The sequence below is a fragment of the Carboxydocella sporoproducens DSM 16521 genome, assembly GCF_900167165.1.
GTDB lineage: Bacteria > Bacillota.
The window spans coordinates 1-47,219 of sequence record NZ_FUXM01000014.1 but is presented as its reverse complement, the minus strand read 5'-3'; the positions used below and the strand labels follow the sequence as shown (position 1 = coordinate 47,219).

The following is a 47,219-nucleotide window of genomic DNA, read 5'->3' as shown; positions in this document are numbered from 1 at the left end:
CCGTCAAATGGCAAAATTAATTAAATAATTATCACAAGATACCGTTGAAATGCATAAATAATCACTATATTGCTAGGACTAGCATAAAAACAAAAAAAGGTGACTCTTAAGCGTCACCTTCAGAAAATAAAGTCAAATGTAACTTTTGCGATTTTGCCTTTCTGGAATTCATCTAGAATAACTGTCGCAGTCCTTTGCGTTTCTACCTTTCCGCCGGCCAGCAAAAATCCACGTTTACGGCCAATTGCCAGTAATATCTCATAAGGATCATAACTCAGTTCAGTTAGTTTATAACGTTCTTTTAATGCTTCCGGTTTATGGACGAGAAACCATTGGATTATCCATAAGACAACATCCTCTATTGGCAGGATTTCTTCTTTAATCGCACCTGTCGCTGCTAGCTTAATACCAACTTCGGGATCAGCAAATTTAGGCCAGAGTAGGCCCGGGGTATCCAGTAGTTCAATATCCTTATGTATTCTGATCCATTGTTGTCCTCTGGTCACTCCTGGCCTATCACCTGTTTTTGCTATAGTTTTACCGACCAGTTTATTGATAAAAGAGGACTTGCCTACATTTGGTATACCAACCACCATCACTCTGATCGGGCGATGGCGATAGCCTTTGGCTTTTAATGCTTCTAATTTTTCAGCAGCCAGGTCTTTTAAAGCCGGCACTATTTCGTTATAACCCTCTTTGTTCATTGTATTTATAGCAATTGCCCGCTGTTTTTTTTCTCTCGATTTATTTAGATATTCCAACCATCTTCTTGTTTGTACATCATCAGCTAAATCTTTTTTGTTAAGAAGCATAAGTCGAGGTTTTGTACCAAATAGAATATCGAAATCCGGGTTGCGACTGCTTGACGGGATCCTGGCATCTACTAATTCAATTATGACATCAATTATTTTTAATGTTTCTTTTAATAAATTTTTAGCCTTGGCCATATGGCCCGGATACCAGTGGATAGTCATGCTTCCTCATCCTATTCTTAATCGTGGTAATCGTCGATTATACCGATTCTGCTCAGGGGCCAGTAGATGACCATCGCCTTGCCGACTATATTATCTTGGGGTAAAAAGCCCCAGAATCTGCTGTCATCCGAGTGGTTCCGATTATCGCCCATCATAAAATAGTGGTCATCTGGCACTTTTACCGGCCCAAAATCCTGAAAACGTAATCCCGGTGGCAAATATGGTTCTTTAATTTGTTTACCGTTTATATATAGATTACTATCCTTAATCTCAACAATATCCCCTGGTAAACCGATTACGCGCTTAATAAAATCCCGCTTTGGATCAAGTGGAAACTTAAATACCATTATATCTCCGCGCTGGGGCTTGGTAAACCGGTAAATGAATTTATTAACAATGATTCGGTCTCCAGGTTTCAGGGTTGGTTCCATAGACCCGGAAGGTATATAAAAAGGCTGTACGACAAAAAAGCGTATAATAGCCGCAAGAACGACTGCAATTGCCAGTGCCTCTAGTAGCTCCCAGAGCCCTTCCTTTTTTTCAGTATTTTCTACCAACCTTTTCCGCCCCTTTCTGTGCAAAAAGGGACCGGCTACCCAGTCCCTTTTTGTAACACTATTTCAGCTCTTTAATCCGAGCAGCCTTACCGCTCAATTTCCGCAGGTAGTACAACTTAGCGCGGCGAACCTTACCACGCCGGACAACTTCAATTTTTTCCAGGTTAGGAGAGTGAACAGGGAAAATTCTTTCCACACCAACCCCGGAAGCTACCCGTCTTACAGTAAAGGTCTCGCGCAGTCCAGCTCCTTGACGTCTGATCACAACCCCTTCAAAAAGCTGGATTCTTTCCCGGTTACCTTCCTTAACTTTTACATAGCACTTAACTGTATCACCAGGGCGGAAGTCGGGAAGATCTTTACGCAGTTGTTCTTTTTCCAGCATAGTCAACAAATCCATTTTTGCTAACCTCCCTCCTGCCTAGACGCTCATATCCCCTGGTCAGGACAGCGGAACGCCCGTACTACCACAAGGCACATTATAACACATGCAACATGATTTGACAAGCACTATTTTCCCCACCAGGGCTCTCCCAGAAGTCTATCTAAAATAATCGATACCGCACTTCTGACACAAAGGTGATTATATTCTCCTCCACCATAAATGGGCTCTAGAATATAATCAGCCCCTTCCATTACTTCTTTGATTATGCCATATCCGGTGCCAAATAATAAGAGATAAGGTTTTTCACCCTTATGGATCTCTTCTCGCAATTTTATATAAGAGATAGTGTTAGGATAGACTCGAGCATCGGTAGTTATGGTTACCGGTTTTTGACCAGTCTTTTTCTCTATATCCTGGATTACATCTTCGAGAGTATCGATCAGTTGTAATCTCTGAAATGCCTCTTGACGGTCAGGATTGTAAACTGCTCCGTAACCACTGCGCCAGTACTCCAGCATATGATTGATTAACTCCTGCTGAGCTGGAACCGGATGCACAATATAGTATGTCTCCACGTTATAGGTCCGCGCACTTCTGGCAATATCGTGAACATCAAGATTAGTGATACTGGTTGTAACCACTTCCATGTGTTTGTTATAAATTGGATAGTGTAGCAACGCGATAAAAACTCTTGGCTTCGCCATGCCAATCCTCCTAGTCTTTAATTTGCCGGGGATCAACAGTGATTTCTTCTTCCATTAGTTTGTAGTCCTCTTCTTTTAATGTTACCGCTTCCAATAAATCAGGTCGCCAGGCTAAGGTCCGTTTCAATGCCTGTTGCCGGCGCCAGCGGGCAATTTTACCGTGATCGCCTGACAAAAGTATATCAGGTACTTTTAAACCCCGGTATTCACGAGGACGAGTATACTGGGGATATTCCAGCAACCCCTGGGAAAACGTCTCATCAGCTGCTGACATTTCTTCCCCTAAAACCCCCGGAATCAGCCGTGCAACCGCATCGACAATAACCATAGCAGCTAATTCGCCACCGGTCAAAATAAAATCACCAATGGAAATCTGATCTGTTACCAGTCCTTCTCTGACTCGTTCATCAATACCTTCATAATGGCCACAAATAAAAACCAGATGTTCTTTTAGCGCAAGTTCGCGGGCTATATTCTGGGAAAATTTTCTCCCTTGTGGGCTTAAAAGTATAATATTCTCTGGTACCCGACCATCTCTCTCTGCGATAAAATCCACTGCCCGGAAAATTGGTTCCGGTTTCATGACCATACCGGCTCCACCGCCATAAGGATAATCGTCAACAATTCTGTGTTTATCGGTTGTAAAATCGCGGATGTTTATGGTATTTATTTCTAACAAACCCTTTTCAAGCGCCCTTTTTATAATGGAATGGGCAAAAGGTCCCCAGAACATATCGGGAAATAAGGTCAGTATGTCAAATTTCATCTTCATCCACCAATCCCGGCATCAAGTAGACCGTCATTGTTTTAGTAACAGTATCAACTGAGAGTATGACATCTTTTATAGCTGGTAGCAAAATGTCTTTTCCGCCATCTGCAGGCTTGACTACATATACATCATTTGCCCCTGTAGAAAAGACATCAACCAGCGTACCAATTTTTTCCCCTGTATCAGTAATAACCGTCATTCCCAGCAAATCATGGATATACCAGGTATCAGGAGGTAGTTCTTTCAATTGGTCCCTGGTAATGACAATATAAGCATCTTTTAGCCGTTCAGCTGCGTTCATATCAACGATCTCTCGAAATTTAACTATAATAAATTGTTTATGCGGACGGGCAGAGTCAATATGGAATGCCCGGGTTTTTCCATTTTGTTGTACTAAAACCTCTTCCATTTCATAAAACCGTTCCGGAAAATCCGTCATAGGAATTACGCGAACTTCACCACGATGTCCTTGGGTATTGACTATTTTCCCAATGGCAATAAATTCATTATTCATTGGAGTCCCTCCGCCATTCATGCTGTCTAATGGCTATCACCTGATCATCTTCCAGTACAACTTCTACCCCATAAAGGGAGCTAAAAGATTGGCCAATTTGCAGAGTGGCCAGAGATTCAACTGTACCTTGATAGATTTCTTCACCTACAGTCCAATTGCTAATCTCTTTAAGTTTTTGAATGAGGTTTTGTTTCTGATCCAGTAATTTTTGTTTTTCCAATTCATATCTTTTTTGCTGCTGAGGGTTCCTTTTGACCAGAAAATCCAGCTGCTGCAATTCCAAATCCAACCTATTAAGATTTTCTCTTACTTCCGAAGCCATTCGCTGGCGAAAGTCCTCGGTTACTTTGACTTTCAGCACTACCGGCCGGCGGATCAATATTTCATTCAGGTACTGCAAATCAATCCCTCCTGATGTTGAACAAGGGGCCCACGGGCCCCCTGCTCTACAGGATATCCAAGTTTACCTTTTTGCCTTCCCTGGTAGCAGCTGCTTTAACAACAGTCCGCAATGCCTTAGCAATTCGGCCTTGCTTACCGATAATTTTCCCCATATCATCAGGGGCTACACTAAGGCTGATGTTGATTTCATCACCATCTTCCTTGAGAAGCACAGTAACCTGATCGGGCTGTTCTACCAGGGCCTTAGCCAGGGTTTCCACCAGTTCTTTCATGGTGGCACCTCCTATTTCTGAACACCAGCCTTTTTAAACAAGGACTTAACAGTATCGGTGGGTTGAGCCCCTTTGTTCAACCAGGCATTAGCTTTTTCTACATCAATCTTGATTTGTGCCGGTTGGGTAGTCGGGTTATAATAACCCAGCTCATCGATAAAACGGCCATCCCGGGGAGAACGGGAATCAGCCACGATTACCCGATAAAAGGGATTTTTCTTGGAACCCATCCGCTTTAAGCGAATTTTTACAGCCACTAGTCTCACCTCCTTGTCAGAATATCGATTTCTCTATTTAAAGAACGGCAATTTAATACCGCCTTTTTTCTTCATTTTCTTCTCCAGCTGAGCGAATTGTTTCATCATCGCTTTCGCCTGTTTAAATTGCTCCAAAAGTTTATTTACATCTTGTACACGAGTGCCTGAACCTCTGGCAATACGCTTCTTACGACTGGAGTCAATAATTTCCGGTTTTGCTCTTTCCTGAGGGGTCATGGATAGGATGATGGCTTCTACACGCGCCATTTCTTTGGGATTAATCTGCTTTTGTAATTCTTTCAGCTCTTTACCTCCAATGCCAGGCAGCATGCTTAGAATATTCTCCAGCGGCCCCAGTTTTTTCATCTGCTGCATCTGGTTCAGGAAATCTTCCAGGGTGAATTCTGCTTTTCGCATCTTTTCCTGCAGTTTTTCCGCTTCCGCCTGGTCAAAAGCAGCCTGTGCCTTTTCGATTAGAGACAGCACATCTCCCATACCCAGGATCCGTGATGCCAGTCGATCCGGGTAAAAAGGTTCCAGAGCATCCAGTTTTTCGCCCATGCCAGCAAATTTTATTGGTTTACCGGTAACAGCCCGAACTGAAAGAGCTGCTCCCCCTTTGGCATCACCATCCAATTTGGTCATAATAACACCATCGATACCCAGCTGGGCATTAAAGGTCTCAGCCACTTCTACAGCTGTCTGACCGGTCATCGCATCAACAACCAGCAATATCTCATGGGGTTTGATAGCGGCTTTGATATCCTGAAGCTCCTGCATCAATTCCTCGTTAATATGCAATCTTCCCGCCGTATCGATTATCACCATATCTCGACCATGAGATGCCGCATATTCAAGGGCCCCTTTTGCTATATTGACTGCGCTAACTGAGGTCCCCATAGCGAACACAGGTATTTGTAGTTGCTCTCCTAAAACCTGCAACTGTTTAACAGCAGCAGGTCGATAAATATCAGCAGCAACCAGCAGGGGCTTTTTGCCTTGTTTACGCAATAAATTGGCCAGCTTGCCAGCACTTGTGGTTTTCCCTGCCCCCTGTAAACCAACCAGCATGATAACTGTAGGGGGCTTGGGAGCAGTAGTTAACCGGCTTTGTATACCACCTAGAAGTTCTATCAGTTCTTCATGGACTATTTTAATCACTTGCTGAGCCGGTGTTAAACTGGCTAAAACTTCTTGTCCAACAGCGCGTTCCTTTACTTTTTTTATAAAATCTTTAACTACTTTATAACTTACGTCTGCTTCTAAAAGTGCCACCCGGATTTCGCGCATCACTTCAGAAACATCTTCTTCAGTAACCTTGCCTTTACCGCGCAGCCGCTTAAATGCTGCCTGCAAACGTTCACTGAGATTTTCAAAAATAGCCATGGTTTTACACCTGCCTTTAAAAAAACGCCAGTAATTTTTTCACCAATGTGCGAGCCTCATCGATTTGACCAGCAGCCAGTTGTTGATCAATTTTTTCAACCATTGTTTTTACTTGATTATATCTGGCAACCAAACCCAGCTTCTGTTCCAGTTCTTCCAATTGTTTGAGGGAGCGTTTTAAAAGATCATGTACACCCTGCCGGGAAACAGCCAATTGTTCTGCGATTTCCGTTAGTGTTAAATCCTCATCATAGTATAACTCCATGACCAGTTTTTGTTTGTCCGTCAGAAAGTCACTATAAAAGGACAAAAGCAGACTGATATAGTCCCTTTGTTCAAACGGTATCACCATTAGGCTCCCCACCTTTGTTCCTTACTAATTCTACACAAAAAAGATCAGGGTGTCAAGCAATTTTACTTGACACCCTCTTTTTTATAAGATTCTCCAGTTTTTGATGTGCAGAGTTGAAAATAGTCCCCATGATTGCCTTTCAATTATAACTGGCTTCCTTGGCAGCTCCTGATGGTAATAAATTTCAATGTTATTACTGACAAAACACAAATAGTCTTCTTGTTTCCCTATCGGAGCACCTAGCCTGATCCCCGGTTCGAAACAGAACTCCCCACAACAGGAGTGAACAGAATTGGGGGCTTCAATAGTAATGGCCTTTACTCCCTTTCTGTTTAGATATTTTACTACCTCAGGTTCTAGTGTTACCATTACGGCTGCCCCCCTTGCAGAATAAAGTTATTGCAGTAATGATGATCTTTCACCGGTTTTGATGATCTGGAACCAGCGCCGGAAGGAATCCAGCAAAATAACAGCAGCCAGTGAAATCATCAAGATACTTAGCCCGGTATTCAAGTACATCCCTTTCGGTAGATAGACGTTGATCATTGTAGTTAGTCCAGCAGTAATTGTTGTAATGGCCAGGAAAACCATCGGCACGAAAGTAATCAAAGCGTATGATATTTTTCCGCTTTTCTTAAGAATGATAGTAGTGCCGATTGCCAGAGCCAGAGTTGCTAATAACTGGTTGGAAACCCCGAAGATTGGCCAGATGGTCTTAATTTCACCACCGTAAATCAAGTATCCCCAGGCAAAGGAAACGATAGCACTGGTGATGATGACGTTCCAGGGGGCATTGGGGTTTTTGACTCTGGCAAAATCTTGCAAAATATAACGGGCTACCCTGGTACCGGCATCAATGGTTGTTAAAATAAAGAGTGCTTCGAACATGATGGCGAACTGATACCAGTAAGCCATCAGATGTTTTAATCCAGGTATGCTGGAGAAAATATAGGCCATACCTACAGCCAGTGATACAGCACCGCCGGGCCGACCCGCCACTTCTTCGCCAACCAATCTGGATAGCTCCGGCAGGTTAACAATTTGCATCCCCAGTTTGGCAAAAACTTCAGGTTTGGTGTTGATGGCAAAATAATCGCCAGGCAGAAGAACTGTGGCAGCAATTAAAGCCATTACACCAACAAAAGCTTCAACCAGCATACTGCCAAAACCGACCAGTTGAATGTCCTTTTCGTTATTAATCATTTTAGGAGTAGTACCTGAGGAAATCAGAGCATGAAAACCCGAAATAGCTCCACAGGCGATGGTGATGAAAACAAAAGGCCAAACCTTACCGGGAATGATCGGACCGCCTCCAGCAACGAACTTGGTGGTTGCCGGCATATGAATTTCCGGATTGACAATAATGATCCCCAGCGCCAGGGCCAAGATGGTGCCGATCTTAAGGTAAGAGCTTAAATAATCCCGGGGGGCCAGCAACAGCCAAACTGGAAGCGCAGCTGCCAGGAACCCATATGTTGGCAGCAAGATCTTTAAAGCGTTCTCAGAAAAGATAAACCAGCTGGCGAAACCAGAATTTTTAATATAGGGACCAGTTATTACCGCCAGCATGATCAAAGCCGTACCGATCAGGGAAGCCTCACCAATTTTTCCAGGACGCCATTTATGCATATATAAACCAATGAAAATTGCAATGGGAATTGTCATGCCTACGGTATATACCCCCCAGGCATTCTGGAACAGGGCATTTACTACAACAATCCCCAATCCGGCCATCGCAATAAGGATAATCAACAAAATGGCAATCCCGGTTGCAAAGCCAGTAACTGGTCCTACTTCAGCGCGAGCAATGTCTGACAGGGATTTTCCATCATGACGAACAGAGGCGAATAAGATTACCATGTCGTGAACCGCCCCTGCCAGCACAGCACCGATCAGAATCCAGAGGAAACCGGGCAAATAGCCAAATTGTGCTGCCAGCACGGGGCCAACCAGTGGTCCAGCCCCGGCAATCGCCGCAAAATGATGGCCAAAGACAACCCATTTATTGGTGGGAACATAGTCTTTACCATCATTAAAGCGATGGGCGGGCGTGGTGCGTTCACCGTCAAAGGCCAGAACTTTGGCAGCAATGAAAGCACCATAAAACCGATACGCTAAAATTAAAACCAGAGCTGCCGTCAAAACAAGAGTTAGTGCGTGCATATCAGTACACCTCCAGCAAAAACACTTATAATTGCATTTTCAGTGTACTGCCATACCGCCTTTTCGACAGCATTTTCGACATAAAATGTCCTAAAATCGACACGAAATGGTCTAAACAAGCCCTAGTTTTTCTCTAAATTCATTGACGTAGGATCGGCTGACAGGAACTACTTCTGCCTCTTTATCTCTAAAGATCAGATTGTAAGTACCTTTAAACCAGGGGACGATTTCCACGATAGCTTCCAGATTAACTATATAACTGCGATGAACCTTTAGAAAACTATCCTGGTTGAGTTTCTGGGCAATTTCATATAGTGAGAAATTCGTTGGAAAATCGTGGCCCTCAACCCTGACAACGGCATTCCTGCCCTCTGCTTTGATATAGAGAATATCTTCCTGGTTAATCAACAAAATCCTTCCATCTTTTATTGCAGGGATTTTTGTCTTTTTCCCTTTTTGTAGATGTTCTATTGTTTCTTTTAAAATTTGATAATGCTCATTAACGGCTTTGATATTTTTCCATTCCTGGATAGTTTTTTGTAATCTTATTTTATTCACCGGTTTCAGCAAATAATCCAGGGCATGAAGTTCAAAAGCCTCGATCGCATACTGGTCATATGCTGTAACAAAAATTACTCTGGTCCGGGGTACTAGCCTTGCCAGAAATTTTGCTACTTCAAGTCCGGACATGTCATGTAACTGAATATCCAAAAAAACCAGTTCTGGCTCCAGTTGTTGTGCCAGTTCAAGGGCTTCCTGTCCACTATCAGCTTCCCCTGCTACTTCAATTTCGGGATAATCTTTTAGCAGGAATTTTAACTCTTGTCTAGCTGGCAGTTCATCATCGACTATTAGTACCCTGATTTTCATTTTTGTACTCCTTCCGGTATAACAAACTCCACCCTGGTTCCATAAGTCTGACCTGGCAATGGACTAATTATCTTTAACCCCGCTTCCGGGCCAAACCAGCTACGCAGACGGGCATCCACATTTTTCAGCCCCATTCCACTCCCATCTGATTCTTTTTTTGTTTGATTGAACCCTACGCCATCATCTTCTATCCAGACCAGTGCCTGGTTCCGCTCTTGTTTAATACCTATTTGCAAATTGCCAAAACCCCGTTTGGGCAACAATCCATGACGCAGGGCATTTTCAACTAATGGTTGTAGAGTTAACGGGGGAATCTTTACCGGTCTCAATTCAGGATCAATCTGCCAGGTTATAGTAATGCGATGGCCAAAACGGGCCTCCTCAATCGCTAAATAGGCTTTTACGTGTTCGATTTCCTCTCTGATATCCACCAGTCGTTTGTTATCCTGAAGATTTTTGCGAAAATAGTCGCCTAACTGCGCCAATAGACCTCTCGCTTTTTCTGGATCGGTACGACAAAATAACATAATAGTATTAAGGGCATTAAATAAAAAATGAGGGTTAATCTGGGCCTGTAACGCTCTTATTTCAGCATCAGCCAGTAATTGAGAACGCCGTTCCAGTTCCGCCAGCTCCAGCTGGGTGGAAAAAAGGTGGGCTAGACCATTGGCAAATTCTATTTCCACTTCTGTTACAGGTTTGTTGGTACGATGGTAGATTTTCAAAGTACCTACTACCTGTTGATTTTGCCTTAATGGAACTATTACCGCTGTATTTAAAGGACAGGTCGGATGGGAACAGTCGATTTCCTGCCTGCTACCAGCAATTTTGGTTTGACCAGTTTCAATTACTATCCGGGTTGCCTCTGTCTGGATAGGCTGACCTGGTAGATGATGGTCACTGCCGGCACCTACATGTGCCAGAATGTTTTCCCGGTCAGTTATCGCTACCGCTGCTGAACCGGTTTCTCTTAAAATTATCTGAGCAACTTCCCCGGCAGATTGGATAGTCAGTCCATGGCGTAAAATAGGCAAAGTATAATTAGCAATCTTCAGGGCCAGTTGTGCCATAAAGGCAGCTATTCGTTCCTGTTCCTGAAAACTCTGGCGGACTATCATAATAAAAATAGCAATCCCAGCTGCGTTGACAATAGTCATTGGTGCTGCTATTACTTTCACCAGATCAAGAGCTGAAACAAAAGGACGGGCTAAAGCAAGAATGATCAGCATCTGTAAAGATTCAGCAATGAAGCCGGTAACAAAACCTACTCGCCAGTCCATCGCTTGTTTGGGCCAGTATTTATTGACCAGGCCTCCTAACAGTCCCTCTATTGTAGTGGAAACAGCACAGGCAAAACCCGTAAATCCTCCCAGAGACCAGCGGTGAATTCCTCCGATAAGGCCAGTTATAGCTCCTACTGCTGGTCCCCCTAGCAAACCGGCCACTATGGCTCCTACTGCGCGGGAGTTGGCGATGGCACCTTTGACTGGAATACCATAATAAGTGCCCAGAATGGTGATTATCCCAAAAATAATCACCATCCCCCCTTTTTCTCGCCAGGTCAAATCCTGGCGTAACAATCTCCGAAACAAGGGGGTACGTGAAAAAAGGTAAGCTATCGTTACTACTACTGTTAACCTCTCAAACAGGGTTAGCAATAAGCTCATAATATCAGCTCCCTACAACTTGCCAGCTTTTCTTAAAAATACACAAAGGGTATGTAAAATTTGAGCTTCCAGGCTACTTTCCTTTAATATTAATTGTCTTCCCGACATTAGAGTCGGTACATTCGTTTTGGGATCTGAAAGATACATAGCCAGTAACCCCGTAATCACCAGCTCATGAAAACTATTATACTGGAGCTTGTTAATTGAATCTTTAGCATTTTTATAAAACAGAATCAAGCGTTTTTCCCTTTCCGCATCAGTCGCATAATAAAAATGAAAATTCAGATCTCCCTCTTTTTTGTCTTCCTCCTGGTCAATATAGTAATCTAAAAGTATATGTAAACCCGTAATCCAGGGAAAATAATAACTCGCTTCTTGTGGCTCCAAGCCTGCTACCAGAGCAAACACTCCCAGGGTAGAACCTGTAGCAGCCGCAAATTCCATGGGATATAGATTCCAGTAACTCTTTCCAGCTTCTCTAGCCCATGTCTCTAACTTTTTTTCCCGCACTGACCAATCCAGGTGTTTATAGATCTGAAGTTCACTGTATAAGGTAACCCACTCTGCTGCTAGGTGAGCTTTGGATTCATCCCAGCCCAAACTCTTTAATGCCTTTTGACAGGTCGTAACCAGCTGGTTTAAATAACCGCCATCATTCTTTACAGGATAATTAAGATAATAATCACGACTGGCTGCTGCCGGCCTAATTGCATCCAGCATGGCATAATGCAACTGCCGAAAAGCTTGCTCTTCAATTACCTGGGCCCGATCACAGAGATTATCCAGATAATCACTGATTGTCTGAAAGGCAACTATAAAATCAAGCACTTCCTGCTGCCTGGCCCCTGGATAAAGGGCAAAAACTGCCCCTCCAATACAGTGGAACTTTTTATGTTCAATGCTTGCTAGAGCTTGAGTTTTTAATAAATTTTCGGGCATTCTTTCCGCTAGCTCTTTCCAGTTAGCAAGCCTTTGTTCTACCTGAGGCATAACTTCCACGATATACCTGTACAGCCATTTTGTCCATTGAACCGCTTTTTTCATGAGCTACCTCCTGTCAATGAATCACTATGATTATATCACTCCTTTTATAAAACGGCAAAAGCCTGCCCCAACGGGACAGGCTACTTTTCCCTATTTTTCGCTGGCAGCCCGGGCCAGTAGTTCCTTCGTCCGGGCTTCTGCTCTCTCAATAACTTCCTTTTCATCAACAAAAAGAAGTTTGCGTTCGGTCATGATGACTCGACCGTTAACAATCACCGTATCTACGTCTGCTGCAGTAGCCGAATAGACCAGATTGGCTATCAGGTCATGGCGCGGGTATAAATGGGGCTTCTCCAGATCGATTAAGATGATATCAGCCAGGTATCCTGGTTGCAACTGCCCCAGATTATCGTAGCCAAGGGCCTGAGCACCTTTAACCGTAGCCATCTCCAGAGCTGTGTAAGCAGGCAACACCGTAGGGTTCATGGTAAAAACTTTATGTAGTAGAGCTGCGCTTCTCATTTCCTGCATTAGATCCAGGTTATTGTTAGAGGAAGGCCCATCTGTCCCCAGGCCAACCACAGCCCCTAACTCCAGGAGGCGGGGAACTGGGGCCACTCCAGAAGCAAGCTTCATGTTGCTCTCCGGATTATGCGCAATTCCAACTTTATGGTTAGCCAGTATTTCCATCTCTTCATCAGTTAAATGGACACAGTGCGCGGCCAGAACCTGCCGTCCCTTAAAGAGACCAATCTGGTCCATCAATTTAACAGGAGTGGTGCCGTATTTTTCTTTAATTTCTTCCACTTCGGCTTTAGTTTCTGCCAGGTGAATATGGATACCTACTTTTAGATCATCAGCCAGTTTCATTACCCGTTCCAGATACTCGGGTGGGCAGGTATAAGGTGCATGGGGTCCAAGCATAACCTTGACCATGCCATCTGCCTTGCAATGCCAGCATTCTACCAGCTCTACTGATTCATTAATGGCCCGCTCTGCATTCGGTCCAAAGCCGATCATGCCCCGAGCCAAATTAGCTCTGATTCCTACTACCTGAGCAGCTTCAGCCACTCTGCCCATTTCAAAATACATATCAGCAAAGAGGGTAGTTCCACTCTTAACCATTTCAGCACAGGCCAGCAATGAACCCCAGTATACATCTTCACTATTTAGATGGGCCTCGATTGGCCAGATTTTTTTCTGTAGCCATTCCATTAATGGTAAATCATCAGCATAACTCCTCAGCAGCGTCATTGCGGCATGGTTGTGACAGTTAACCAGACCCGGCATAACGACCTTGCCTCTGGCATCTATTACTGTATCGGGTTGAAATTCAGCGGGCACGTTTCCGACATACTTGATTTCCTTGCCTTCAATGGCCAGATCAGCATTGTACAAAATCTGATCCGGCCCAGTCATTGGCAATATAGCAGTTGCGTTTTTAATTAATAAACTGCCCATAAAGCACCCTCCTTTTCTACCACTGGGCCAGCTGCTTCGTTTTAGCTTTCGGATTCTCCCTTTCTTTTAATAAGCGAGTGTAATAAGCTATCTTACAGCTGTGTTCCAGACTGGCAGTTAATTGATAGGCTTCTTCCAGCAATTGACCAATAGCAAAACTGCCATGGCCGCGAACCATCACAATCTTGTATTCCTTCAATAAGTCAGGGAGTTTTTGTTCAACTTCCTGTGAGCCCACTGTATGTTCCACACTCAATACTGGTATTTTATGCAACAAATAGGCTCCTTCTGAGTCCACAGGTATAATCTCATCTTCCAAAAGTGACAGGGTTGTTGCAAACACCGGATGGGCATGGACAATAGCCAGGGCCGCTGTATTGCGGTAAATGGCCCGGTGGACCCGAATTTCTGTTGACGCCAGGGTAATATGGCAATCATTTTTCTCCAGCCCAGTTTCAATTAGGTCCCGCTCTGTTAAATGTCCCAGCATTGCTCCGCGACGGGTAATAATTATCCGGTCTCCCTGCCTGATACTTAAGTTTCCACTATGGGAATTGTTTAATCCCGATTGAAAAAGGTCCCGGCCTACCAACTGGAACATATTAAGCACTATGGTCTTCCTCCAGTCCTAACTGTCTTAATTTGGCGGGAGTGGGCACTCCTTGCTTGTCCCAGCCCCGATAATGGTAATATTCCCTTACCATGGTTTCCAACTGTACCACCATACCGGCAGCAGGTCCCGATTGAACTGGTTCTTTTAAAAGTCTTGGGGGAAGAGTATCATCAGCTGCGCTAAAGCCGGCTTTAAGATTAAATAGCCTTTCCAGGTTCCAGATGCGTTCCCCGATGATATGCAAATCCTGAGGCTGATAATTGATACCTGTCACTGCAGTCAGCAAGCGGGCAAAGTATTCTTCTGAAACCGCCAGTCCAATAAAGCGGCAGAGTACCAGGGTGTCCATAGCGGCATTGATGTTCTGGAAATTAATTGTTAACCCCGCCTTCCCTGCCGGGCTATAAGGATCTACCAGTTTCGGTACCCCCAGCACTTCCGGTCCTACCATATAGGCTCGTAAATGACAGGCACCGCGGTTGGATGTAGCCAGCGCCAGTCCCATTCCCTGGGTGCCCCTGGGATCATAGGCCGGCATCTCCAGGCCTTTTACTTGCATAGCCAGTTCGGGAGCTCCATATTTTTCTGCCAGTCTTTTGCTGCCTTCCGCCAGGTCATTTCCAATTGACCGTCGATAAGCGATAAATTCAATCAGTTCCAGTATTTTCTCCCGGGAACCAAAAGCCAGATCCTCGGTCAGATGCCCTTTTTCTGCCAGTTCCATTGCACAGCCAATGGTGCTACCTGTAGAGATAGTGTCCAAACCCAGCAAATTACAGAGATAATTTGCCCGGGTTATGAGCTCCAGGTCAGCTATCCCACACTGAGCGCCAAAAGACCAGATGGTCTCATACTCCGGTCCTTCCCCTGATTGTTCACCTACTTTAGTAACCCGGGAACACTGGATAGGACAGGCATAACAGCCACTTCTCTTAATAGTCAGGGTTTCTGCTAGCCGTTCTCCCGAAATATCTTCCGCCCTTTCGAACTGTGACTGCTGAAAATTACGAGTGGGTAAAATGCCCAGTTCATTAAAAAGATTGACCAGCACTGCAGTGCCAAATTCCGGGAGTCCCTGGGAAGTAATAGGATTAGCCTTTAGCCATTTATTAGTTTCATAAACCACAAAATCCAGGCGCTCAGGATCTGCTACAGGAACCTTCTTCTCTCCATCAACTACTATGGCTTTGAGATTTTTGGCTCCCATAACTGCTCCCACACCACCGCGCCCCAAAGCCCGGCTATAGTCGTTAATGATAGCTGCATATTTTACCAGGTTTTCTCCAGCAGGGCCAATACAGGCTACACTTACCTGACTGCCTTCCTTTTGTTTTAGCAATTCAGTAGTTTCCCTGGTATCTCTTCCCCAGAGCTCAGCAGCAGCTTTTATTTGAATCTGGTCATTCTTGATTACTATATATACCGGCTCTGCTGCCTTCCCTTTGATATACAGGGCATCGAAGCCACAGCGTTTGAACTTAACCCCCCAGACCCCACCAGCATTGGAATCAAAAATGGTTCCAGTCAATGGCGACTTAGTGGATAGACTAAATCTACCGGAAGTTGGTACTTTCGTTCCGGTCAGGGGCCCAACGGTAAAAATTAAAGGGTTCTGGGGACTTAAGGGATCCAAACCGGGATCCGTTTCCCGGTAAAGGAGATAAGTTCCCAGTCCCCTGCCCCCGATATATTGCCGGTAAATTGTTTCAACAATTGTGTCTACCTTTACTTCATAATTGTCTAGATCGATACGAATAATTTTGCCCATCCAGCCAAACATAAATGTGCTCCTTCCAGTGTTTACTCACCATGTTGCCAGCCATAAAGATAGGCTTCCTGTTCCGGTGTCAATTTATCTATGGTAATTCCGAGAGACTGCAGTTTTAATTCTGCTACTCTCCTATCAATCTCCGGACTAACCAGGTATACTTTTTTCTCCAGTTTGGTGCCATTTTCCACTAGATAACGGGCTGACAGAGCTTGCAAGGCAAAGGAAGTATCCATAATTTCGGCAGGATGGCCATCACCCGCTGCCAGATTAACCAGTCGTCCTTCTGCTAGTAGATATAACTTCCGACCATCTGCCAGCGTAAATTCTTCAATATCTTTGCGTACTACCCGTTTGCTTATTGCCAGTTCATTCAACTCCGGTTTATTGATTTCCACATCAAAGTGTCCGGCATTGGCCAGCAGTACCCCGTTTTTCATTTTTTCATAATGCCAGCGCCGGATTACATCCTTGCAACCGGTAACTGTAATAAACACATCTCCTAAAGCCGCTGCCTCATCCATGGTCATTACCTGGAACCCATCCATATGGGCTTCAATGGCTTTGATGGGGTCAACCTCACAAATAATAATTTTGGCCCCCAGGCCTTTAGCTCGCATCGCTACCCCTTTCCCACACCAGCCATAACCAATAACGACCACTGTCTTACCTGCAACTATCAGATTAGTAGTTCGCATAATCCCTGTCCAGACTGACTCCCCGGTCCCATAACGATTGTCAAACAAATATTTACTATAGGCGTCATTAACAGCGATCATAGGAAAGGGCAGGCGGTTTTCCTTTTCCAGGGCCCGCAGGCGCAAGACACCGGTAGTAGTTTCTTCACAACCACCGATAATGGAGCTAGCCAATTCCGGCCTTTCTGTGTGAATTAAATGCATTAAATCGCCACCATCATCTATAATAATATCCGGCCGGGTGTCCAGTACCATCAATAAATGCTGTTTGTATTCCTCAGGAGTAGCATTATACCAGGAGAATACCTGTAAACCTTGTGCCGCCAGTGCTGCTGCTACATCATCCTGAGTGGAGAGGGGATTAGAGCCTGTGATGCTAACATTTGCGCCCCCGGCTTGCAAAACCAGAGCCAGGTAAGCAGTTTTGGCTTCTAAATGCATGGAAATGGCAACTCTTTTTCCATTAAAAGGTTTATCCCGTTCAAATTCCTTACGGATTTCATTTAATACCGGCATGTGTTCTTTAACCCAGGCAATTTTTTTTGCGCCATTTTCCGCCAGGTTGATATCTCTGACTAGATAATTCATTTTGCTCCCTCCCCATATGTTTTTTGCAAATTGACTTTATAGGGCTTTCTGATAATTCCTTTTTCGGTAATAATGGCATCAATCAAATAATTGGGAGTAATATCAAAGGCTGGATTAAAGACTTTTACCCCTTCGGGAGCAATCCGCTGGCCGCATATATGAGTTATTTCCCGGGGATCTCTTTCTTCGATAGGTATATCGTCTCCGGAAGCCAAAGTCAAGTCCACTGTGGAATATGGTGCCGCCACATAAAATGGAATCTTATTTTCTTTGGCTAAAACAGCTAAGCCATAAGTACCAATCTTATTGGCCACATCGCCATTGGCAGTAATGCGGTCTGCACCAACTATGACCAGATCAACCATTCCCCGCCGCATCAGATAACCGGCCATATTATCGGTAATTAAGGTAACCGGAATCCCATCCTGCATAAGTTCAAAGGCAGTTAAGCGAGCCCCCTGCAGCAAAGGTCTGGTTTCATCAGCATAAACCTGTACCTGTTTGCCAGCAGCATGGGCAGCTCTGATTACCCCCAGGGCAGTACCAAACCCTGCTGTTGCCAGGGCCCCTGCATTACAGTGGGTAAGAATACGGGCTCCGGAGGGAATCAGCTGTTGTCCATATTCACCCATACGGCGATTCAACTCCAGATCTTCCTGGTGTATAGCTTTAGCCTCCTCCAGAAGAATGTCGGCTATTTCTGCAGGCTGCAAGTGGGATACCTCTAGCAGTTTCTTCTCCATACGATCTAAGGCCCAGAACAGGTTAACAGCTGTAGGCCTGGTGCTGGCCAGGACCTGTTTCACCTCTTGCATTTCCGCCAGAAATTGCTCTCTGGGCAGGTTTTGATGTTCCCGGGCCCCCATGGCATAGCCAAAGGCAGCCGCCGATCCTATAGCCGGCGCACCGCGCACTTGCATAGATTTAATGGCATTGGCTACCGCCAGATAGTCCGAGGATTGTACATATTCGATGGTTAATGGAAGCCTGGTTTGATCCAGTATCTCCAATATCCCTTCTCGCCAGCGTAAGCTCTCCACAACAATTGCCTCCTTTACAAACTGCCCAGATCCGAAATAGCCCGGCCACAGCTACAATTCCGTTCCTGGGGTAGATTATCCATAACCTCCAGTAATAGGGTTTGCAACTTGCTTGCATTCTGGGCCATCGTTTCCAGTACTTCCGTATGAGTTAAAGGAGTGGGCGATATTCCAGCTGCAAAGTTAGTCACCATGGCAATTGTAGCATAGCAAATTTCCGCTTCTCGCGCCAAAACCACTTCCGGAACGGAAGTCATGCCAACCAGATCTCCACCTAAGCTACGGTACATGCGTATTTCCGCCGGGGTTTCAAAGCGAGGCCCTTCAGTACAAACATACACCCCGCCTTTGGCTATTTCGATGCCTTTTCTGCTTGCAGCCTGAGCGATGATTTCTCGCAAGTGGGGACAATAGGGTTCAGTCATATCAATATGAATAACCCCTTTTTCGCCCCCGGTAAAAAAGGTGGATTCCCGCTGTTTGGTAAAATCCAGGAATTGATCTACCAGGACAAAAGCACCGGGAGGGAATTCCTGTTTCAGGGAACCCACTGCAGCTGTTGCAAAAATCCTCTGAACTCCCAGATCCTTTAAAGCCTTAATATTTGCCCGGTAATTTACCAGATGGGGGGGCACAGAATGTCCAGCCCCATGGCGATTCAGGAATGCTATTTCCTTGCCTTTGTAAAGTCCTATTTTTACACTGGTAGTGCCATATTCATTTTCCAGCAACTCATCTCGTAAATCGCTAAACAGGCGGGGATCATAAACTCCCGTTCCCCCAATTATCGCTACTTCAATCGCCATTTTTCTACATCTCCTTTGCATCACTTCGGTCAAAGAGGGCAGAGGCAAATTCCTGGGGGGCAAAGGGCCTCAAGTCCTCCATCTTCTCCCCGATGCCAATGAATTTCACCGGCACTTTTAACTCGTTTTTAATGGAAATTATCACTCCACCCTTGGCAGTGCCGTCCAGCTTGGTAAGGACAATCCCTGTTACTCCGGCAGCCTCACCAAAGATCTTGGCCTGGTTTACTGCATTCTGTCCTGTAGTAGCGTCCAGTACCAGCAAAACCTCGTGGGGGGCATCCGGAACTTCTCGTTGAATCACTCGTTTAATTTTCTTCAATTCTTCCATCAAATTAACTTTGTTATGCAGCCGCCCGGCTGTATCAATAATGATAACATCAGCTTTTCTAGCTCTAGCAGCTTGCATAGCATCAAAGGCTACTGCCGCCGGATCACTGCCTTCCTGGTGCTTGATCACTTCTACTCCGGCTCTGTTTCCCCAGATTTCCAGCTGGTCAATCGCAGCGGCGCGGAAAGTATCCCCTGCTGCTAGAATGACTTTTTTGCCCTGGCTTTTTAAAAACCAGGCTAGTTTACCAATGGTTGTGGTTTTCCCTACCCCATTTACTCCAACTACGAGAATTACTGAAAACGGCTGCCCTTTCAGATTAAGCTCAATATCCTCTTCTCCTAAAATTCGGGCAACTTCTTCAGCAAGCACATCTTTTAATAGTGATGCATCTTCAATGCGCCTTTCTTTGCATATCTTCTGCAGTTTTTCTACGAGCTGCATGGAAGTAGTCACACCCACGTCTGCCTGAATCAGAGCTTCTTCCAGCTCTTCGAAAAACTCCTCATCGGGTTTACGGTATCCCGTTAATAAAGTCTCAATTTTTTCTACGAAAACCTGCCTGGTTTTGGCCAGACTTTCTTTTAACTTGCTAAAAAAGCCCATGTAATACCCTCCCTCGCAAAAAATGGTTAAGGAGGATGCCTCCTTAACCACTGGCATCATTTTTTAATTTTAGCATAAAGTCTAGACGAGCTCAATTGCTTTACATAAAGCGGTAAATTCCTGGGCAATCCCGAATTTGCGGTTACGGATTTCCGCTTCTGCTTCCGGAGTCTCAGCCTGGAAAAACTCCTGACTGATTTTCTCATCTTCATCTGCCAGCCGGAAAATTTCCTCTCGGACTTCAATTACTGTAGCCCCTTTTATGTTGCCATCCTGGTCGTGACCAATGGCGATAATCGGTCTACCCCAGGTCCCCGGTCCAGCCATAGCGTCTCCCATATGCATGACCCCGGTTCCACCAGGATGGGTATGCACAAAAACGGCATTTTCCGGAACCAGTTTAGCATAAATTTCTTTTAGGCTCCTCCCACTAATGTCCACAGCGCTGGAAGCAATTAGCCGGGAAGGGATATAGCCCATACCACCCACTACCGGTTTTCCCATGCCGGTAACATGCCCCTTTTCATCCACAATGCCGATTACCGCTACCTCCCGGCCTTGTCCCACCTCTGTAGACTTTACTACCAGCTCCTGAGCCAGCTCTTTGGCAATAGTATTTACCTCAAACCGCTGGAGCTGCCAGTTTTGCTGGCAAAAGGGCCCTGGCCAGGGTTTTAGCTCTGTCTCTACAACCGAGACAGGCTCTGATAGGTAGAGAAATCTCTGGGCTAATTCATTACTGGCTTGCAATACTCTTCTCTCCTCATCCATATTATCAGCGGCCAGTATATCTAGATCCACTCGCTCGGCTTTAGTTCCCAGGTCGAAATAATCTGGCCTGACATCAATATAACCGATGCCAGCCACACGCTTATGTTTAATACCAATTGCCACAACAGAACAGCCAAAAAAATTAATCCCACTGACATCAGTAATCAAGCCGCTTTTCCCTGGCCGTGTAATAATGAAGACGGCGTTGTCTGGCAAACTCATCAAACCTTCGATCACAGGTCTGCCTTCCATGTTACAGATGTATTTTAAAAGCTGGCGCAGGGGCAAACCTGAAATCCCCCCCTCAACCAGGGGAGTGATACAATCGATAATACCCTGTTCATTGACCAGACCGAACACACCACAATTGCGGCCCTGGCCCAGACGGTTACTGGTTTCCAGAAGCTTATCCACTATCGCTTTGGCAATTCCTTGAACTTTCATCCCTAACCCTCCTGCAGCTTTTGTTTTTAGTTTGGCAAAGCAGGAGGTGTTTCATGCTAAACCTGTTTTAACAAGAACTCATAAAACTTTTGGGCAATTGGCGGAAGAAACACCTGCCGGTGGCGCAATAGATAGAAGGTGCGGCTCAAGTCCAGACCTTTGACCCGTACAGCTGCAATTTTCCCTTCAGCAAGCATATCGGCAACTGCTAAATTGCTTACCCAGCCTGCACCTAAACCGGAAGCAACAGCAGTCACTACTGCCCGGCTGGATCCTAATTCCATCAAAACCAGCAACTGGGATAACTCAATATTTAAAGTTTGTAATCTGGTTTCCACAACCTTTCTGGTTCCAGACCCCTGTTCACGTAAAATCCAGGGAGATTCCCACAAACGCCCTGGCTCAATTTCCTGCACCCCAAACCAGGGGTGTTCAGGCCCTACGATTAGCAAAATCTCATCTGACCGCCAGGGCTGACATTCTAGCAAAGGATCTTTCAAAGCTACACCTGTCACCCCTAAATGCACAGCCCGCTCCAGTAAAAGCTGTCCTACTGCTTCACTATCCGTAATATTAAGCCCCAGGGACACTCCTGGAATGTGATTGCGAAAAGTAGCCAGCAATACAGGCAATAAATACTCCCCGGGAATAGTAGAAGCTGCCAGCCGGATTGTACCGGTCTGGGAAGCTTTCAGTTGCTCCAGCCCATCCTGTAAAATATTCCATTCACTGAGAATGCGTTTGGCCTGTCGGTAAAGCAAATGACCGCCGTCTGTAATAATTAGCTGTTTTTCTCCGCGCTCGATCAAGGGCAGCCCCAGTTCTTCTTCCAGATTTTTGATTTGCAAGCTAACCGCCGGCTGGGTCATATGCAGAACCCGGGCAGCTCTAGTGAATGACCCCAGTTCAACCACCAGACAAAAGGTCTCAAGTTGTCGTAAGTTCATTAAAATTTCACCCTCAAATCCCCAATTCTCCTGGTCACTCGCTGCCGATCAAAATACTCCATTAAGGGAACCATGTATTTGCGCGATGAGTTCAAAGCATCCCGAAACTGGGCCAGTGTTATTTCCTGATGTTTTTCCAGAAGTTCCAGTAAAATATCCTTTGCTTCCTTTAGGGCCCGGCTGTGAAAATATAAATCGTCACTTATTTTTATCAGTCTGCCTTGTTGTTGTAAAAACAGTAGCACTTCCTCCTGCTGCTGGGGTGAAACTGGTAATTTCTCCGCCACTTCAGCCCAGGACGGAGGCTGAAATTTTCCTTTCAGAAAAGCTGTTTCTGCCTGGGCTACTGCCTCGGCTAATTTACCCTTTGCTTCTGGTTGAAAATCTTTTAAGGCGACATCTTGTTCTAAGATTTGCAGCTCCCCATCCTGCTGCCACATATTTAGCAAAGCAGTAAACTCTTTGTTGCTTAAATTTAGATTCAGTTTACCCCTTAGTTCTTCTTTAGAAAAACCGCGCCGCAGCGGATACTGTTGATGATATTTTTGTAAAATCTGTTTGACCGTATCCAACCATAGTAGATAAATGTCCCGGGCTATTCCATACTTTTGCTTTTCCACACTGATTTCCAGAGCATCTCCTCTGCCTAGAAGAACTTGTTGAGCAGCCTGGCCCTCCTCTTGTGAGAGCTGTGCCTTTTTAATCAGTTCCTCCCACGTAAGCAGGGCGGATGAAGTGGATTTCATTACATTCAACAATAGTTCATCCGGCTCTCCTTTAAGTTTTTGCAGCAATTGCTCGTTTAGTCCTTCCTGGTATCTCCTGTGACGGGGTGGATGGGCGTCGATAATCTGACCTCCCGCCACAGTATGCATTGGACTGTAAGTACGTACTATAAACCGGTCTCTTTTGGCTGCTACCACAGGTTGTTCTAGTACAAGCTGTACCGGGGCTCTGGTTCCAGCTTCCAATTCTTCTCGATCCAGTAAGCGCAAACGGCAAAAAACCTCACTGGTTCCAAGATAGAAACGCAATCTTTGACCATGTTGTAATGCCTTTTCAACAGTCGGCAATACTTCCAGTTCCACATCCAGACGATAAGTGGGGACGAAGGCGCCAGGAACGGTTAAAACTTCTCCTTTATCCACCTCGTTTATTTCCAGGCCGTGCAAATTAACGGCTACTCTCTGGCCCGCTCTCGCCTCTTCCACCCTTTTACCATGCACCTGTAAACTGCGAATTCGACTTTGTTTGCCAGAAGGTAACAGTACAACTTCCTGTCCCATCTGAAGGCGGCCACTAATCAGAGTCCCGGTAACCACAGTGCCAAAGCCTGTTATCGTAAAGACCCGGTCAATCGGCAAACGCGCCTGGCCGGTCGCAGGTCTCTCCTCAATATCACTAACCAGTTTTTCAAGAACAGCAATTAACTCGGGAATTCCCTGTCCAGTCATTGCTGAAACAGCAATAACCGGGGCGCCAGCTAACACTGAATCTTTTAAAACTCCTTCTACCTCTTCGCGGATAAGATCCAGCCATTCAGTTTCTACCAGGTCCGCCTTGGTTATCACCACAACGCCGCCCTTAACCTGAAGTAAATTAATAATATCCAGGTGTTCTCTGGTTTGCGGCATAATTCCTTCATCGGCAGCGATAACCAGCATTACCAGGTCAATGCCACCAACTCCGGCTAACATATTCTTAATAAAGCGCTCATGGCCCGGTACATCCACCAGGCCGATTCTTTGTCCAGAAGGTAAGGTAAAAGGAGCAAATCCCAGTTCAATCGAAATGCCCCGTACTTTTTCCTCTTTCAGCCGGTCAGTATCATGCCCGGTTAGGGCCTTGACCAGGGTAGTTTTGCCATGGTCAACATGGCCAGCAGTGCCGATAATAACCCGCTTCATCGGCTCTCTCCCTCCATCAAACTGGTAAAAGCTGATAAAATCATCTTTTCCTCTCCAGGTAAAACAGTGCGCAAATCCAGCAGTATCCCCTCATCCTTGATACGTACCAATATCGGCCTATCCTGTTGCCGCAAACGCTCTGCCATCAGTTGACAGTCTCGTTGTACAAACTTTATTCTGACTGCATAAGTAGGCAAACTAGTTAAGGGCATTGCGCCTCCTCCTACCTCACTGACCTCAGCTACTACCTGAACCTCAGCCTTATCATGCAATACAGTACGAAGAGAAGTTGCCAGACTTTCTGCTCTGTCCTGTATCTGGTCAGCAGTTAAGGTCAGCAGGCGCAAAGTAGGTATTTCCTGCCATACTCCTTCCGGCTCAAGATAAGCCAGCAATGTTGCCTGCAGGGCAGCAACAGTCATTTTATCGATTCGCAAAGCCCGGTTTAAAGGATGTTTTTTCATTTTGTCCAGAAGACTTTTCTTGCCGACGATAATACCAGCCTGCGGTCCTCCTAAAAGCTTGTCCCCTGAAAAAGTGACGACATCCGCCCCGGCGGCAATTGATGCCTGAACAGTAGGCTCATCACCGATACCTCTAGCAGCCAGGTCTACCAAAAATCCGGATCCCAGATCCTCCATTACCGGCAATTGATAACGTTTACCCAGTTCTACCAAATCAGCCAGGCCAACTTCCTGAGTGAAACCTACTATCCGGTAATTACTGGTGTGTACTTTCAATAACAAGCCCGTATTAGGACCTATAGCTTGTTCATAATCACTGAGCTTAGTTTTATTGGTAGCCCCCACTTCTTTTAAAATACAACCTGACTGGGCCATTACCTCAGGAACACGAAATGAACCGCCGATTTCTACAAGTTGACTGCGGGAAATAATCACTTCCTTGCCTGCCCCGAGAACGGATAAAGCCAGCAAAACTGCAGCTGCATTATTATTGACAACCAGTGCCGCTTCCGCCCCGGTAATCTGACAGAGCAGCTCCTCAACATGACTGTAACGGGAACCCCGTTTCCCGGTGGACAAATCCATTTCCAGATTACAATACCCCCGAGCCACAGCTGTCACTGCCGCCACTGCCCGGTCAGACAGAGGAGCTCTGCCTAAATTGGTATGCAAAACAACCCCGGTAGCATTTACTACCGGTTTTAGTTGCGGGGTGGATAGACGTAATAGGGCCTTTTCCACCTCAGCGCAGATCTCCCTTATCGCCGGTACCGCTTTTAATTCCTCATTCCTGATTCGCTGGCGATAGGCCTCTATCACCGCCTGAATTTTTTTTACCAGAATTTCCCGCGGAAATCTTGCTTTGACCGCCGGTTTAATTGCCTGCATAACTTTTTCTACTGCCGGCAAATGCCGCATTTTTTCATTTACAGACATCGGAGTTAAACTCCTTTCCTGGAATATTAGTGAAAAGCGCAATAAGCTCAGGGCTTATTGCACTTCTTCTTCCTCAAAACGATTTATCGGTTTTACGATCCGGGCCAACCAGATGCTGATTTCATAGAGGATAATCATTGGCGCTGCCATCAAAAGCTGGGAGATAATATCCGGACCGGGAGTTAAAAAAGCAGCAATAACAAAAATCAGCAAAATGGCAAATTTTCTGTTCTTTTTTAGAAATTCCGGAGTAACTAATCCCAGTTTGGCCAAAATAGACACCACTATCGGCAGCTCGAACACCAGGCCAAAGGGCAAGAGGAATGCCAATGTGAAATTCCAGTATTCCTGCATACCATACATAGGTGCAACTGCTTCCCCACCAAAACCCCAGAAAAATACTGTACCGATTTTAAATACAGTAAAATAAGCAAAAATCAGGCCGGTGAAAAAGAGCAGTACGGCCGCAGGAAGAATTCTGCCTACGATCTTTTTCTCATGAGGCTTCAGAGCTGGTTCAATAAACGACCAGATCTGATAGATAATATAAGGGCTGGCCAGAACGATCCCAGTTACAAAAGCAATCTTGACATAGACGAAAAAAACATCTGTCGGTTTCAGAACAATCGGTTTAAAATTCGGATTAATATCCAGTAGTGGTTTTAAAAGAATTTGCATAATAGTTTCCCGGTAATACCAACCAATAGCAAAACCAGGAATTAGAGAGAGAAGGCTCTTGATAATAACCCAGCGTAACTCCTCTAAATGGCCCAGCAGGGACATTTCCTTTTCAGACATGGGGCTCACCCCTATTGTTCCTTTTTCTCGGTGCCATTGTCTGTATCTGTTTCACTGGCGCTTTTTCTGAAATTGCGCACAGTTTCTCCCAGTGCCTTGCCGATACTGGGCAACTTACCGGGCCCAAAAATGATCAGAACAATCACCAGAATAATTATTGCTTCCTGCCAGCCAATTACAAATCCAAACATGTTTGCCCCTCCTTGCCTTAATCAAAGTAGCGGATAATGCGATATAAGGTATCTCTCTGGGCAGGACGATGACCTGCATCCTTAATGCATCTTATTATCTCGTCCATCGGCACTCTGTTGGTTACTCCTGCCGCTCTGACCACATTTTCCTCCAGCATGGTGCCTCCGAAATCATTGGCTCCAAAGCGCAAGGAAATTTGCGCCATTTTGGACCCCTGGGTTACCCAGGAAGCCTGGATATTAGGGAAATTATCCAGCATTATACGACTGACTGCCAGGGTTTTCAAATACTCAAAACCACCAGCGGTAGTGCCTCCCAGTTCGGTATTGAGAGGTTGAAAACTCCAGGGTATAAAAGCCGTAAAACCGCCGGTTTGGTCCTGAACCTCCCGCAACCGTACCATATGGGCCACCCGCTCTTCAGGACTTTCCACACTGCCAAACATCATAGTCGCTGTTGTTTTCATGCCCAGCTGATGGGCAATAATCATCACTTCCATCCATTGCTCCCAGGTAATTTTTCTGGGACTGATATAATGTCTGACCCGGTTGTCCAGAATCTCAGCTCCACCGCCAGGAATGGAATCCAGGCCAGCCTCCCGTAAAGCAGCAATCGTTTCCTTTAGACTCAGCCCACTGATTTCAGCCAGATGTACGATTTCCGGAGGCGAAAAAGAGTGGATATGCACATTATATCGTTCCTTTATGCCTTTGAGCAAATCCAGGTACCATTCAAAAGGCAAACTGGGGTTAATACCGCCCTGCATCAAAATTTGCGTACCACCAACAGCTAGTGTTTCCTCAATTTTGCGGTAGATTTCTTCATAGGACAAAACATAAGCATCAGCATCATCTTCCGAACGGTAAAAGGCGCAAAAACGGCATTTTACTTTACAAATATTAGTATAATTGATGTTACGATCAATTACAAAAGTCACCAGGTTTTCTGGGTGTTTGCGTAAACGGATCTGATGAGCAACCTGGCCAATCGCCACCAGATCGTTGGATTGGAGTAAGGCAACGCCTTCAGTCATAGACAGGCGTTCACCGTCCAATGCCTTTTTTAAAATCGGTTCAACGCCCATCTTTTTCCCTCCAGATCTCTATTTTCACTCTTTCTTCCAGTATCCCTGTTTTATAAGCATAATCAAAGAAGGCATTCATTGCCCTAATATCTTTCTCTGTTAAAGAATGGGTGATGGTATGAAAATACCTTCTCAGATAGTCTTCAGTAAACCAGGGACTGCGGTCCTGGGCCAGGGCAATCAGCTGGTCTTCATGCTCCCGCCCCCAGCGCAAGCTAGCCTGCAGGGCACTGGCCAGCCGGGCAATTTCCTGGGGGTGTTCTCCAGCAAAATCCTTTTTTACCACCCAGACAGCATACACCATACTTTCCCCGGTCATCTCTTTCCAAACAGCTCCAACATCGGTAACTATTATGCCCTCATAATAGCCGCTGTTCACTTTTAGCTGTTCAATCATGGCGATGTCGCCAATTAACAGAGCCGCCTCGGCCCGGGATAACATAGCTGTTAAATCCGGTTCCATGGTGACGAAGTCACAGCTGATATGGTAATAGTGCTCCAGTAATATTTTTAATAAGGCTATCGTAGTAGCTGATGTGTTAGGCAAGGCGATGACTTTGTGATCAAGTTCAGTAACAGGTATCCGGGAAAAAAGCAATAAGCTCATTACTTCCCCATCCGCCCCAATGGATAGATCAGGTAAAACCAGACACTGGTCAGCATGCCGGGCATATTCAATGGATGAAATGGGTGTAACATCCAGTTCTCCCTGCAAAAACATGCGATTCAACTGGGCCGGTGGGCCGGGAACGATTTCCGCCTCCAGGGTAATAATCTCCTGGTTTATTGCCGTATAGACAGGCAGGCAATTGATAAAATCCACCTGCCCCAAACGCAAACTGGCCAACCTTAACCCTCCCTGACTACATTATAGAGCGTATCTCTTTCCACCGGAACAAAGCCGGCATCCCTGATCAACTTGACTATTTCCGCCCGTGTCATGGACTGACTGGTATCCGCTCCTGCATCATGAGTAATTCTTTCTTCTACCACAGTTCCATCCAAATCGTCCACACCAAAGGCCAGTGAAACCTGGGCAACTTTCGGGCCGATCATAATCCAGAAAGCCTTGATATGGTCAAAGTTATCCAGCAATAACCGGCCGATAGCCAGTGTTTTAAGGTCATCAAAACCGGTGGTACGGGTAGTAATAACATTTTCCATCTGAGTATGTTTGGGATGAAAAGCCAGGGGAATAAAGGTCATGAAACCGCCGGTTTGGTCTTGAACTTCCCGCAGGCGCAGCATATGATCTACCCGTTCTTCAATGGTTTCGATGTGGCCATAGAGCATAGTAGCATTTGACCTCATCCCAATTTTATGGGCGGTAGCATGGACTTCTAGCCAGCGTTCCCCACTGATTTTTTTCTCACAAACCTTTTCTCTAACCCTGGGAGAAAAGATTTCCGCTCCACCTCCAGGCAAAGAGCCCAGTCCAGCCGCCTGCAGGCGACGCAGGACCTCTTCAACCGTTATCCCTTCCTGTTCAGCAAAATGGTCAATTTCAACGGCGGTAAAAGCCTGAAGATGAACACCCGGTAAAATCCGGTGCACTCTCCGCAACATTTCTTCGGCATACTCCAGACGCAGATCGGGATGGCAACCGCCAACAATATGGACCTCAGTTACTCCCATGTCTACTACTTCCCTGGCTTTAGCCTCAATAACCTCCAGGGGCAGTAAGTAGGCTTTAGGATCATCCTTGTCTCTGCCAAAGGCACAGAATTTGCAACGTACTTTGCAGATATTGGTGTGATTAATATGACGGTTGACAATAAAATAGGCCCTGTTACCATTTTTCCTTTTCCTGACCAGGTCAGCCATGTAGCCAATGGTTAACAGGTCATTCGATTGATAAAGCCGTATCCCATCTTCCCGGCTTAATCTTTCTCCTTTTACTACTTTTTCAACGATATCATAGAGGTCACTATCACGAAACAATTCCTGCATCAGTTTCCCCTCCAATTTGTCCAGACCAGCGTCTGTACAGCTGATGTTCTATTCCCAGAATATCCAGCACACGTCCGACCACAAAATTCACCATATCATCAATTGTCTGTGGGCGTTGATAAAAAGCTGGCATTGCCGGTACTATTTTCACTCCCATTTGGGACAATTTCAGCATATTTTCCAGATGAATTTGATTCAATGGCGTCTCCCTTGGCACTAATACCAGTGGTCTTCCTTCCTTTAACATTACATCTGCCGCCCGTTCTACCAGATTGCTGGAACGGCCAGTAGCAATTCCTGACAAGGTGGACATGGTACAGGGGATGATAATCATGCCCTGGGTACGATATGAACCACTGGCCAGGCGACCACTGATATCCTGCCAGTGATAGTAGGTAAGACGCCTGCTTTGAGGCCAGTTTAAATATGCCTTTATTGCTCCCTCGAGCTGGGGACTGTCAGCATCTAGCTGCCAGCCCAGTTCATCTTGTAGTACCAGAAAACCCGGACCGGTAATAGTCAAATCCACATCCCAGCCCAGTTCAGCCAAAGCCTGGAGCAACCTTACCCCATAAGGAGCTCCACTGGCCCCCGTAATTGCGACTACGAATGAGCCCATAAAATCCTCCTTACCTGAGAAACAGGTCCAGTAAAGTAAAAACAAACATTAGAACAGCGATAATACCATTCATATTGAAAAAAGCGATATCCAGTTTAGAAAGATCCCGGGGAGATACCAGAGAGTGTTCCTTAATTAGTATGCCAACAGTAATAAGTACCCCCAAGTAATATATCCATCCTGCTGCCACCAGTACCCCGGTCAACACCAGCAATACAACCGTTAAAGCATGCATGACACGGGCGACTAACAGCGCTTTAGCAAGGCCAAACCGGGCAGGAATGGAGTAAATGCCATGGGTACGGTCAAATTCATAATCCTGACAGGCGTAGATAATATCAAAACCAGCGATCCAGGTGGCAACCGCCAGGCCAAGTACAACCCCTGGTAACTCAATAGCAGCTCTAATAGCAACCCAGGCTCCCAGCGGTGCCAGGCCAATGGCTATACCCAGTACCAAATGACAAAGCCAGGTAAACCGTTTCGTATAAGAATAAATGACCAGAAAGAAAATAGCAATCGGCATAAGCTTAAAACACAACTCATTCAGCTGAGCTGCAGCGTACCCCATTAGCAAAAAAGAAAGGAGCGTATAAACCCAGACTTCACCAACCGATAACAGACCTCTGGGAATCGCCCGGGTAGCTGTGCGGGGATTACGGGCATCTATGTGTCGATCTATGATACGGTTTAAAGACATGGCGGCGGTGCGGGCACCGACCATGGCCAGGGTTATCCAGAGAAACTGACTCAAGGTCGGTGCTCCACCGACTGCCAGAAAGGCTCCTAGATAGGCAAAGGGTAAAGCGAAAATAGTATGTTCAAATTTAATCATTTCAGCAAAAATTTTTACTTTAGCCATCAGATTAGTCGATGCCATAACTCTTCCACTTCCTGTCGACCAGTTCCTTGATTTCCGGGCTCATTTCAATATCATCCGGCCATTCCCTGGTATGACCTTCACTGGGCCACTTCTTGGTTGCATCGATCCCCATTTTAGTTCCGTAATTTGGAAGAGGCGAAGCGTGGTCCAGGATATCAAGGGGTCCTTCGACCATTACTACATCCCTTTTGGCATCGATATTATTGAAAACCTTCCACATGACTTCGGAAACATTGTGTGGGTTAACATGTTCATCCACAACGATTATGAGTTTGGTAAACATCATTTGTCCCATGCCCCAGAGAGCATGCATTACCTTTTTGGCATGGCCAGGATAGCTTTTGCGAATGGAAACAATGGCACAGTTATGGAAAACCCCTTCTAAAGGCAAGTTCATATCCACTATTTCCGGCAACTGAAGTTTCAAGAGGGGCAAAAAGATTCTTTCTGTTGCTTTCCCCAGATAACAATCTTCCATCGGTGGTTTACCAACGATAGTAGTAGGATAAATGGGTTTCTTTCTCATTGTAACACAATTAATATGGAAGACCGGATAATAGTCAGCCAGAGAATAGTAACCGGTATGATCCCCAAAGGGTCCTTCCCAGCGCAATTCATCCAGATCAACATAACCTTCCAGCACAATTTCAGCAAGGGCAGGTACTTCCAGGTCAACGGTTTCGCATTTCACCAGTTCTACTGGCTCTTTACGCAGGAACCCGGCAAAAAACATCTCATCCACCCCGGCTGGCAGCGGAGCGGTAGCAGCATAAATAGTAGCCGGGTCAGCCCCCAGTGCCACTGCTACTTCCATTTTCCGATCCCCACGGCGCTTGTGGGCCCGATAATGCTCAGCACCATGCTTATGTAGATGCCAGTGCATACCGGTAGTCCGACCGTCATATACTTGCATCCGGTACATGCCTACATTGCGTTTCCCTGTTTCCGGATCTTTGGTGAAGACGAGGGGCAAAGTAATAAACCGCCCCCCATCCCCCGGCCAGCATTTGAGAATGGGGAATTTGGTAATATCGATTTCGTCCCCTTTAAGAATCACTTCTTTAACCGGACCAGTCTTAACAATTTTAGGCATAAAATTCGCGATTTGAGCAACTTTCGGCAATGCTTTCAATTTGTCGAAAAAGCTAGTTGGAACTTCCGGCGGTTGCAAAAAAGTAAGAATTTCCTGTCCTATTTCATCCAGATTGTTTACTTCTAAAGCCAGGTTCATTCTTTCAAAAGTTCCGAAAGCATTAATCAGAACCGGCATGTCCGAACCTTTGACATTTTCAAACAAAAGAGCAGGTCCATAGGCTTTAGAAACTCGATCTGTAATTTCGGTAATTTCCAGAATGGGATCCACTTCTGTGGTAATCCTCTTTAGCCAGCCTTTTTGTTCTAATGCCTCAATGAAATGTCGCAAATCCCGATAACCCATTGATTATCTCCTTTCCATCAATAATTGGTTTTCTGCATTACAATACCAGTTGATCAACCAGGTTAAATCCTGTTTTTCCTGGCACTCCGGCCAGCTGGCAATAATCTTAAGAGCCTGCCACTCATCTTTTCGGGCCAGAGCCAACCCCAGCTGATAGGCTTCCTCTTCCCGGCTGGAATCAACCCGGGCCAGCCTGGATGCCAGTCGGCAGCCCCCGGCCAGTAGCTCCTTTTCTTCTTCCGGCCAGTCCAGCTGGTGGCCCTGTAATCGAAGCACAGCCGCCTCGTTTATTTTCCGAATAATGTCTGCCAACGGCCCTAGAAATTCCAGCAAATCAGCCTCACAAAGGGTAGTAAAAAAGCGTCCATAGAGGTAGTCCCCTACTAAAACCGGCAGCTGGGTACCATCCCGGGGATCTATCTCCTCTCCCGCAGGATGAGTATCAGGTACCTGTCGATGAATCCTTGCTGCCAGATAAATCAATTGAACAACTGCTGCCAAAGCGGGAGCTTTCTGCCCTTTATACCCGAAAATACGGCTTATCAACAAAACCGCTGCAGGCCGGAGCCAGCGTTCATACCCATCGGCTTCCAGGTGGGCAAAATCAGTTAGATGGCCGGAACGAACCTTAAGATATCGTCCAATAATCTTTTCCACCTCTTCTAAATCACCTGCAACAGCTTCCAGTACCTCAGCGGCCATCGACAAACCTCCTCAGTAAAATTTGTAACCTTTAATATATTCGTGGCCAAATCCACTTTTCCTGCCTGAAGGCAGGAATCTAAAAACAAAGGAAAAAGCCCTGCAACGGGCTTTTGTAATGTTTGCGTATATTATAACCTTTCTTAAAGGTGCTATGCAAGTAAGTTGTATCTTTGCAACAAAGGCAGTGGATCTATAAAATGCTTTTCCAGTCCGAGCTCATTGCTTTTACAACCCAGAGCCAGCCCTACTAGCTCGGTTAAATAAAATACTGGAATGTCCGGTAAATCACCATATTTTTTGCTTTCCTTTTGCCGCATATCCAGGTTCGACATACAGAGAGGGCATGCGGTAACAATCGCCTCTGCCCCCGCATCCCAGGCAATACGGAGAATATCATAAATTAACTTTTCGTGTACCCCTTCCTGATAAAAAGGCAGTGAACCGCCGCAGCATTCTGTTTTATAAGGGTAAGGCAGAACCTGGGCACCGATTGAAGCCAGTATGTTATCCATAGACATTGGATTTTCCGGATGATCATATCCTGTGATACCAGGGGGTTTTACCAGCAAACAGCCGTAATAGCAAACAACCTTCAATCCGGCCAGATTGCGGACTAACTGACCTTTCTCAATATTTTCACTCACAGCCTCGATTATATTTTTTACTTTGATGGTCGGATCATAGGAATAGCCCATAATTTCTTCCATTTTTTCTCTTGCCTTTTCAGAATGCTGTAGCTCATGTCTGGCCGTCTGCAACCGCTGATAACAGGCAGCACAAGGGACAACAATATCCCCAGCCACTTTTTGAGCTAGAAAAAGATTCCGGCCTGGAATAGCTGCTGCCAGAAAATGACCTCTATTATGAGCAGATGAAGCTCCACAGCAATTCCAGTCGGGAATGTCGATTAACCTCATATTCAGTTTTTGAGCCACAGCTTTTGTGGAAAGGTCAAAATCCCTGGCAGTCGCGTGTAAGCTGCAACCAGGATAGTATGCATAATTGGCCATTAGATATCATCTCCCATCTCGCGTGCAGCCTGATAGATTTTATTGATCTGGTTCAGACCATTGATCGATTCAGGGAAAAGTTTCAGTTTTCCTTTACTGAACATAGGCCAGCCGTATTGGGCATCCTTAAACAGGTTGCCTGTTTTTAAATTTAGCTGGATGGCCAGCCCCAGTTCATACAACCTGCCAAAACGCCGTACTGAGCCCAGAAAGACATCGTGGAATATATTGGCATTGCGCCCAAACCGATTTGCCATACCTCTTTTTAATGATAGCCTCCTCAATTCATCCATGGTGGCAGCGATATCAATGCCCCGCAAACAACGGGTGGTACAGGTATTACAGCTGGCACAAACCCAGATGGATTTGGCAGTGAGAACTTCATCCACCAGGCCTCTCTGCAACAAACGCATAACCTGGTTGGGTGGTATGTCCATGGCAAATTGAACCGGACAGCCCGCACTGCATTTTCCACATTGATAACACTGTCTTGCGACCTGAATCAGTTTATCCATCTTCTCCCCTCCCATCTCTATCAAAAAAGTAATTCTACATTGTCAGAATAATTCCTCTTTTTTGAAAACAGAAAAGCAAAAAAATATAAGCCTTGCAACCTCTTCCAGGCTGTCAAGGCTTATACTAACCTTTTTGACGTCGTCGGTCAGTACTAATAAATATCCCTCCTACAGATTGGCAGCGGCCTTCTGCGGAAGAATGGAATCGATGATCCCTCGTTTGGTTTCTTTGGCTTCCACTTGCTCTGCGCCGAATTGCTCAGCCAGATAATTGCAAGCATCCCAGGGATCAACTTTTTCTCCGCAGGTAAAGACATCTACTGCCGCATACCCCAGTTCAGGCCAGGTATGAATGGCTAAATGGGATTCAGAAATCACAACAACTCCACTAACACCCTGGGGGCTGAATTTATGGAACACAAACTCCCGTACTTCGGCACCTGCTTCAAGAGCAGCTTGAACCATAATTTGCTCAACTTTCTTTACATCGTTCAGAATATCAAATTTGCATCCATAAATTTCAGCCAAGATGTGACGACCCAAAGCGTTCATTTAACATCTCATCCTCCTTTAAACATTTTTTTGGAAACCGATCCCACCTCCAGGCGCTTTTCGGAATCCAATCAAATTAAATAATAGCACATTTTCCCCGGATGTCAATAAAAATTTTTTATTCAACTTTGTTTATTAATATACCAAGCCCTTCTATCTCTACTGAAACCTCATCCCCCCTCAGCATCGGCCCTACCCCCTCAGGAGTACCGGTCAGGATTACATCCCCGGGATAAAGAGTCATAACCTGTGATACGTATGACACCAGGGCTTCAACGCTATGAATTAACATATCCGTTTTCGCTTCCTGTTTAATCTGTCCATTCAGGGTTGTCCTGATGGTACGGTCCCGCCAGTCGATATCCTTTATAATATACGGTCCTAAGGGCAAAAATGTGTCGAAAGACTTGGCCCGGGTCCACTGGCCGTCTTTTTGTTGTAAATCTCTGGCGGTAACATCATTAGCACAGGTGTAACCAAAAATATACCGGGAGGCGGCTTTAGTATCGATTTTCTTACACTCATGCCCGATAACTACTGCCAGTTCCCCCTCATAATCTACCCGTTGACTTTGTTCAGGATATCGTATAATATCACCAGGTCCAATCACTGCTGACGGCGGTTTTAAGAAAATAACAGGCTCCGGCGGTAATTGCATATCCAGCTCAGCTGCATGCTGGCGATAATTAAGCCCAACACAAATGATTTTGCTCGGGTTACAGGGAGCCAGCAAATGGATATCTCCTGTATCCGGTATTACCTCGATTATCTTGTTGTCATTGACCCAGGGCGGTTCAGACAACAATCCGATCTGCCCATCCTTTAACCAGACAGCATAACTCACTTTACCATTTGTCAACCTGATTTTTCCATACTTTTTCATAACCCCCGCCTCCCATTTAGTTCATTTAGCACTAGATAAAGTAAGGGTGATGACAAATAAATCATGGCCGTAGCGGCTGCAACGATCCCGGAATCATTTACTATCAGTACCAGCAGCACCGCTACCATCGCCCCGCTTAAACCGCGGAACAATACAGGGTATGTCTGCCTGATTCTCTTCATCACCCCAACCGGCCGATAAAATAGAATGGTCAGAACCAGGAGTGCCCCTAAAAAGACCCGGGCCCAGACTGTGACGCCAACGATCAATTTATAATTCATGGCCAGTTTGCGCTGGAATATATCAAAGAGGGCCTTCCAGCCCTGGTCAACAACAAGAGCCATCGTTCGCCCCATATGCGTCTGCAATTCCGGGGGCCGCTGCCAGTCCCAGTAAAAGAACAGGACTAGAAGCAAGATGGTAGCCAGACCAATACCGAATATTTGCCGCCATCTTATCTGCTTGCCCTGTAAGAGTAACCAGGTCCAGATGAAGCCCCCTACGGCTGCAATAGCTCCACCCACATCACTACCCAGGCCGGGAGCTGCCAGTAAATACGTTATACCAGCAAAAACAACTGCAATCACCCAGCCCAGTAGTCGCTGCTGTTTTGACCAGATTTCGGCCAGAATAGCAACCCCAACTATGCTTGCCCCCAAAATTACACCTTCATACTCGTTGCCAATCCCATAATAACGGGCACCTACCAGAAAGTCATACCCCAGCACACTCTGTTTCATCAGCGGATTACCCATGACAGTATCGATTACAATCACAGAAACGGTAAATAGAAAAAGCATAGCAAAAGGTAACAAGATATGGACTTTGCGCAGGGGCAACAAAACCACAGTTAAGACAAAGGTGGCCAGAATAGTAACACCTAATAAAACCGGAAGACTCTGGACCGGTAACAGAGGTAAGAGGAGAAAAACAGCCGGAACCGCCGCAAAGGCCAGCAGAATTTGCCCCATCGTTTTAGGACGTGGCCGATGCAAAAATACCGAAACCAGTGCTAGCAACAAAACAACCAGTTCCCAGAAGGCATAGCCACGGGCCAGGGGCGGCCGAGCCTGGAACACCGCAACCATCCTTTCCTCCTGCCGGATTAAATCCTCCGGCTTCTTGCCATTGCCTGTTGCTTTAAAAGCCTGTCCCAGCATCACTTCCGGCTTGTCCAGATGCAAGAGTTGTAAAATAGCAGGAGCCACATCTATATTGGCTACCAGCCCCTCGCGCTTGGTTGTAGGGCTGAAAAGCCAGCCCTGCTTTATCCCCGGCCCAACTAGCAGCAAAGGGGCAGCTGTCCGGTCTTCTTCCAGGGCCTTGGCTGATGGTGTAGGACTTATTATTAGCAAATAAGCTTTTTCTTCTGCACACAGCTGATATAATTGACCAAGGAAGCTATCAGCTTCTTGTAGTACTTGTTTGCGCTGGGCCTGCCACCATTCAGGCAGCATCATGTTTCTGGCAGCTTCAAGCCGACCTAAATCCCCCCAGTCAATTATGATTAAATCCGCTACATTCCAAACTTGTTTTAAAACTTTTTTAGTTTTAGCAACATCAATTTTTTTAGAAAAAGGCCGTTCCGGATCAATGGTAGTAATCCGGCTCCCCACAGCCCCAAAATCTATTTGCCCTTTTGCATCCATGGCAAATAAAGCCGCCGGTCGAAAAGGCAAATCCCGATCCCGATCACCGATTAAGGCTGTCCGCAATTGTTGACGGTGTATAGTTTCTCCCAGGGCTCCCGGTTGATTGAGATAAGGTAATTTAGCAGCCAAATTCAGTAACTGGGGAACTGATAATACGGATATCTGTCCCGTAGGGTGATAGCCCATTCGTTGCCGGTACAAATCAAAAGCTCGCTCATTCAGCCAGGTTTCATTACTATCCAGGGCCAGCTCTGTAGTCAGATCCGTACCCAGTCGGGTTCCCGCCCCTATTGTCAACATGGTGCTGTTAGCTGAACGTGGATAACCCTGGGCCACCGGAGTATTCATCAATCCCAGCGCTCCTTGCGCCATCAGCTTCTGCAGATTGGGCAAATTTTCGCTTTGCCAGTCCTGCAGGCTCAGGTGATCCAGAATCAATACCACCACTTTGGGCCTCTCCGCAGATACAGCCAATGTCGGATTTAGAACCAGGCCCAAACAAAGCAAAAGAAAAAGCCAAATCCGCTTGCTCAATTTCTTTTCCCCTCACTTATAATTTTTTGATAAACTGATTCTGTTGCCTTTATCATTCCAGCTAGTGAAAACTGAGTTTCAATCTTTTGTTTAGCTGCTAATGCTATCTGCTGGGCCAGATTTAAATTATCCAGCACCCAGCCTACTTTTGCTGCCAGCGCCCTGCTATCTGCCACCGGTACCAGCCAGCCCTCCCGGCCATCGGTAATTACTTCCGGTATCCCGCCAGCGTTAGTTGCCACCATCGGTAAGCCAGCCGCTGCCGCCTCCAGCAGGGATATTCCCATCCCCTCCGAAAGCGAAGGTAAGACAAAAACATCGATTGCCCTTAAATAGGGCCGGATATCTTCAACATGTCCTGTAAACACAAATCTTTTTGACAAGCCGCTTATTTTTACTTGTTCCTCCAGCTGGGGTTTTAATGGCCCGTCCCCTACCAGCAAAAATAACAAGTCTTCCCTTTCTCTGGCCATAAGTTCTGCCATTTCAACAAAATAATTTAATCCTTTTTGAGGAGCAAACCGCGCTACCGAACCAATTATTTTTGCCTCCTGAGAAATACCCAGTGCTGCTCGGGCTTGAGATGGAGTGAAAGGAAACCGGGAAAAAAAACTGGTATCTATACCGTTATAAATTATATGAATTTGCTCCCGCCTGGCGCCAAGCTGCTCTAATTCCCTGGCAATAGCCCGGGAAACGGCAATATACGCAGTTGTCCTGCCAGCCAGAACACGCTCCAGCACTTTATAAACCATGCCTTTCCAGCCTTTCACAGAGCCTGCCAGTATCAGATTGTGGGCCGTGATCAGCACCGGTGTTTTTGATCCCATCGCTGCCAGCCGACTGATCAGACCGGCTTTAGCTCCATGAGCATGGATAAGATCAAATTTTTTCTCCTGTAAATACCGGCGCAGTTGATAAACCGCCGGCCAATCAGCCCAGGGATTAAGGCTGGCGGAGATTTTCAGGGGCAAATAAGTAATTGTTTTTCCTTCTATTTTTAGCTGTGGTGGACCCGCCAGGACTATCTCCCATTTTGTATCTAGCCCTTGAATTAGGGAGCGGATGTGTTCAGCCATCCCGCCTGCTACCGGCCGTACCACATAGAGAATCCTGTTCATTCCTATTACACTCCATTCCATTTTCTTGCCCTAAATCATACCACAAAAAGAAAGCAGAAAAAAGAGGGACTAGAGCCGGTTCACATATCCGGCTATTCCCTCCAGCATAGCTAAGCAGTTTTCTTTTGTTTTTTTACTTAATATAGGGTTTAATAATGGTGCCAGTGCCGGAACCCCCAGTTCAAAATCCACAGTTAGACTGACCAGGGAGCCGCCATCTTTGTCTTCAATAACCCAGCTGCCTTCAAACTTTTTTAAATCCCCACTGATGAGCTTATAATCAATCTGCCCCTGTTCCGGATAAAAACGATCTTCTTCCAGCCAGCAAATCATTCTGCCATCTACTTCTGTTTTCCAGGCGGAAATGGCATAGTTATGCTCCCGGTTGATAATCCTAACTTCTTTTACATTGCGCATAAACTTGGGATAATCCTCCATCGCCGCAGCTAATGGAAAAACAACAGCTTTAGGAGCAGCCACCCATTTGGAAACTCTTATCTTAGGCATCTTCTTCCACCTCCTTTACCACCTCATTGAGGCTTTCCTCCAATATCTGCAAGAAGAGATTAATTTCTTCATTGGATATAATTAATGGCGGTTCCAGCCTGATAACCCTGGTGTTATTTAAAGTAGTACCTACCAGTACTCCCCTGTTGAGCAGGGCCTGGATCAGATACCCCCCAAACCCTTCATCTACCAGCTCCAGTCCCAGCATTAGCCCCAAGCCCCTTACCTCTTTAATGATCTGTGCAAATCCTGCTGTCAACTGTAACAAGTTTGTTTTTAACCTTTGACCTAATACTGCCGCGCTCTCTACCAGTCCTTCTTCTTCAATAACCTGCAGAGTGGCTATCCCTGCAACACAGGCCAGAGGATTCCCCCCGAAAGTCGAAGTATGAATTAAAGGATTTTCCTCAAATATCTGCCAGATTTCTTCCCGGGCCAGAATGGCTCCTGCTGGTAATACCCCACCCCCCAGGGCTTTGGCACTGGTGATCAAATCCGGCAGGACACCAGCCTGCTCAAATGCCCAGAAGGTTCCAGTTCTTCCCAATCCAGTCTGTACCTCATCTATGATTAAAAGGGCTCCCTGGCTCCGACAGTGACTTGCCAGTTCCCGCAAATACCAGAAGTCTGCTACCCTCATTCCCCCTTCGCCCTGGACTATCTCCAGCACTACCGCCGCTGTTTTTCTGTCAATGACCTCAACGGCTCTGGCCAGGTCATTAAATGGTATATGGTAAACTTCCGGCAGTAAAGGCATACAGGGCTCCCGGTAGATATCCCGCCCGGTTACACTTAAGGCCCCCAGGGTCTTACCATGAAATCCATTTTGCATCGCCACAATCTTCTTTCTACCTGTTGCCAGCCGGGCTATTTTCAAAGCTCCCTCAATAGCTTCAGCCCCGGAATTACAAAAGAAGACTTTGTTCAGGACCGGCGGAAGAGTGGCACAGATTTTTTCTGCCAATAAAGCTGCTGGTTCGTGACAGAACATTTTGCTTCCCAGCGGCAAACGCTCCATCTGTTCTTTAACAGCTGCTATTACCCTGGGATGACAGTGACCAAGAGAAAAAACTCCATATCCGCCGAGAAAATCCAGAAAGGCCCGGTTATCCTCGGTAAAAATCCAACAGCCCCTGGCTGCCTTTTCTACCAGATCCAAACCTAGCAAGCGCTGTAAGCGGGTTAAGGATGGATTCAAATGTTTTTCATAAAGCTCAATAACTCTGGACATAAAAAATACCCCCCTGTCTCTGTTAACAGCTATATGAGACAGGGGAGTGATAAATTCCTAATCTATATGCCATTTGCGAATTTCACATTTTACATCATAATAAGGAATCCCGCCCCCTAAATCAGGAGCGAAAGCGGGGGTAAGCCAGTTTACTCCTCCCCCATCCTTGAGCCACCAGCCTTCGGGCAAAAGGGCTATACCGGTCGGAACCCTTTCCGTCAGGGAAACCCTGGCTACCAGTTGACCATAACCGGTCTCAATAATAACCTGATCGTAATTGCGCACATACCGTTTTTGGGCTTCAGCAGGATTAATCTCTACCAGTGGCAGAGATGCCTCCTGAGCATCCTCTCTTTCCCGAAAGAACTGGGAGTGTAACTGCCCTTTGGGATGGGGAGTAAGCAGGACCAGTGGAAATTCCTCCGGATCCTGATAATACCGGGGAGATTGCCATTCTTCGTTAATCAGATTCATCTTGCCATTTGCGGTAGCGAATTTCCGCTCCGCCCAGGCTACCTGCGGCATAACCGGACATATACAGGCACCTTCGGAAATCAATTTATCCCAGGTAATTCCATAAGGCCGGAGTGGCTCCAGTAACCAGTGAATCCACTCCATTGCTGTTCTTTCACCAAAAACAGAGAGTTTGTTCAGCCGACGGGCCAGTTCTGTCCAGATTTCCACCTCATCTTTTACAGTATCAGGAGGTGAGATAAGAGCCGGCACTGCGCCGATATAATCCCCCCAGGAAGTGGCGATCACATCAGGCGTTTCTAGAAATCCGGCTACCGGTAAAACCAGGTCAGCTTGCTCTGCTGTATCGGTTAATTGCAAATCCATTACTACTTTGAAAGGAACCTGCCGCCAGGCCCTCAGCACTTCACTGGTATTGGGCAGCTGGCAAACCGGATTGGTCCTGGCTACTGATATAACCTGAATAGGGGGCTGAGCAGATAATATCTCCTGGGCCAGGGTAGGGAAGGAAAACTCCCGCACTTCTGCAAAGATATTTTCCCCTTTAATGTCATTCAGCAACCCCTGCCAGTACTGATGGGCATAATTAGCCCCTCCACCACTGATACCGATATTGCCAGACAAACCACAGAGAGCATCAATATAGCGAACCGTCTGACCGCCATTGGCATAACGCTGTAAACCATAACCAAAAAAAGTGGCTACCGGTCGGCCTCTACCATAAATACGAGCCAGTTCCCGCACCAGCTCCGCCGGTACCCCTGTTACTTCCTGGGTACGCTCTGGTGTCCAGTTGACTGCTACCTTTGCCAGTCCTTCAAAACCATTAACGCGTTGAGCCACAAATTCAGCATCATACCAGCCTTCAGACAGTAAAACATGGAGTGCCCCTAATGCCAGAGCGCCATCGGTTCCAGGCCTGGGTTGAAGTAATAGGTCAGCCAGATCGGCAGTTAAAGTTTTGACAGGATTAATAACAACAATCCTGGCTCCACCTTGCTGAGCCTCTTTTAAAATCGGAATCAGGTGAATGTTGGTAAAAGCCGGGTCCCGACCCCAGAGCACAATATGTCTACTCTGGCAGCAATCCAGCCAGGGGTGGGAATAAAGGGCTCCAAAATCCTCCTTCTGGGCCTGATAACCACTGCCCCAGCACATACTACCAGTGGGTACAGTATAACCTCCTAAGGCCCGAAAAAATCTGTGTTCCAGATTTTTCAGGCGCCCATTGTGGCCATAATCATTTATATGCAACAAAGAAGTAGGCCCATAATCGGATTGAGCCTGCTCGATTTTTTCTGCCCAGAGGGCAAGAGCGGACTCCCAGTCGATTTTCTCGAAACCTTTTTTTGATTTTATTAATGGGTACAAAAGGCGGTCCGGGCTAAAATGCCTTTTAATAGCCTTTTGCCCTTTGCTACAGATAAATCCCCTGGTAATAGGATGAGCCGGATCCCCTTTAAAATTATTGATTTTGCCATCAATTATCTCCACCAGTATCCCGCAACTGTCAAAACAGTTGAGCGGACAGGTAGTACGATACCATGCCATCTTAATCCTCCTAAGGCCGTCGCTGCTGACGCAGCAGTTCTTCCTGTTGACTGACAAAATAGTCCATCAGTATGCGATAAATTTTTTCTGCCACTTCCGGGGAAAACTGCTGTAAGCTGGCCTGTAACTTGACCCGTTCCAGCACCCGCTGCTCCCGGCGCAAGTCACGAATTTTTCGATTGTGCCCTTTTATCAGACCAATCTCCCGGGCCAGTTTCAATCTGCGCCCAAGCAACTCAATGATAGCTTCATCCACTTTATCAATTTCTCTGCGCAATTCCTCCAGACGGCGCTCATTCATCTTCTCCACCCCCTGGAGCAGCCGGATAGCAGCCAAGCATTTTCACCCAGGCTGCTCGACCCATTAATTCTATTAGCCCCTGGGAAACCGGGCCTGGTTCCAGACTACAGCCTTCAATATCCACCAGAAAAATATATTCCCCCAGTTTGCGCTTGGCCGGCCGGGACTCAATTTTGCACAAATTCAAACCCTGCCTGGCCAACGGCTCAAGAGCTCGATATAATGCCCCTGGTTCATGCGGGGTCCCAAAAGCTATGGAAGTTTTCCACTTTTCCCCCGGCTGAGGTCTTAAACTCTGACTTCCTTTTCCCAGCACCAGGAAGCGGGTAGCGTTATTCTTATTATCCTGGAGATCTTCCGCCAGTGCTTCCAGACCATAGGCAGCCCCTGCTACCGGCGCCGCAATAGCTGCCAGACTTTCTTCTGATTTTGCCACTTTCGCACAGGCTTCACTGGTACTGGTAGTTAGCACCTTAATCGCCTGGGGAAGGCGGCGATTAAGCCAGCCCTGACATTGGGCCAGGGCCTGATGATGAGAAAGCACAGCGGAAATTTGGTCTAGTCTGGTGCCAGGCTTACCCCAGAGCCAGTGCCGGACAGCCAGAACTTCTTCATCCTGGATTTGCACTCCATCCTGCCATAAAAGAAAATCCAGGGTAGTAGATAAAGAACCTTCCTGGGAATTTTCCACCGGTACAATCGCCAGTTCCACCTGATCCTGTACCAGAGCTTTCATTACCCGGGCAAGGTCTGGAAAATAAAAGAATTGAAAATTCAGATGCCGGCGCCTGGCGTATTGTTCGGCAGCCATTTGTGAAAATGTACCTTCTGGACCTAGAACCCCTACTCGCATTTTTTCTCCTCCTAACCTACCGTCCTGCCAACCTGCAGACTGAATAATGATAAGAAAAAGCTTCTCACCAAAAGTGGCGAGAAGCTATTTAATTAGTATATATTTTATCAACAGTTTTTTTCAGCTGTCAAGCTAATTACATCATATCATCCATGCCGCCAGGCATTGCCGGGGTATCCTTTTTCTCCGGCTTTTCCGCAACTACAGCTTCAGTGGTCAGCAACAGAGCGGAAATGGAAGCAGCATTTTGTAACGCGCTTCTGGTAACCTTTGCCGGGTCAACAATACCCGCCGCAATCATATCCATGTATTCCAGGGTAGCAGCGTTGAAGCCGATACCAACTTCGCTGGCCTTGACTTTTTCTACAACTACAGAACCTTCTACCCCGGCATTATTGGCAATCTGACGGAGCGGTTCCTCCAGAGCCCGCTTGATGATTTGAACTCCGGTGTATTCATCCCCTTCTGCCTGAACAGCATCCAGGGCCGGAATGATATTGATGAAGCAGGTACCGCCACCAGGAACGATCCCTTCTTCCACAGCGGCCCGGGTAGCATTGAGAGCATCTTCAATACGCAGTTTCTTCTCCTTCATTTCGGTTTCAGTAGCAGCACCGACTTTGATAACTGCTACGCCGCCAGCCAGTTTGGCCAGACGCTCTTGCAGCTTTTCCTTATCATATTCGGAAGTAGCCTCTTCATACTGCTTCTTAATCTGGGCAATCCGGCCTTTGATTGCATCAGCAGAGCCAGCACCATCAACAATGATGGTTTCTTCCTTCTTGACCCGTACCTGACGAGCCCGGCCCAGCATATCCAGGGTAACGCTATCCAGCTTGCGGCCCAGCTCTTCAGAAATCACCTGGCCACCAGTCAGGATAGCAATATCTTCCAGCATGGCCTTGCGCCGATCGCCAAAAGCAGGAGCCTTAACAGCTACACAGTTGAGAACACCGCGCAGCTTGTTGACCACAATCGTTGCCAGGGCTTCCCCTTCCATATCCTCAGCCACAATCAACAGCGGTTTGCCGGTACGGATAACAGCTTCCAGCACAGGCAAAATATCCTTAATCGCAGAAATCTTCTTATCGGTAATCAGGATATAGGGATCTTCCAGCACGGCTTCCATTTTCTCTGTGTCGGTTACCATGTAGGCAGAGATGTAACCTCTGTCAAAGTTCATCCCTTCGACAACTTCCAGAGAAGTGCCCATGCTCTTGGATTCTTCAACGGTAATAACTCCGTCTTTACCTACTTTTTCCATAGCATCAGCGATGAGGCGACCAATTTCTTCATCAGCAGAAGAAATAGTTGCTACTTGAGCGATGGCTTCCTTGCCTTCAATTGGCTTAGCCAGTTTCTTGATTTCTGCAACAGCGGCATCAACAGCTTTTTCAATTCCCCGCTTCAACAGGATAGGGTTAGCGCCAGCAGCAACGTTTTTCATCCCTTCCCGGATAATGGCTTGAGCCAATACGGTAGCAGTGGTAGTACCGTCGCCAGCTACATCATTGGTTTTGCTGGCTACTTCTTTTACCAGCTGGGCCCCCATGTTTTCAAAGGGATCCTTCAATTCGATTTCCTTGGCAATGGTTACGCCATCGTTAGTGATCAAGGGAGAACCAAATTTCCGTTCCAGCACCACATTACGGCCCCGTGGACCGAGAGTGACTTTTACAGCATCAGCCAGGGTGTTCACGCCTCTTTCCAGAGCTTTTCTGGCATCAGAATTGAAAACGATCATTTTTGCTGCCATCTGATTATCCCCTCCTCGTAAATATTAGAGAATAGCCAGAATATCTCTTTCATTGACAATCAAGTATTCTTCGCCATCAACTTTGACTTCAGTACCAGCGTATTTGGAGAAGATTACCTTGTCCCCAACTTTAACCTCCAGTTCTACTCGCTGGCCGTTATCCAAAATCCGACCACTGCCAACAGCCACCACTTCTCCCTGTTGCGGCTTCTCTTTAGCGGTGTCCGGCAACACAATCCCGCTTTCTGTTCTTTGTTCTTGTTCAATCAGTTTCAGAACAACCCGATCACCTAAGGGTTTCAGCATATATGTTACCCCTCCTTATGTATTATTTTTTGTTAGCACTCATCAACATCGAGTGCTAACACACAGCTATATTATAGCACTACAGAAAAAAAATAATGCAAGATTGGAAATTTTTCATTATCCGTTTTTGTTTTTCAATATATTAAAATATCTCGCTCAATCTATTATTTTCTATAAATTACAGGCCAGTTCTAATGCTGACAAAAAATAAAGCCCGGTAACAATTTACCGGGTTAGGTTTCACTGTACTGGTCGGAGCGACTGGACTTGAACCAGCGACCTCCACCACCCCAAGATGGCGCTCTACCAAACTGAGCTACGCCCCGACTGACAAACCCTATTTTACTCAAGGAATAATTCGCTGTCAATCTTATTTCTTTAAAATGCTTTTTGCGATGTACCCTTTTTCAGAATGAAAATTGCTAAAAATATTATAAATAATTTTTTTTAAACATTATCATTCAGTTCTTTAGCAAGGATAATGGTATCTCTCTTTTTTTAAATCCTAAAAAAGGGCGCACTAATCCCACTAGCCCTAAAATGACTTCTTAATCATCCGGCCTGTAACTTTTTGCCCATATTAGAGATGCTTTTCTTCTCCTTTTTAAGCTACCAGGCTCCGCATCTTCTCTGCCTGATTTTCCCGAATTCGCCCTATCGCCATTGCT

The 47,219-nt window shown here is 46.1% G+C and carries 49 protein-coding genes and 1 tRNA gene; all 50 read right to left on the bottom strand.

The window, feature by feature from the left end; genetic code table 11:
* Positions 1 to 119: 119 nt before the first annotated feature.
* Positions 120 to 974, bottom strand: coding sequence for a ribosome biogenesis GTPase YlqF (gene ylqF, locus B5D20_RS07040; protein WP_078665527.1), 855 nt, complete (start codon positions 972 to 974; stop codon positions 120 to 122).
* A gap of 17 nt (positions 975 to 991) precedes the next feature.
* Entirely contained in the window at positions 992 to 1,531 is a 540-nt protein-coding gene (lepB, locus tag B5D20_RS07035) for a signal peptidase I (RefSeq protein ID WP_242947952.1), read from the bottom strand.
* Positions 1,532 to 1,589: 58 nt separating this feature from the next.
* A complete protein-coding gene (gene rplS, locus B5D20_RS07030; protein WP_078665525.1) occupies positions 1,590 to 1,931 on the bottom strand; it encodes a 50S ribosomal protein L19 in 342 nt (113 codons plus the stop codon).
* 110 nt (positions 1,932 to 2,041) lie between these two features.
* Positions 2,042 to 2,620, bottom strand: a complete 579-nt coding sequence (locus tag B5D20_RS07025; RefSeq protein ID WP_078665524.1) for an RNA methyltransferase — start codon at positions 2,618 to 2,620, stop codon at positions 2,042 to 2,044.
* Between the two features lie 10 nt (positions 2,621 to 2,630).
* Positions 2,631 to 3,386, bottom strand: coding sequence for a tRNA (guanosine(37)-N1)-methyltransferase TrmD (gene trmD, locus B5D20_RS07020; protein WP_078665523.1), 756 nt, complete (start codon positions 3,384 to 3,386; stop codon positions 2,631 to 2,633).
* Complete coding sequence (gene rimM, locus B5D20_RS07015; protein WP_078665522.1) at positions 3,376 to 3,903, bottom strand: ribosome maturation factor RimM; 528 nt, start codon at positions 3,901 to 3,903, stop codon at positions 3,376 to 3,378. Before rimM ends, trmD begins: the two co-directional genes overlap by 11 nt.
* On the bottom strand, positions 3,896 to 4,303 hold the full coding sequence (locus B5D20_RS07010; RefSeq protein ID WP_159071860.1) for a YlqD family protein: 408 nt from the start codon (positions 4,301 to 4,303) through the stop codon (positions 3,896 to 3,898). The genes rimM and B5D20_RS07010 overlap by 8 nt, the downstream gene beginning before the upstream one ends.
* A gap of 46 nt (positions 4,304 to 4,349) precedes the next feature.
* Positions 4,350 to 4,577, bottom strand: a complete 228-nt coding sequence (locus B5D20_RS07005) for a KH domain-containing protein (protein ID WP_078665520.1) — start codon at positions 4,575 to 4,577, stop codon at positions 4,350 to 4,352.
* 11 nt (positions 4,578 to 4,588) lie between these two features.
* Positions 4,589 to 4,834: a 30S ribosomal protein S16 gene (gene rpsP, locus B5D20_RS07000; protein WP_078665519.1), complete on the bottom strand. Its 246-nt coding sequence runs from the start codon at positions 4,832 to 4,834 to the stop codon at positions 4,589 to 4,591.
* A 33-nt stretch (positions 4,835 to 4,867) separates the two neighbouring features.
* Positions 4,868 to 6,214 (bottom strand): signal recognition particle protein, encoded by a 1,347-nt coding sequence (ffh, locus tag B5D20_RS06995; protein WP_078665530.1) that lies wholly within the window; start codon positions 6,212 to 6,214, stop codon positions 4,868 to 4,870.
* A 22-nt stretch (positions 6,215 to 6,236) separates the two neighbouring features.
* The gene (ylxM, locus tag B5D20_RS06990; RefSeq protein WP_078665518.1) at positions 6,237 to 6,572 is read right to left on the bottom strand and encodes a YlxM family DNA-binding protein; all 336 of its coding nucleotides are present in this window, start codon (positions 6,570 to 6,572) and stop codon (positions 6,237 to 6,239) included.
* A gap of 81 nt (positions 6,573 to 6,653) precedes the next feature.
* Entirely contained in the window at positions 6,654 to 6,941 is a 288-nt protein-coding gene (locus tag B5D20_RS06985; protein WP_078665517.1) for a hypothetical protein, read from the bottom strand.
* Between the two features lie 27 nt (positions 6,942 to 6,968).
* Positions 6,969 to 8,735: a carbon starvation CstA family protein gene (locus B5D20_RS06980; protein ID WP_078665516.1), complete on the bottom strand. Its 1,767-nt coding sequence runs from the start codon at positions 8,733 to 8,735 to the stop codon at positions 6,969 to 6,971.
* A 111-nt stretch (positions 8,736 to 8,846) separates the two neighbouring features.
* Complete coding sequence (locus B5D20_RS06975) at positions 8,847 to 9,605, bottom strand: LytR/AlgR family response regulator transcription factor (RefSeq protein WP_078665515.1); 759 nt, start codon at positions 9,603 to 9,605, stop codon at positions 8,847 to 8,849.
* Positions 9,602 to 11,272, bottom strand: a complete 1,671-nt coding sequence (locus tag B5D20_RS06970; protein WP_078665514.1) for a sensor histidine kinase — start codon at positions 11,270 to 11,272, stop codon at positions 9,602 to 9,604. Before B5D20_RS06970 ends, B5D20_RS06975 begins: the two co-directional genes overlap by 4 nt.
* A 12-nt stretch (positions 11,273 to 11,284) precedes the next feature.
* Complete coding sequence (locus tag B5D20_RS06965) at positions 11,285 to 12,316, bottom strand: tetraprenyl-beta-curcumene synthase family protein (RefSeq protein WP_078665513.1); 1,032 nt, start codon at positions 12,314 to 12,316, stop codon at positions 11,285 to 11,287.
* 90 nt (positions 12,317 to 12,406) lie between these two features.
* Positions 12,407 to 13,717, bottom strand: coding sequence for an amidohydrolase (locus B5D20_RS06960; RefSeq protein WP_078665512.1), 1,311 nt, complete (start codon positions 13,715 to 13,717; stop codon positions 12,407 to 12,409).
* 16 nt (positions 13,718 to 13,733) lie between these two features.
* Positions 13,734 to 14,318 carry an aldolase gene (locus B5D20_RS06955; protein WP_242952051.1) on the bottom strand — a complete coding sequence of 195 codons (585 nt, stop codon included), beginning with the start codon at positions 14,316 to 14,318 and terminating at the stop codon, positions 13,734 to 13,736.
* 1 nt (position 14,319) lies between these two features.
* Positions 14,320 to 16,110 carry an aldehyde ferredoxin oxidoreductase family protein gene (locus B5D20_RS06950; protein ID WP_078665510.1) on the bottom strand — a complete coding sequence of 597 codons (1,791 nt, stop codon included), beginning with the start codon at positions 16,108 to 16,110 and terminating at the stop codon, positions 14,320 to 14,322.
* Between the two features lie 20 nt (positions 16,111 to 16,130).
* Positions 16,131 to 17,384: an adenosylhomocysteinase gene (locus B5D20_RS06945; protein WP_078665509.1), complete on the bottom strand. Its 1,254-nt coding sequence runs from the start codon at positions 17,382 to 17,384 to the stop codon at positions 16,131 to 16,133.
* The gene (gene mtnA / locus B5D20_RS06940) at positions 17,381 to 18,424 is read right to left on the bottom strand and encodes an S-methyl-5-thioribose-1-phosphate isomerase (protein ID WP_078665508.1); all 1,044 of its coding nucleotides are present in this window, start codon (positions 18,422 to 18,424) and stop codon (positions 17,381 to 17,383) included. The genes B5D20_RS06945 and mtnA overlap by 4 nt, the downstream gene beginning before the upstream one ends.
* Before the next feature lie 14 nt (positions 18,425 to 18,438).
* The gene (mtnP, locus tag B5D20_RS06935) at positions 18,439 to 19,230 is read right to left on the bottom strand and encodes an S-methyl-5'-thioadenosine phosphorylase (RefSeq protein WP_078665507.1); all 792 of its coding nucleotides are present in this window, start codon (positions 19,228 to 19,230) and stop codon (positions 18,439 to 18,441) included.
* Positions 19,231 to 19,234: 4 nt separating this feature from the next.
* The gene (gene ftsY, locus B5D20_RS06930) at positions 19,235 to 20,167 is read right to left on the bottom strand and encodes a signal recognition particle-docking protein FtsY (protein WP_078665506.1); all 933 of its coding nucleotides are present in this window, start codon (positions 20,165 to 20,167) and stop codon (positions 19,235 to 19,237) included.
* Positions 20,168 to 20,248: 81 nt separating this feature from the next.
* Positions 20,249 to 21,382, bottom strand: coding sequence for a peptidase S7 (locus B5D20_RS06925; RefSeq protein ID WP_078665505.1), 1,134 nt, complete (start codon positions 21,380 to 21,382; stop codon positions 20,249 to 20,251).
* A gap of 56 nt (positions 21,383 to 21,438) precedes the next feature.
* Entirely contained in the window at positions 21,439 to 22,329 is an 891-nt protein-coding gene (locus B5D20_RS06920) for a selenium metabolism-associated LysR family transcriptional regulator (protein WP_078665504.1), read from the bottom strand.
* Complete coding sequence (gene selB, locus B5D20_RS06915; protein WP_078665503.1) at positions 22,329 to 24,236, bottom strand: selenocysteine-specific translation elongation factor; 1,908 nt, start codon at positions 24,234 to 24,236, stop codon at positions 22,329 to 22,331. Before selB ends, B5D20_RS06920 begins: the two co-directional genes overlap by 1 nt.
* A complete protein-coding gene (selA, locus tag B5D20_RS06910; protein WP_078665502.1) occupies positions 24,233 to 25,636 on the bottom strand; it encodes an L-seryl-tRNA(Sec) selenium transferase in 1,404 nt (467 codons plus the stop codon). The genes selB and selA overlap by 4 nt, the downstream gene beginning before the upstream one ends.
* A 54-nt stretch (positions 25,637 to 25,690) precedes the next feature.
* Complete coding sequence (gene tatC / locus B5D20_RS06905) at positions 25,691 to 26,434, bottom strand: twin-arginine translocase subunit TatC (protein ID WP_078665501.1); 744 nt, start codon at positions 26,432 to 26,434, stop codon at positions 25,691 to 25,693.
* A gap of 11 nt (positions 26,435 to 26,445) precedes the next feature.
* On the bottom strand, positions 26,446 to 26,625 hold the full coding sequence (tatA, locus tag B5D20_RS06900) for a twin-arginine translocase TatA/TatE family subunit (protein WP_078665500.1): 180 nt from the start codon (positions 26,623 to 26,625) through the stop codon (positions 26,446 to 26,448).
* Between the two features lie 17 nt (positions 26,626 to 26,642).
* Positions 26,643 to 27,710, bottom strand: coding sequence for a cyclic dehypoxanthinyl futalosine synthase (mqnC, locus tag B5D20_RS06895; RefSeq protein ID WP_078665499.1), 1,068 nt, complete (start codon positions 27,708 to 27,710; stop codon positions 26,643 to 26,645).
* Positions 27,700 to 28,557: a menaquinone biosynthetic enzyme MqnA/MqnD family protein gene (locus B5D20_RS06890; protein WP_078665498.1), complete on the bottom strand. Its 858-nt coding sequence runs from the start codon at positions 28,555 to 28,557 to the stop codon at positions 27,700 to 27,702. Before B5D20_RS06890 ends, mqnC begins: the two co-directional genes overlap by 11 nt.
* Before the next feature lie 2 nt (positions 28,558 to 28,559).
* Entirely contained in the window at positions 28,560 to 29,660 is a 1,101-nt protein-coding gene (gene mqnE / locus B5D20_RS06885) for an aminofutalosine synthase MqnE (protein ID WP_078665497.1), read from the bottom strand.
* On the bottom strand, positions 29,641 to 30,279 hold the full coding sequence (locus tag B5D20_RS06880) for a UbiX family flavin prenyltransferase (RefSeq protein ID WP_078665496.1): 639 nt from the start codon (positions 30,277 to 30,279) through the stop codon (positions 29,641 to 29,643). The genes mqnE and B5D20_RS06880 overlap by 20 nt, the downstream gene beginning before the upstream one ends.
* A gap of 10 nt (positions 30,280 to 30,289) precedes the next feature.
* Complete coding sequence (locus B5D20_RS06875; protein ID WP_423230532.1) at positions 30,290 to 31,159, bottom strand: UbiA-like polyprenyltransferase; 870 nt, start codon at positions 31,157 to 31,159, stop codon at positions 30,290 to 30,292.
* Entirely contained in the window at positions 31,146 to 32,600 is a 1,455-nt protein-coding gene (locus B5D20_RS06870; protein ID WP_078665495.1) for a menaquinone biosynthesis decarboxylase, read from the bottom strand. The genes B5D20_RS06875 and B5D20_RS06870 overlap by 14 nt, the downstream gene beginning before the upstream one ends.
* A 3-nt stretch (positions 32,601 to 32,603) precedes the next feature.
* Positions 32,604 to 33,302: an isoprenoid biosynthesis enzyme family protein gene (locus tag B5D20_RS06865; RefSeq protein WP_078665494.1), complete on the bottom strand. Its 699-nt coding sequence runs from the start codon at positions 33,300 to 33,302 to the stop codon at positions 32,604 to 32,606.
* A gap of 152 nt (positions 33,303 to 33,454) precedes the next feature.
* Positions 33,455 to 34,315 (bottom strand): CoB--CoM heterodisulfide reductase iron-sulfur subunit B family protein, encoded by an 861-nt coding sequence (locus tag B5D20_RS06860; RefSeq protein ID WP_078665493.1) that lies wholly within the window; start codon positions 34,313 to 34,315, stop codon positions 33,455 to 33,457.
* Positions 34,315 to 34,830, bottom strand: coding sequence for a 4Fe-4S dicluster domain-containing protein (locus B5D20_RS06855; protein WP_242946628.1), 516 nt, complete (start codon positions 34,828 to 34,830; stop codon positions 34,315 to 34,317). The genes B5D20_RS06860 and B5D20_RS06855 overlap by 1 nt, the downstream gene beginning before the upstream one ends.
* A gap of 168 nt (positions 34,831 to 34,998) precedes the next feature.
* Positions 34,999 to 35,382: an adenosylmethionine decarboxylase gene (gene speD, locus B5D20_RS06850; protein ID WP_078665492.1), complete on the bottom strand. Its 384-nt coding sequence runs from the start codon at positions 35,380 to 35,382 to the stop codon at positions 34,999 to 35,001.
* Between the two features lie 118 nt (positions 35,383 to 35,500).
* The gene (locus B5D20_RS06845) at positions 35,501 to 36,265 is read right to left on the bottom strand and encodes a fumarylacetoacetate hydrolase family protein (protein ID WP_078665491.1); all 765 of its coding nucleotides are present in this window, start codon (positions 36,263 to 36,265) and stop codon (positions 35,501 to 35,503) included.
* Entirely contained in the window at positions 36,262 to 38,451 is a 2,190-nt protein-coding gene (locus B5D20_RS06840; protein WP_078665490.1) for a hypothetical protein, read from the bottom strand. The genes B5D20_RS06845 and B5D20_RS06840 overlap by 4 nt, the downstream gene beginning before the upstream one ends.
* Positions 38,448 to 39,572 (bottom strand): glycosyltransferase family 4 protein, encoded by a 1,125-nt coding sequence (locus tag B5D20_RS06835; RefSeq protein ID WP_159071859.1) that lies wholly within the window; start codon positions 39,570 to 39,572, stop codon positions 38,448 to 38,450. The genes B5D20_RS06840 and B5D20_RS06835 overlap by 4 nt, the downstream gene beginning before the upstream one ends.
* A gap of 69 nt (positions 39,573 to 39,641) precedes the next feature.
* On the bottom strand, positions 39,642 to 40,079 hold the full coding sequence (locus tag B5D20_RS06830; RefSeq protein WP_078665488.1) for a type II toxin-antitoxin system RatA family toxin: 438 nt from the start codon (positions 40,077 to 40,079) through the stop codon (positions 39,642 to 39,644).
* Positions 40,072 to 41,310 (bottom strand): aspartate aminotransferase family protein, encoded by a 1,239-nt coding sequence (locus B5D20_RS06825; protein ID WP_078665487.1) that lies wholly within the window; start codon positions 41,308 to 41,310, stop codon positions 40,072 to 40,074. The genes B5D20_RS06830 and B5D20_RS06825 overlap by 8 nt, the downstream gene beginning before the upstream one ends.
* A 57-nt stretch (positions 41,311 to 41,367) precedes the next feature.
* Complete coding sequence (locus B5D20_RS06820) at positions 41,368 to 43,335, bottom strand: molybdopterin-containing oxidoreductase family protein (RefSeq protein WP_078665486.1); 1,968 nt, start codon at positions 43,333 to 43,335, stop codon at positions 41,368 to 41,370.
* Between the two features lie 10 nt (positions 43,336 to 43,345).
* Positions 43,346 to 43,636 carry a chorismate mutase gene (locus B5D20_RS06815; protein WP_078665485.1) on the bottom strand — a complete coding sequence of 97 codons (291 nt, stop codon included), beginning with the start codon at positions 43,634 to 43,636 and terminating at the stop codon, positions 43,346 to 43,348.
* A complete protein-coding gene (pheA, locus tag B5D20_RS06810; protein ID WP_078665484.1) occupies positions 43,629 to 44,489 on the bottom strand; it encodes a prephenate dehydratase in 861 nt (286 codons plus the stop codon). Before pheA ends, B5D20_RS06815 begins: the two co-directional genes overlap by 8 nt.
* Positions 44,490 to 44,625: 136 nt before the next feature.
* Positions 44,626 to 46,245 carry a chaperonin GroEL gene (gene groL / locus B5D20_RS06805; RefSeq protein ID WP_078665483.1) on the bottom strand — a complete coding sequence of 540 codons (1,620 nt, stop codon included), beginning with the start codon at positions 46,243 to 46,245 and terminating at the stop codon, positions 44,626 to 44,628.
* Between the two features lie 24 nt (positions 46,246 to 46,269).
* Positions 46,270 to 46,551 carry a co-chaperone GroES gene (gene groES / locus B5D20_RS06800; RefSeq protein WP_078665482.1) on the bottom strand — a complete coding sequence of 94 codons (282 nt, stop codon included), beginning with the start codon at positions 46,549 to 46,551 and terminating at the stop codon, positions 46,270 to 46,272.
* A gap of 249 nt (positions 46,552 to 46,800) precedes the next feature.
* Positions 46,801 to 46,877, bottom strand: a tRNA-Pro gene (locus B5D20_RS06795).
* Between the last annotated feature and the right edge of the window lie 342 nt (positions 46,878 to 47,219).

Excerpts from the sequence above, each read along its gene's own strand:
- ylqF (WP_078665527.1), bottom strand. The coding sequence starts at position 974 with ATGACTATCCACTGGTATCCGGGCCATATGGCCAAGGCTAAAAATTTA.
- rplS (WP_078665525.1), bottom strand. The coding sequence starts at position 1,931 with ATGGATTTGTTGACTATGCTGGAAAAAGAACAACTGCGTAAAGATCTT.
- B5D20_RS07025 (WP_078665524.1), bottom strand. The coding sequence starts at position 2,620 with ATGGCGAAGCCAAGAGTTTTTATCGCGTTGCTACACTATCCAATTTAT.
- trmD (WP_078665523.1), bottom strand. The coding sequence starts at position 3,386 with ATGAAATTTGACATACTGACCTTATTTCCCGATATGTTCTGGGGACCT.
- rimM (WP_078665522.1), bottom strand. The coding sequence starts at position 3,903 with ATGAATAATGAATTTATTGCCATTGGGAAAATAGTCAATACCCAAGGA.
- B5D20_RS07005 (WP_078665520.1), bottom strand. The coding sequence starts at position 4,577 with ATGAAAGAACTGGTGGAAACCCTGGCTAAGGCCCTGGTAGAACAGCCC.
- ylxM (WP_078665518.1), bottom strand. The coding sequence starts at position 6,572 with ATGGTGATACCGTTTGAACAAAGGGACTATATCAGTCTGCTTTTGTCC.
- B5D20_RS06985 (WP_078665517.1), bottom strand. The coding sequence starts at position 6,941 with ATGGTAACACTAGAACCTGAGGTAGTAAAATATCTAAACAGAAAGGGA.
- B5D20_RS06980 (WP_078665516.1), bottom strand. The coding sequence starts at position 8,735 with ATGCACGCACTAACTCTTGTTTTGACGGCAGCTCTGGTTTTAATTTTA.
- B5D20_RS06975 (WP_078665515.1), bottom strand. The coding sequence starts at position 9,605 with ATGAAAATCAGGGTACTAATAGTCGATGATGAACTGCCAGCTAGACAA.
- B5D20_RS06970 (WP_078665514.1), bottom strand. The coding sequence starts at position 11,272 with ATGAGCTTATTGCTAACCCTGTTTGAGAGGTTAACAGTAGTAGTAACG.
- B5D20_RS06965 (WP_078665513.1), bottom strand. The coding sequence starts at position 12,316 with ATGAAAAAAGCGGTTCAATGGACAAAATGGCTGTACAGGTATATCGTG.
- B5D20_RS06960 (WP_078665512.1), bottom strand. The coding sequence starts at position 13,717 with ATGGGCAGTTTATTAATTAAAAACGCAACTGCTATATTGCCAATGACT.
- B5D20_RS06955 (WP_242952051.1), bottom strand. The coding sequence starts at position 14,318 with ATGTTCCAGTTGGTAGGCCGGGACCTTTTTCAATCGGGATTAAACAAT.
- B5D20_RS06950 (WP_078665510.1), bottom strand. The coding sequence starts at position 16,110 with ATGTTTGGCTGGATGGGCAAAATTATTCGTATCGATCTAGACAATTAT.
- B5D20_RS06945 (WP_078665509.1), bottom strand. The coding sequence starts at position 17,384 with ATGAATTATCTAGTCAGAGATATCAACCTGGCGGAAAATGGCGCAAAA.
- mtnP (WP_078665507.1), bottom strand. The coding sequence starts at position 19,230 with ATGGCGATTGAAGTAGCGATAATTGGGGGAACGGGAGTTTATGATCCC.
- ftsY (WP_078665506.1), bottom strand. The coding sequence starts at position 20,167 with ATGGGCTTTTTTAGCAAGTTAAAAGAAAGTCTGGCCAAAACCAGGCAG.
- B5D20_RS06925 (WP_078665505.1), bottom strand. The coding sequence starts at position 21,382 with ATGAAAGTTCAAGGAATTGCCAAAGCGATAGTGGATAAGCTTCTGGAA.
- B5D20_RS06920 (WP_078665504.1), bottom strand. The coding sequence starts at position 22,329 with ATGAACTTACGACAACTTGAGACCTTTTGTCTGGTGGTTGAACTGGGG.
- selB (WP_078665503.1), bottom strand. The coding sequence starts at position 24,236 with ATGAAGCGGGTTATTATCGGCACTGCTGGCCATGTTGACCATGGCAAA.
- selA (WP_078665502.1), bottom strand. The coding sequence starts at position 25,636 with ATGTCTGTAAATGAAAAAATGCGGCATTTGCCGGCAGTAGAAAAAGTT.
- tatC (WP_078665501.1), bottom strand. The coding sequence starts at position 26,434 with ATGTCTGAAAAGGAAATGTCCCTGCTGGGCCATTTAGAGGAGTTACGC.
- tatA (WP_078665500.1), bottom strand. The coding sequence starts at position 26,625 with ATGTTTGGATTTGTAATTGGCTGGCAGGAAGCAATAATTATTCTGGTG.
- mqnC (WP_078665499.1), bottom strand. The coding sequence starts at position 27,710 with ATGGGCGTTGAACCGATTTTAAAAAAGGCATTGGACGGTGAACGCCTG.
- mqnE (WP_078665497.1), bottom strand. The coding sequence starts at position 29,660 with ATGCAGGAATTGTTTCGTGATAGTGACCTCTATGATATCGTTGAAAAA.
- B5D20_RS06880 (WP_078665496.1), bottom strand. The coding sequence starts at position 30,279 with ATGGGCTCATTCGTAGTCGCAATTACGGGGGCCAGTGGAGCTCCTTAT.
- B5D20_RS06875 (WP_423230532.1), bottom strand. The coding sequence starts at position 31,159 with ATGGCATCGACTAATCTGATGGCTAAAGTAAAAATTTTTGCTGAAATG.
- B5D20_RS06870 (WP_078665495.1), bottom strand. The coding sequence starts at position 32,600 with ATGGGTTATCGGGATTTGCGACATTTCATTGAGGCATTAGAACAAAAA.
- B5D20_RS06865 (WP_078665494.1), bottom strand. The coding sequence starts at position 33,302 with ATGGCCGCTGAGGTACTGGAAGCTGTTGCAGGTGATTTAGAAGAGGTG.
- B5D20_RS06860 (WP_078665493.1), bottom strand. The coding sequence starts at position 34,315 with ATGGCCAATTATGCATACTATCCTGGTTGCAGCTTACACGCGACTGCC.
- B5D20_RS06855 (WP_242946628.1), bottom strand. The coding sequence starts at position 34,830 with ATGGATAAACTGATTCAGGTCGCAAGACAGTGTTATCAATGTGGAAAA.
- speD (WP_078665492.1), bottom strand. The coding sequence starts at position 35,382 with ATGAACGCTTTGGGTCGTCACATCTTGGCTGAAATTTATGGATGCAAA.
- B5D20_RS06845 (WP_078665491.1), bottom strand. The coding sequence starts at position 36,265 with ATGAAAAAGTATGGAAAAATCAGGTTGACAAATGGTAAAGTGAGTTAT.
- B5D20_RS06835 (WP_159071859.1), bottom strand. The coding sequence starts at position 39,572 with ATGAACAGGATTCTCTATGTGGTACGGCCGGTAGCAGGCGGGATGGCT.
- B5D20_RS06830 (WP_078665488.1), bottom strand. The coding sequence starts at position 40,079 with ATGCCTAAGATAAGAGTTTCCAAATGGGTGGCTGCTCCTAAAGCTGTT.
- B5D20_RS06825 (WP_078665487.1), bottom strand. The coding sequence starts at position 41,310 with ATGTCCAGAGTTATTGAGCTTTATGAAAAACATTTGAATCCATCCTTA.
- B5D20_RS06820 (WP_078665486.1), bottom strand. The coding sequence starts at position 43,335 with ATGGCATGGTATCGTACTACCTGTCCGCTCAACTGTTTTGACAGTTGC.
- B5D20_RS06815 (WP_078665485.1), bottom strand. The coding sequence starts at position 43,636 with ATGAATGAGCGCCGTCTGGAGGAATTGCGCAGAGAAATTGATAAAGTG.
- pheA (WP_078665484.1), bottom strand. The coding sequence starts at position 44,489 with ATGCGAGTAGGGGTTCTAGGTCCAGAAGGTACATTTTCACAAATGGCT.
- groL (WP_078665483.1), bottom strand. The coding sequence starts at position 46,245 with ATGGCAGCAAAAATGATCGTTTTCAATTCTGATGCCAGAAAAGCTCTG.
- groES (WP_078665482.1), bottom strand. The coding sequence starts at position 46,551 with ATGCTGAAACCCTTAGGTGATCGGGTTGTTCTGAAACTGATTGAACAA.